General features: G+C 72.7%; 51 protein-coding genes (1 of these 51 running past the window's edge). 31 read left to right on the forward strand and 20 right to left on the reverse strand.

The genetic code is table 11. From position 1 onward, the window contains the following. Positions 1-134 precede the first annotated feature (134 nt). Positions 135-1,016, reverse strand: coding sequence for a siderophore-interacting protein (locus AB0Q96_RS32185; RefSeq protein WP_365331686.1), 882 nt, complete (start codon positions 1,014-1,016; stop codon positions 135-137). A gap of 151 nt (positions 1,017-1,167) precedes the next feature. On the opposite strand from AB0Q96_RS32185, the gene AB0Q96_RS32190 reads away from it, so the two are divergent. From AB0Q96_RS32190 to AB0Q96_RS32225, 8 genes are all read left to right on the forward strand, one after another. Further along, a complete protein-coding gene (locus tag AB0Q96_RS32190; RefSeq protein WP_132918168.1) occupies positions 1,168-1,368 on the forward strand; it encodes a hypothetical protein in 201 nt (66 codons plus the stop codon). 164 nt (positions 1,369-1,532) lie between these two features. Next, complete coding sequence (locus tag AB0Q96_RS32195) at positions 1,533-2,723, forward strand: acyl-CoA dehydrogenase family protein (RefSeq protein WP_365331688.1); 1,191 nt, start codon at positions 1,533-1,535, stop codon at positions 2,721-2,723. Between the two features lie 888 nt (positions 2,724-3,611). Then, positions 3,612-4,106 carry a Pycsar system effector family protein gene (locus AB0Q96_RS32200; protein WP_365331690.1) on the forward strand — a complete coding sequence of 165 codons (495 nt, stop codon included), beginning with the start codon at positions 3,612-3,614 and terminating at the stop codon, positions 4,104-4,106. 23 nt (positions 4,107-4,129) lie between these two features. Further along, positions 4,130-4,837, forward strand: a complete 708-nt coding sequence (locus tag AB0Q96_RS32205) for a Crp/Fnr family transcriptional regulator (protein WP_365331889.1) — start codon at positions 4,130-4,132, stop codon at positions 4,835-4,837. Positions 4,838-4,946: 109 nt separating this feature from the next. Then, complete coding sequence (locus tag AB0Q96_RS32210) at positions 4,947-5,732, forward strand: hypothetical protein (RefSeq protein ID WP_365331692.1); 786 nt, start codon at positions 4,947-4,949, stop codon at positions 5,730-5,732. Continuing rightward, the gene (locus tag AB0Q96_RS32215) at positions 5,732-7,801 is read left to right on the forward strand and encodes a hypothetical protein (protein ID WP_365331694.1); all 2,070 of its coding nucleotides are present in this window, start codon (positions 5,732-5,734) and stop codon (positions 7,799-7,801) included. The genes AB0Q96_RS32210 and AB0Q96_RS32215 overlap by 1 nt, the downstream gene beginning before the upstream one ends. Continuing rightward, the gene (locus AB0Q96_RS32220; RefSeq protein WP_365331696.1) at positions 7,798-8,595 is read left to right on the forward strand and encodes a hypothetical protein; all 798 of its coding nucleotides are present in this window, start codon (positions 7,798-7,800) and stop codon (positions 8,593-8,595) included. Before AB0Q96_RS32215 ends, AB0Q96_RS32220 begins: the two co-directional genes overlap by 4 nt. Further along, a complete protein-coding gene (locus AB0Q96_RS32225) occupies positions 8,592-8,783 on the forward strand; it encodes a hypothetical protein (RefSeq protein ID WP_365331698.1) in 192 nt (63 codons plus the stop codon). Before AB0Q96_RS32220 ends, AB0Q96_RS32225 begins: the two co-directional genes overlap by 4 nt. A gap of 302 nt (positions 8,784-9,085) precedes the next feature. Here the strand turns inward: AB0Q96_RS32225 and AB0Q96_RS32230 are convergent, their stop codons facing one another. Further along, positions 9,086-9,442, reverse strand: coding sequence for a hypothetical protein (locus tag AB0Q96_RS32230; RefSeq protein ID WP_365331700.1), 357 nt, complete (start codon positions 9,440-9,442; stop codon positions 9,086-9,088). 138 nt (positions 9,443-9,580) lie between these two features. After that, positions 9,581-10,015, reverse strand: a complete 435-nt coding sequence (locus AB0Q96_RS32235) for a VOC family protein (protein ID WP_365331702.1) — start codon at positions 10,013-10,015, stop codon at positions 9,581-9,583. A gap of 391 nt (positions 10,016-10,406) precedes the next feature. Between AB0Q96_RS32235 and AB0Q96_RS32240 the strand changes: the two genes are divergently transcribed. The 5 genes from AB0Q96_RS32240 (at position 10,407) to AB0Q96_RS32260 (ending at position 14,806) form a co-directional block, all read left to right on the forward strand. Further along, entirely contained in the window at positions 10,407-11,273 is an 867-nt protein-coding gene (locus AB0Q96_RS32240; protein ID WP_365331704.1) for a universal stress protein, read from the forward strand. Positions 11,274-11,313: 40 nt separating this feature from the next. Continuing rightward, complete coding sequence (locus AB0Q96_RS32245) at positions 11,314-12,393, forward strand: universal stress protein (protein WP_365331706.1); 1,080 nt, start codon at positions 11,314-11,316, stop codon at positions 12,391-12,393. A gap of 4 nt (positions 12,394-12,397) precedes the next feature. After that, positions 12,398-13,348: an ABC transporter ATP-binding protein gene (locus tag AB0Q96_RS32250; RefSeq protein WP_365331708.1), complete on the forward strand. Its 951-nt coding sequence runs from the start codon at positions 12,398-12,400 to the stop codon at positions 13,346-13,348. After that, positions 13,345-14,163 (forward strand): ABC transporter permease subunit, encoded by an 819-nt coding sequence (locus AB0Q96_RS32255; RefSeq protein ID WP_365331710.1) that lies wholly within the window; start codon positions 13,345-13,347, stop codon positions 14,161-14,163. Before AB0Q96_RS32250 ends, AB0Q96_RS32255 begins: the two co-directional genes overlap by 4 nt. A 79-nt stretch (positions 14,164-14,242) precedes the next feature. After that, positions 14,243-14,806, forward strand: coding sequence for a hypothetical protein (locus tag AB0Q96_RS32260; RefSeq protein ID WP_365331712.1), 564 nt, complete (start codon positions 14,243-14,245; stop codon positions 14,804-14,806). Positions 14,807-14,853: 47 nt separating this feature from the next. On the opposite strand, the gene AB0Q96_RS32265 is transcribed toward AB0Q96_RS32260, so the two are convergent. Next, positions 14,854-15,783 (reverse strand): LysR family transcriptional regulator, encoded by a 930-nt coding sequence (locus tag AB0Q96_RS32265; RefSeq protein WP_365331714.1) that lies wholly within the window; start codon positions 15,781-15,783, stop codon positions 14,854-14,856. A 71-nt stretch (positions 15,784-15,854) separates the two neighbouring features. On the opposite strand from AB0Q96_RS32265, the gene AB0Q96_RS32270 reads away from it, so the two are divergent. Together AB0Q96_RS32270 and AB0Q96_RS32275 are read left to right on the forward strand one after the other, a co-directional pair. Further along, positions 15,855-16,520, forward strand: coding sequence for a maleylpyruvate isomerase family mycothiol-dependent enzyme (locus tag AB0Q96_RS32270; protein WP_365331716.1), 666 nt, complete (start codon positions 15,855-15,857; stop codon positions 16,518-16,520). A gap of 5 nt (positions 16,521-16,525) precedes the next feature. After that, positions 16,526-17,038 (forward strand): DUF1772 domain-containing protein, encoded by a 513-nt coding sequence (locus AB0Q96_RS32275; RefSeq protein WP_365331891.1) that lies wholly within the window; start codon positions 16,526-16,528, stop codon positions 17,036-17,038. On the opposite strand, the gene AB0Q96_RS32280 is transcribed toward AB0Q96_RS32275, so the two are convergent. The 3 genes from AB0Q96_RS32280 to AB0Q96_RS32290 form a co-directional block, all read right to left on the reverse strand. After that, positions 17,011-17,508 (reverse strand): nucleoside deaminase, encoded by a 498-nt coding sequence (locus AB0Q96_RS32280; RefSeq protein ID WP_365331718.1) that lies wholly within the window; start codon positions 17,506-17,508, stop codon positions 17,011-17,013. The two genes, AB0Q96_RS32275 and AB0Q96_RS32280, sit on opposite strands and share 28 nt — an antisense overlap. Positions 17,509-17,633: 125 nt before the next feature. Beyond that, positions 17,634-18,104 carry a cyanase gene (cynS, locus tag AB0Q96_RS32285; protein WP_365331720.1) on the reverse strand — a complete coding sequence of 157 codons (471 nt, stop codon included), beginning with the start codon at positions 18,102-18,104 and terminating at the stop codon, positions 17,634-17,636. 86 nt (positions 18,105-18,190) lie between these two features. Next, positions 18,191-18,808, reverse strand: coding sequence for a carbonic anhydrase (locus AB0Q96_RS32290; RefSeq protein ID WP_365331893.1), 618 nt, complete (start codon positions 18,806-18,808; stop codon positions 18,191-18,193). A gap of 146 nt (positions 18,809-18,954) precedes the next feature. Between AB0Q96_RS32290 and cynR the strand changes: the two genes are divergently transcribed. Continuing rightward, on the forward strand, positions 18,955-19,938 hold the full coding sequence (gene cynR, locus AB0Q96_RS32295; protein WP_365331722.1) for a transcriptional regulator CynR: 984 nt from the start codon (positions 18,955-18,957) through the stop codon (positions 19,936-19,938). On the opposite strand, the gene AB0Q96_RS32300 is transcribed toward cynR, so the two are convergent. The 3 genes from AB0Q96_RS32300 to AB0Q96_RS32310 are packed head-to-tail and all read right to left on the reverse strand — an operon-like array spanning position 19,912 to position 22,578. Further along, on the reverse strand, positions 19,912-21,351 hold the full coding sequence (locus AB0Q96_RS32300; protein WP_365331724.1) for an MBL fold metallo-hydrolase: 1,440 nt from the start codon (positions 21,349-21,351) through the stop codon (positions 19,912-19,914). The genes cynR and AB0Q96_RS32300 overlap by 27 nt on opposite strands. 34 nt (positions 21,352-21,385) lie before the next feature. Next, positions 21,386-22,384 (reverse strand): nitroreductase, encoded by a 999-nt coding sequence (locus tag AB0Q96_RS32305; protein ID WP_365331726.1) that lies wholly within the window; start codon positions 22,382-22,384, stop codon positions 21,386-21,388. Between the two features lie 41 nt (positions 22,385-22,425). Continuing rightward, positions 22,426-22,578 (reverse strand): hypothetical protein, encoded by a 153-nt coding sequence (locus AB0Q96_RS32310; RefSeq protein WP_365331728.1) that lies wholly within the window; start codon positions 22,576-22,578, stop codon positions 22,426-22,428. Positions 22,579-22,881: 303 nt separating this feature from the next. Between AB0Q96_RS32310 and AB0Q96_RS32315 the strand changes: the two genes are divergently transcribed. After that, positions 22,882-24,621: a GAF domain-containing protein gene (locus tag AB0Q96_RS32315; protein WP_365331895.1), complete on the forward strand. Its 1,740-nt coding sequence runs from the start codon at positions 22,882-22,884 to the stop codon at positions 24,619-24,621. A gap of 18 nt (positions 24,622-24,639) precedes the next feature. Here AB0Q96_RS32315 and AB0Q96_RS32320 read toward each other — a convergent pair whose 3' ends face one another. From AB0Q96_RS32320 to AB0Q96_RS32335, 4 genes are all read right to left on the reverse strand, one after another. Next, positions 24,640-25,365: a hypothetical protein gene (locus tag AB0Q96_RS32320; RefSeq protein WP_365331729.1), complete on the reverse strand. Its 726-nt coding sequence runs from the start codon at positions 25,363-25,365 to the stop codon at positions 24,640-24,642. Between the two features lie 143 nt (positions 25,366-25,508). Beyond that, positions 25,509-26,270 (reverse strand): response regulator transcription factor, encoded by a 762-nt coding sequence (locus AB0Q96_RS32325; protein ID WP_365331731.1) that lies wholly within the window; start codon positions 26,268-26,270, stop codon positions 25,509-25,511. A gap of 52 nt (positions 26,271-26,322) precedes the next feature. Then, positions 26,323-27,321: an aldo/keto reductase family protein gene (locus AB0Q96_RS32330; RefSeq protein WP_365331733.1), complete on the reverse strand. Its 999-nt coding sequence runs from the start codon at positions 27,319-27,321 to the stop codon at positions 26,323-26,325. Positions 27,322-27,450: 129 nt separating this feature from the next. Next, positions 27,451-28,410, reverse strand: a complete 960-nt coding sequence (locus AB0Q96_RS32335) for a helix-turn-helix domain-containing protein (RefSeq protein ID WP_365331734.1) — start codon at positions 28,408-28,410, stop codon at positions 27,451-27,453. 105 nt (positions 28,411-28,515) lie between these two features. On the opposite strand from AB0Q96_RS32335, the gene AB0Q96_RS32340 reads away from it, so the two are divergent. From AB0Q96_RS32340 to AB0Q96_RS32375, 8 genes are all read left to right on the forward strand, one after another. Continuing rightward, positions 28,516-29,214 (forward strand): MBL fold metallo-hydrolase, encoded by a 699-nt coding sequence (locus AB0Q96_RS32340; protein WP_365331736.1) that lies wholly within the window; start codon positions 28,516-28,518, stop codon positions 29,212-29,214. A 138-nt stretch (positions 29,215-29,352) separates the two neighbouring features. Continuing rightward, the gene (locus AB0Q96_RS32345; protein WP_365331738.1) at positions 29,353-30,618 is read left to right on the forward strand and encodes a hypothetical protein; all 1,266 of its coding nucleotides are present in this window, start codon (positions 29,353-29,355) and stop codon (positions 30,616-30,618) included. A 113-nt stretch (positions 30,619-30,731) separates the two neighbouring features. Further along, complete coding sequence (locus AB0Q96_RS32350) at positions 30,732-31,196, forward strand: hypothetical protein (protein ID WP_365331740.1); 465 nt, start codon at positions 30,732-30,734, stop codon at positions 31,194-31,196. Positions 31,197-31,235: 39 nt separating this feature from the next. Next, positions 31,236-32,201: an oxygenase MpaB family protein gene (locus AB0Q96_RS32355; RefSeq protein ID WP_365331741.1), complete on the forward strand. Its 966-nt coding sequence runs from the start codon at positions 31,236-31,238 to the stop codon at positions 32,199-32,201. Beyond that, on the forward strand, positions 32,183-34,486 hold the full coding sequence (locus AB0Q96_RS32360; RefSeq protein WP_365331743.1) for a serine/threonine-protein kinase: 2,304 nt from the start codon (positions 32,183-32,185) through the stop codon (positions 34,484-34,486). The genes AB0Q96_RS32355 and AB0Q96_RS32360 overlap by 19 nt, the downstream gene beginning before the upstream one ends. 194 nt (positions 34,487-34,680) lie before the next feature. Continuing rightward, the gene (tdh, locus tag AB0Q96_RS32365; protein ID WP_365331745.1) at positions 34,681-35,709 is read left to right on the forward strand and encodes an L-threonine 3-dehydrogenase; all 1,029 of its coding nucleotides are present in this window, start codon (positions 34,681-34,683) and stop codon (positions 35,707-35,709) included. 45 nt (positions 35,710-35,754) lie between these two features. Beyond that, a complete protein-coding gene (locus tag AB0Q96_RS32370) occupies positions 35,755-36,954 on the forward strand; it encodes a glycine C-acetyltransferase (RefSeq protein ID WP_365331747.1) in 1,200 nt (399 codons plus the stop codon). A gap of 4 nt (positions 36,955-36,958) precedes the next feature. Continuing rightward, positions 36,959-37,864, forward strand: a complete 906-nt coding sequence (locus tag AB0Q96_RS32375; RefSeq protein WP_365331749.1) for a LysR family transcriptional regulator — start codon at positions 36,959-36,961, stop codon at positions 37,862-37,864. Between the two features lie 16 nt (positions 37,865-37,880). Here AB0Q96_RS32375 and AB0Q96_RS32380 read toward each other — a convergent pair whose 3' ends face one another. Next, on the reverse strand, positions 37,881-40,934 hold the full coding sequence (locus AB0Q96_RS32380) for an NPCBM/NEW2 domain-containing protein (protein WP_365331751.1): 3,054 nt from the start codon (positions 40,932-40,934) through the stop codon (positions 37,881-37,883). A 528-nt stretch (positions 40,935-41,462) separates the two neighbouring features. Then, entirely contained in the window at positions 41,463-43,283 is a 1,821-nt protein-coding gene (locus tag AB0Q96_RS32385) for a serine hydrolase (RefSeq protein WP_365331753.1), read from the reverse strand. Between the two features lie 171 nt (positions 43,284-43,454). On the opposite strand from AB0Q96_RS32385, the gene AB0Q96_RS32390 reads away from it, so the two are divergent. The 3 genes from AB0Q96_RS32390 (at position 43,455) to AB0Q96_RS32400 (ending at position 47,296) form a co-directional block, all read left to right on the forward strand. Next, positions 43,455-44,564: a nitronate monooxygenase family protein gene (locus AB0Q96_RS32390; protein WP_365331754.1), complete on the forward strand. Its 1,110-nt coding sequence runs from the start codon at positions 43,455-43,457 to the stop codon at positions 44,562-44,564. Next, positions 44,561-46,111 (forward strand): acyl-CoA synthetase, encoded by a 1,551-nt coding sequence (locus tag AB0Q96_RS32395; protein ID WP_365331756.1) that lies wholly within the window; start codon positions 44,561-44,563, stop codon positions 46,109-46,111. The genes AB0Q96_RS32390 and AB0Q96_RS32395 overlap by 4 nt, the downstream gene beginning before the upstream one ends. A gap of 78 nt (positions 46,112-46,189) precedes the next feature. Continuing rightward, on the forward strand, positions 46,190-47,296 hold the full coding sequence (locus tag AB0Q96_RS32400; protein ID WP_365331758.1) for an ionic transporter y4hA: 1,107 nt from the start codon (positions 46,190-46,192) through the stop codon (positions 47,294-47,296). On the opposite strand, the gene AB0Q96_RS32405 is transcribed toward AB0Q96_RS32400, so the two are convergent. Next, positions 47,286-49,715 carry a penicillin acylase family protein gene (locus AB0Q96_RS32405; protein ID WP_365331760.1) on the reverse strand — a complete coding sequence of 810 codons (2,430 nt, stop codon included), beginning with the start codon at positions 49,713-49,715 and terminating at the stop codon, positions 47,286-47,288. The two genes, AB0Q96_RS32400 and AB0Q96_RS32405, sit on opposite strands and share 11 nt — an antisense overlap. 152 nt (positions 49,716-49,867) lie before the next feature. Between AB0Q96_RS32405 and AB0Q96_RS32410 the strand changes: the two genes are divergently transcribed. Then, entirely contained in the window at positions 49,868-51,388 is a 1,521-nt protein-coding gene (locus AB0Q96_RS32410) for a fatty acyl-CoA synthetase (protein WP_365331761.1), read from the forward strand. Positions 51,389-51,493: 105 nt separating this feature from the next. Here the strand turns inward: AB0Q96_RS32410 and AB0Q96_RS32415 are convergent, their stop codons facing one another. Beyond that, complete coding sequence (locus AB0Q96_RS32415; protein WP_365331763.1) at positions 51,494-51,874, reverse strand: VOC family protein; 381 nt, start codon at positions 51,872-51,874, stop codon at positions 51,494-51,496. 23 nt (positions 51,875-51,897) lie between these two features. Then, complete coding sequence (paaK, locus tag AB0Q96_RS32420; protein WP_365331765.1) at positions 51,898-53,187, reverse strand: phenylacetate--CoA ligase PaaK; 1,290 nt, start codon at positions 53,185-53,187, stop codon at positions 51,898-51,900. Positions 53,188-53,646: 459 nt separating this feature from the next. On the opposite strand from paaK, the gene AB0Q96_RS32425 reads away from it, so the two are divergent. Continuing rightward, complete coding sequence (locus tag AB0Q96_RS32425) at positions 53,647-54,876, forward strand: cytochrome P450 (protein WP_365331767.1); 1,230 nt, start codon at positions 53,647-53,649, stop codon at positions 54,874-54,876. A 42-nt stretch (positions 54,877-54,918) separates the two neighbouring features. Continuing rightward, positions 54,919-55,695 (forward strand): GNAT family N-acetyltransferase, encoded by a 777-nt coding sequence (locus AB0Q96_RS32430; protein ID WP_365331769.1) that lies wholly within the window; start codon positions 54,919-54,921, stop codon positions 55,693-55,695. 15 nt (positions 55,696-55,710) lie between these two features. Here the strand turns inward: AB0Q96_RS32430 and AB0Q96_RS32435 are convergent, their stop codons facing one another. Continuing rightward, on the reverse strand, positions 55,711-56,114 hold the final stretch of the coding sequence (locus AB0Q96_RS32435) for a pentapeptide repeat-containing protein (protein WP_365331771.1). 412 nt of this gene lie beyond the right edge of the window; only the last 404 of its 816 coding nucleotides appear in the window; its start codon lies off the right edge, out of view — the gene reads right to left on this strand; the stop codon is at positions 55,711-55,713.

Consider the following 56,114-nt stretch of genomic DNA (forward strand, 5'->3'; position numbering starts at 1 on the left):
GGTGTCCGGACTGCGACCTTCACTTCGCTGCGCTCGTTACGGGCGCCGCCACGTCCGGACACCCCCTACCCCCGCTCCGGCACCGGCCCCCTCCCCGCCGTCGTCGTCTCAACCGTGTGCGCCCTACCTCTGCCTCATGTGTCTTCGCGCAGGGCCGCCAGGCGTTCTCGGGCTTCTGTCAGGTCCTCGTCGGTGGGTGCGTCGTCCTGGGTGAGCTTGCGGCGCCAGTAGCCCGCGAAGTCGATGGCCCGGCGGTCGATGTCGCGTTCCTCTACGAGGTGGCGGCGCAGGGCGCGTACGGTTCCTGCCTCGCCGGCCAGCCAGGCGTACGGCCGTCCGGCGGGGAAGTCGGCCGCCCGTACCGCGTCCTCCGGGGAGGCGTCGCCGTGCAGCCAGTGCACCGTGAGCCGGCCCCGGGTGGGGAGCGGCTGCTCCTCGGCGGTGTCGGCGACCTGGATGTACGCGAGGGCGCGGTGGCCGGGTGGCAGGGCCGCGACGAGCGTGGCCAGGGCGGGGAGCGCGCAGGCGTCGGCCACGAGGAGGGTCCAGTCGCGCCGGGCGGGGTCGACGGGCGGGGCGAAGTGGTCCGACGGGCCGAACATGCCGAGGACGTCCCCCACGCGGGCGTCCCGAGCCCAGCGGGTGGCGGGGCCGTCGCCGCCGTCGCCGTGGAGGAGGAAGTCGATGTCGACCGTGGCGGCCGACGGGTCGTGGGCGCGCAGGGTGTAGCTGCGCATCCAGGGGCGCCGGTCCTCCGGGATCGCGGCGTACGCGGCGTACCAGCGCATGACGTCGCCGTCCGGGTCCGGGGCGGGAAGTACGGGCTCGGACCCGGACGGGCGCGGGAAGTACAGCTTGACCTGCCGGTCGGGGCCCGCGAGCGGTGCGCCGGCCAGGGAGGGGTCGCCGAGGGTGACGCGGGCCATCCTCGGGGTGATGCGGCGGACGGCGGTGACCGTCACGCGGCGCAGGGGCAGGGGCGGGGCGGTGGGGTGTGCGGGGGGTGGTGTCGCCATGAGGGCTCCTGGGGTGATGTGGGTGTGGCCTCACCCTCCTGGTCTGCGTCGACACGGCACCGACATGCCGTCGACACGGGGGTGCGCCCGGATGCGGGAGCGGGGGGCGGACACGAGAATGGCGAGTGCCTGCAGAACATGAGGAGGCGGCATGAACGGTGAGACCGACAAGACGTCCCGGGGGGACATCCCGACGCCCGACAGGCTGCTGCACGCCGGGTCGGAGGGCGAGTTCTCGGCCGAGGACGTGTGCCTCGCGTCCGGCCGGGACGTGAATCCGAAGAACCTCGCCTGGGCCGAGCGGCGGATGGCCGAGAAGGGGCGCGCGTCGCTCGACGAACTGCTCCCCTGAGCGGCGTGCGGTAGCCGGGGCGCCGCGGTCGGCCGCCGCGAGGTGAGGTGGCCGGGCGGCGCCCGGTGCGCGTACCGGACAGGTGCAAGACCCTTCCCCATTTGTGGAACACGTTCTACCGTGGCGCCGCACCGCGCGGAGACCGATCCAGGGGAGACGACGCCATGCACCTCGAGTACACGCCCGCCCAGCACAGCCTGCGCGCCGAGCTGCGTGCGTACTTCGCCGAGCTCGTCCCCGAGGACGTCCACGCCCGTTACGCCGACCCCGCCGCGCAGAAGCGCTTCTACCGCGAGACGGTGCGACGCCTGGGCACGGACGGCTGGCTGGGCGTCGGCTGGCCCACCGAGTACGGCGGGCGCGGGCTGAGCCCCATGGAGCAGTTCATCTTCTTCGACGAGGCCGCGCAGGCGGGCGTGCCGCTGCCGTTGATGGCGCTGAACACGGTCGGGCCGACGATCATGCGGTTCGGCACGGAGGAGCAGAAGGCGTACTTCCTGCCCAGGATCCTCTCCGGGGAGATCGACTTCGCCATCGGCTACAGCGAGCCGGACGCGGGCACCGACCTCGCCGCGCTCAAGACGCGCGCGGTGCGCGAGGGCGACGAGACCGGCGGGCACTACACGGTCGACGGGCAGAAGATCTGGACCACCAACGGCGACACCGCCGACTGGGTCTGGCTCGCCGTCCGCACGGACCCGGCCGCGCCGCCGCACAAGGGCATCACCATGCTGCTGGTGCCCACGAGCGACCCCGGCTACTCCTGCACCCTGATCAACACCCTCGCCTCGCACGACACCACCGCGAGCTACTACGAGAACGTCCGCGTCCCCTGCTCCCACCGGGTCGGCGAGGAGAACAAGGGCTGGCGCCTGATCACCAACCAGCTCAACCACGAGCGGGTCACCCTCGCGGCCCACGGCACCATGGCGATCCGCGCCCTCCACGACGTCCAGCGCTGGGCCGCCGACACCAAGCTGGCCGACGGCCGCCGCGTCCTGGACCTCGGCTGGGTCCGCCGCACCCTGGCCCGCACCCACACCCGCCTCGACGCGATGAAGCTCCTCAACTGGCAGATGGTGAACGCCGTCCAGAACGGCACCCTCACCCCCCAGGACGCCTCCGCCGTCAAGGTCTACGGCTCCGAGGCCCGCCGCGACGCCTACGCCTGGCTCATGGAGGTCACCGGCGCCGCCGGCGCCCTCAAGGAGGGCTCCGCGGGCGCCGTCCTCCACGGCGAACTCGAACGCGGCTACCGCTCGGCCGTCATCTTCACCTTCGGCGGCGGCAACAACGAGATCCAGCGCGAGATCATCTCCTGGATCGGCCTGGGCATGCCCCGCGTCCGCCGCTGACCCTCTGTGACGAGGCTCTTTAGTTGGCATGAAGCGGGATAGTTGGCACTGGGCGGAGCGCGTGGCTTGTTGGCGTCCCGCGCCCGCTGACCTGCTCATTCCTCAGGGCCAGCGTAACTGGGCCGTACGGGGGCTGCGGCGGCGACCGATACTGAGGTCGCCGGCGTCCTGGATGTTGCACTGCGTCAGCCCGATCCCCCGGGCGCCCTCGCCGCCCATCTGTGTCAGGCGATGGTGGCCGACGTCGTGTACGTGGCCAACGCCGACGAGAACGCACGGACGACGGTTGTACTGCACCTGGACGGACTCGTCGCAGTCCTGTGGCTGGCCGAGCGGCACTCCGCCCTGGCTCAACCTCCAACTGTGCACTCCGTAGTGGAGTTGTGGCCCCTGCTGCTCGCCGGGCCGCAGGCACTGTTTGTCCCGGGCGAGATCGCGATCCTGCTGTCCTTCATTGCCGTACGGCACGGGAGGCTGCTGACCAGGTCGATGGGGATCTGGCGGGGTCCGGTAGGGGAGTGGGCGTCGGCCGGGCCGAACATGTTCATGCCGTATGGGGATCGATGTGGCGGTTTCCGGCAAGGAACTCCAGCTCTGGCTCGTGCAGCACCGGTGCTTTCAATGCGGCAGCTTCCGCAATCCCTCGACAAGCCCGTTCACGCTCGGTTCTGGCGATGGCTCTTGCGAAATCCAGCCGTTTTCGTCGATGGCGTGTTTCCAGTACGTGGGGAGGACCCTGTCGTTAGGCAGGTCGCTTCCTGCTGCAGCACCGGGGAGTCCTTTCTTGGCCAAACTGTCCCAAGTGAGGTTTTCGGGACACCTGCGCTGTCCATGCTTCTGCCCGGGCTGGCAGGTGGACGACCTGTCTGACACAAAGGGGGACGGCCGGTGGCGGTCGAGTCGACGGAGACTGCGTGGCGGATTCAGGCGGCTGTTGCGGATTTGACAGCCAAGGCTGATTCGAAGGCCTCGTTTGCACTGACCATGCAATCCGCGGCCTTGGCGGCCTTAGGACTGCTGGCGAGTTCCCAACGAGCGGCGGGTGACCTCGACTCGGGCGCATCACGGCTGCTGCTTTGGTGCGGCGTCTTACTCATGGTGGGCGGAGCCAGCTGCGCTGCCTGGGCTATCTCGCCGAACCTCCGAAAGGAGCGGCGGGGGCCGGAACGCGACGACGACTTCCTGTACTTCGGGCATGTTCGGCACCTGGATCCGGCGGAGCTCGAAGAAGTCCTCCGGAACAAAGATCCGCTGCCACCGCTGTCCCGGCAACTGGTGGTGATGAGCGAGATCGCCTGGACCAAGCACCGCCGCGTGCAGTGGTCGCTCGCGTTGGCAGTCGCGGGCTGCACCGCCTTCGCTCTCGCGACCGTGGTCGGATGACACACCAGGAAGGCAGGACGCTGATGAACTTCTGCTCCCTGGTATCCGCCGACGTATGGCGCGACCTTGTGGAACGAGGGCGTCGGCGAACGTTCCGGCGTGGATCCGTGCTGCTGCGAGAAGGGGAGTCGCCGGACTCCGTGATCGCACTGGTCGACGGCCTGGTGAAGGTGACGCAGATCAATGAGTGCGGGGACGAACTGACGCTGACGCTGCGAGGACCAGGCGAAGTGCTCGGGGAAATAGGTGCCTTACTCGGGCGACCACGCTCGGCCACCGTCACCGCAGTCCGTCCGTGTACAGGCTATGTTCTGCCGGCCCACGCCTTCCGCGGCTACATAGAGCGTCATCGCCTGGAGGCGGTGGTGTACCAGCTGACCGTAGAGCGGCTCAACAGCCACGAACGCCTGCGAGCGGACCTCGCGCACCTGCCACGCGTGGCGCGCATGGCTCGAATCGTCAGTCACCTCGCAGACGAAATCGGCCACCCGCACGGCGAGGACGGCCTGGTCGTCGAGTTGGGCATGGTCCGCACAGAGTTGGCCACCATGGCGGCCATGAGCCGCTCATCAGCACTTGACGCTCTCAGCCGACTGCAGGCGGCCGGTGTCCTCACACTCGGCCGCCGGAACCTGGTCATCAACGATGTCGCCCACCTCAGGGCAGCCGCCCGGGACGAGAAGCAGCTTCCGGGCGGCATCGGCTGCCAGGGCGACGCACCTGGCATGTGACTCAGCGCACGCTCGTACCGTCCAGTCCTGGACCATCTCGTCCCTGCTGCTCCACGAAGGTCGTGTCAGCCGCGATATCGCGGCTGACACCCGACGAGAGGAGCGGCACATGTTGCCGTCTTGGGAGCCGTTGTGGCCCTACCGGGCCGTACTGGCGGTGGACGCCCGCAATTTCAGTGCGCTGGACAGCAAGGGCATGCAGCAAGTGAACGCCGACATCGTGCCGTTGCTGTCCGAGGCGCTCAGCGCCAGCAACGTGAGCGCTCAGTGGCAGCTGCGGGTGTTCGGCCAGCATGCCGGAGACAGCTACGTCGCCGGCATGGACCCAGAGGTGTTGCCCGCGCTGGTGGGCTGCTTCCCCGGTGCCCTGAGGCAGGCTCTGGGGCGTCGACGCGCGGAAAGCCCCGCCAGTGCCCCCCTGCAGCTCAGGGTCAGCATCCACGTCGGCCCCCTGCCACACACTGGGCTGGGCGTACCGATGGTGCACACCCACCGGCTCCTGGACGACGACGCGCTGCGCACCCTGCTGAACCGAGCGAACCCGGAGATCACCAACACCGCGGTGATCATCTCGCAACGCGTCTACGAGGACGTTTTCGAAAGCGGCTGCGTCAACGGCGATATCCTGCCTGACCAGTTCATGCGGCACCTGGTGAAGGTGAAGAAGTTCCAGCAGCCGGCCTATGTCCATATTCCCGGCTTCGACTGGCGGCTCGCGGACCCGGACATCTTCGAACCCCTCGACACCACGGATGCGGCCACTGAGCAGCCGGCACCTGCGCCCGGAGCATCCCCTCAGCTGGCTTCCACGGCCCCGGGCACGGTCAGCTTCAGTCACACGGGTGAGCACGGCATCCAGGCCTACAACCACTTCGGCGCCGGGCGGGGGCAGTGATGATCGACGACGAGCAAGGCCAGCGAGAAGGCACGGAGACCACGTTGTCATCGGCGGAGCCACCGCCGGTGGAGCCCGTCGAGCCGAACGAGCCCGCAAGCTCCCCTCCATCGCCAGAGGGTGGCGAGCCGAACGGCCAGCCGCAGTCCAGCTCCGTGCGCTTCAGTCACTCCGGTGAGCACGGCATCCAGGCGTACAACCTGCACCTGAACGGTGATCAGGCGATCCCCGTCCCCATCACCGAGAGCGACGCCGACTACAAGGCGAGCCAGGACGGCCGGTTCGTCCCGCCGCGCAACACAGACCAGTGGGAGGCCGCTTCCAAACTGCTGGACGAATACGGAGTCATCGTGCTCTGCGCAGCCCAGGGCAATGGCCGGCGCACGGCTGCCATACGCCTGCTAAGTACCGTGACCAGCCCTCCGCCGGCCCTCTTCGACCTCGACCCGGAATGGTCCAAGCCCTCGGTCCGCCCGCTGCCGAAAGAGGCGGGGATGGGATGCATCCTCGATCTCTCCGACCTTGCGGAGCAACCTGGCGAGCGGCTGGGCACCGACCTGGTCAGCTACGGGGCGGAGCTGCGCAAGAACAACTCCTTCCTCGTCATCCTGGCCACGCCCGCCGACTGGTACGGCCACTGGGCCGAACCAACGCTGCCCTTCACCGCCCGGCTGGAGTCTCCCGACGCGCGCGCCCTCGTCACAGCGGAATTCCGGGCGAACTACCACGGCGATCGTGTGACGTGGTTGGACAGGACGGAGTTCGCCGGCATCTGGAAGGCCAACCCGTCCGCGCGCGCCGCGTGGCGCCTGGCCGACCGACTGCTCCGGGCGTCCGGCCCGGAGCAGATCCAGACGATCGTCGATGAGTTCGGCGACTGGCACAGGGAAGTCGAGAAACTCCTCAGCAGGAATCGGACAATGGGGGGCGACGCGCAGCTGCTGTCCACCCGGGTCACGGTCTGGGCCGGCGCCCTGCTGCACGGAGGACAGCGCAGGTCCGTCATCAAGGCAGCCGATGACCTTCTGACCCGGCTCGGGCTCGAACGCCACCCTGTCAACGTTCTGGCCGACGCCACCACATCGAGCCGCCTGGACGCCGCGGAGATTACTCGCGACGGAGACCGGGCCTTCCACGACACGCAGAAAGAAGGTCTGCCCGCCGCCATCCTGCGTCACCTTTGGGACGAGTTCCCCACCCAGCACGATCTCCTGCGCAGGTGGGCCATCGGCATCGCCGCAGACCGGACCGTCCCGGAAGAGGACGCCCGGTTGATCACCACCGCGCTGTGGAAACTGGCGGCGCACCGCCACGACCGGGCCATCCTCGACGGACTGGCGAGCGACCTCAAGGGCCCCCGGAGGGTCCTGGCCGTCGAAGCCCTTACCAAAGCAGCCGGGGACGCCGAGTTCGGTCGCTACGTCAGGGACCGTCTGCGCCAGTGGATGGACGCCAAGAACCCTTCGGACGACAAAGTGGACCTCGTCATCGAGATCTGCGCAGGCACCTGGGGAATCCAACAGCCGACCCTCGCCCTGACACGGCTGGGCAAAGCTGCAGGCCACAAGACGTTCGGCTCCGCAACCGTCGTCAATGCCTTCCAGCAACTCGCGCTGCAACGACCAGACGATGTGCGCAAGGCCGTCGACCAATGGCTCACCGACCTTGAAAGCCGGCCCGTCGACGAACCCCTGCGCCGCCAGACTCTCGGATCCTTCCTCGCCCTCGTCTCCAGCGACGGGGGAACAGACCTGATCCTGAACAACACACGCGACACCGAAGCTCGGCTGCGCATCATCCACGCATGGCAGAAACTGCTGTGTATCGACGACGCCGTGGACGCGGTCGTCAGGCAACTGTCGCGATGGCATGAGCGATTCCAAGAGAACCCTGACCGCCGGGAAGCCGTGATGGACGTCCTCGCCGACATCTTCGCCCCACCCAGTCTCCGCCCCGGTCTCGACCGGCTCATGGTGACGGAAGAAGCGGCCATCCTCCCCTTCTGGCGCGAGGTCCTGGTGTTGGCTGCCAACCGTTACCAGGCCTCCAAGGAGGCATCGACCCCTTGACGACCGACGGACCCCGCCCGTGGTGGAACCGCCGGCGCAGTCGGATCCGGGCCCAGTGGCCCACACGCCTGCCCGGCATCCGCTTCTGCGCCCGCGGCACCCTCACCTACCAGGCACACGCCAACATCAAGGCTGGCGGCACAGCCACCGCCCGAGCCGCCGCACGACTCGCCCTGGACGAACTCGGCCGCGGCATCACCCAGAACCACATGCCCGAACAGCTCACCACCGCACAAGAAAGCCTCACACTCGCCGCGGCGCACTGGCACACCCCCAAGGACGCACCAGGCCTCTGGCTGAAGGCACGCATCACCCTGCTGCTCACCGAGCAAGACCAGAACCGGGCCCAGAGATACCAAGACGCCATACGCGAGGTGACACTCCAGCTCGCGCAGGAACACGAACGCCGAGAACGGTTCAGGCAAGCGGTGTTCAACAGCCCGGACGCCACGCGCATCTGGTGGCTCGACCGTCACCTGGACGCTCTGGAATCCCTCGACTGGGACCTCTTCAAGGAGAAGATCCTCCCCCTCGTCGGCGCGGCCGACGACATCCAGTCCAATGCCGAACGCATCGCCCACACCCTCCTGTACGTCTGGGAGAAGCTGGGCAATGACCCAGGACAGCACGCCCGCTTCACCACCACCGTCCGCACCGTCCTGGACCAGATGGGATGGAACGACGCGCTTGCCTGGACGGCACTGGGCGAGCCGTCAGCGGCTGATTCGACCGAGAGCGTCCGCGATGATGGCGCAGAGCCGCACCCTGTCGCCGAGGCGGGCACGGCCCGATGAAGCTTTCCGTCCTGCGCTGGCTGTTCGACCCGGCAACCAGCCTTCTGGCCCTGCGGCTTCGTGCTCAAGAAAGCGGCCGTATGTCCTACGACACGTCCTGGCGGCTGGCCCGGGTGACCCGCCACCCCGACGAAATGGTGTACCGGCACCACGGCCATCTCGCCGAGGACTCCGGCGACGAAAGGTAGTGGTCGGGTCGCCCGAGGGAGTCTCACCCCGGGGCGACCCGACCACTGGCGCGAGCGCTGCGGCTTGCCGTCAGCACAACCTCTCGCCTTGTAGGCACACGGCGATGTGGCTGCCGCGTTCATATCAAGGCTGTCTCCGCCGAAGATTCCTGGCCCCGCTATGGCGACACACGCCTCATGACCTGCGCTGTACCAAAGTGCCAACTATTTCGCTGATTCTGCGGCTCCGACTACTCATGCTACTTGGCATCAGTGCAGGTCGTGAACGTGCCTGGCGTCAGCTAGCGAGCCCGGTCACACCCTCAGCGGAACGCGTGGACCACCTGGATCGTGCCCACGATGTGCGCGTTGAAAGTGTCCAACTCCTCCGCCGGAACCCACAGTTCGAGGATGGTCCGGCCGCCCGCCTGCTGTACGGGGTAGCGGCTGAGGAACTCCGACTCGACCTCGAAGCGGGTGACGTAGCCGGCTCCATCGTGGGGCACGTTCCAGTCCCGCGCGATCCTGATCGCGTAGTCCTCGTTGAGGACCGGGTAGAAGATCGGCTGCTCGGGGAGCCGGGGCGGCCAGGCGCGCCAGTCCAGGGTGCGGACCAGGTCCAGCTCCTTGGGGCCCGTGGGGCGCCACAGGGTCGTCGTCGGAGGCTGCCGGCCGGTCATCTCGCGTGTCCTTGTTCTCGCGGAAGGGGGCCCGGGAAGGGGCTCGGAGAACGGACGTTATCTCGGGGGTGGGGGCGGGGCCAGCGAGTTTATGGGGCGGGGCGGCGGCGTGAGTGTGTACGGCGCCGCCCCTCGGGTTCAGTCGAGGCAGAACTCGTTGCCCTCGATGTCCAGCATCACGATGCAGGACTCGTTCTCCTCGTCGGCGAGCAGGACGCGGTGCTGTTCCGCGCCCAGGGCCACCAGACGGGCGCTCTCGGCCTGGAGGGTGCTCAGTCGCTCGTCGCCCACCAGGCCGATGCCGGCGCGTACGCACAGGTGCACCCTGTTCTTCACGACCTTGCCCTCGGGGACGCGCTGGAACAGCAGGCGCGGGCCCACGCCGGACGGGTCGCTGCAGGAGAACCACTTCAGAGGCTCCTTGGGCTCAGGAGACGCGTGGTACGCCTCCCACGTGTCGAAGCCCTTCGGCGCGGGCTCGATGACGTACCCCATCACCTCGCACCAGAACCGGGCCAGGCGCTCGGGGTCAGCGCAGTCGAAGGTGACCTGGAACTTCTTGATCGTTGCCATCCCGCCACGGTAGCAAAAGGTGTTTTGCTCATGTCACCCTCAGCGGGGGAGGGTTGGCGGGCCGCAGGCCCGGACGCTTCGTCGTGGGGGACCACCGCCACCGGCGCCACGCTGTGGTGCGTCACCGCGTGGGCCACGCCGCCGAGCACCGACCGCCCGGTGCGCCGGCCGACCGCGACCCGCGCCGCTGGCCCCACCAACGCGCGCGGGACGCCCGGCGGTGTTCTCCTGAAGATGAGGAGGGGACCCACCCCAGAGGCGCGGGGAAGCGGTCTCGTGCCGCGCACCGCGCAATCAGGATCCGCGAGAAGCGGATGGGCCCCTCCTCCCGCCCGTGCCCGGCGCCCGTGCGCGACACGGCCGCCCCGCCACGTCACGGAAGGTGGGCACGATGGACGCACCCCTGGTCGTGGGAGTGGACGGCTCCGATGCGAGCCTCGCCGCCGTGGACTGGGCCGTCGACGAAGCCCTCCGGCACGCCCTCCCGCTGCGGATCGTGCACGCCTCGCTGTGGGAGCGGTACGAGGGGGGCGTCCCCGACGCGTACGCGGACCGGCCCTCGGGCCGCCTCCACACCGAGTACATCGTGGGCTCCGCCGCCGACCGGGCCCTGCTCCGCGCCCTCGGCCTCGCCCTCACCACCGACGTCCTCCCCGAGGACCCCGCCGGCGCGCTGCTCAGGGAAGGGCGCGACGCCGCCCTCCTCGTCGTCGCCTCCCGGGGGCGAGGGGAGTTCGCCGACCTGCTGCTCGGCTCCGTCAGCCTCGCCGTGGCCGCCCGCGCCTCCTGCCCGGTCGTCGTCGTCCGCGGCGACGGCCAGGCCCTGGCGGCACGCCACGGACGCGTCCTGCTCGGCGTCGGCGAGCACGACGCCGACTCGCCCGCCGTACGGTTCGCCCTCCGCGAGGCCGCGGCCCGCGACGCGGAACTCGACGCCGTACGCGCCTGGCGACGCCCGGCACACCTCCCGCTCCCGGACGGCGGGACGGACACGCACGAGGAAGCGCGGGCGTCCGACGGCCTCGACGAGGCGCTGGACGCCGGCGTCCACGAGCATCCCGGGGTACGGGTCCTCCGGAGCACCGTCGAGGGCCCCGCCCACCGGGCGCTCGTCGAACGCTCGGCCGCCGCCGACCTGCTCGTCGTCGGCGCCCGCCGCCGCGACGGCCTCCTCGGCCTCGAACTCGGCAGGGTCGCCCACCGCGCCCTCCACCACGCCTCCTGCCCGGTCGCCGTCGTACCCCAGCGCCCCGCCTGACCCGGCGCCGACGCCCGCCCCGTACCCCGTGGGAGGAACGATGAGCGGCGAGAACCCCGGCCGAGCCCGACTCGGCAACGTCGTCGTGGGCGTCGACGGCTCCCCCTCCGCGCGGACCGCCGTCCTGTGGGCCGCCGCCGAGGCGGACCGCCGGGGCAGCCGCCTGCACCTCGTGCACGCCGCCGACACCGACCGGCGCGCCCTCTTCGCCGCCGCCGAGACGATCCAGGAGGTACGGGAAGCCGGCCGCGACCTGCTGGCCCGCACCGCGCGCCTGGTCGGCGAGGACTTCCCGGACCTCGACGTCACCGCCGAGCTCGGCCGCCAGGAACCGCTCGCCGCCCTCCGGGCCGCCGCCGGCGCCCGCGGGACGATCGTGGTCGGCCACCGCGGCCTCGGCGGCTTCGCCACCCTCATGCTCGGATCCGTGGGACTGGGCGTCGCGGCCCGCGCCGACGTGCCCGTGATCGTCGTCCGAGGAGAACGAAACCGCCCCGGCACGGATGCGGTGACCGCCGCCGTACGCGGCGTCGCCGACCTGGACTGGCTGCCCCTCGCCGCCGCCGAGGCGCAGGCCCGCGGGGCGGCCCTGCTCGTCGTGAGCGTCTGGAACGTACTGACCCAGGTCGGCAGCGTCGCGACCATGCTCGACGACCTCGACGGGATCGCCCGCCGACGGGTCGGCGAGACGCGGTCGGTCGCCGAACGGATCCGGCGGCTCCACCCCGGCCTGGACGTCGTCCATCACGTGGAGACCGGCACCAGCTCCGCCGGGATCCTCGTCGAGGCCAGCGCCCGCACCGACCTGCTCGTGATGGGCCGCGGCCGCCGCCCGCTCGGCGTCGGCCCGTCCCTGGGACGGGTCGCGCACGCGATGATCCACCACGCGCACTGCCCGGTGGAGATCGTCCCGCGCGACTTCGTGACCCGGTCCTCGGAGGGTGGGGAGGTGGCGGAGGGCGGTGGGGACGCGGCGGAGGACCCCAGCGGGGAGGCGGCGAAGGGTGGTAGGGAGGCGGCGCAGGGTGGCGGCGAGGCGGCGTACGGCGACGGGCAGGCGGCGGAGCGTGGCGGCCCGTCGGCGGCACCGGGCCCTCCGGCCGCCGCGGGCCCACACTGAACGTATGGGCGAGACGTACGCCATCGAGCTCAGCCGGCTGTCCAAGCGCTACGGGCAGGTCGTCGGCGTGGACTCGCTGTCCCTGGCCGTCGAGGCGGGGGAGGTCTTCGGCTTCCTCGGACCCAACGGCGCCGGCAAGACCACGACGCTGCGGTGTCTCGTCGGCCTGCTCGGCCCCACCGCCGGCCACGCCCGGGTGCTCGGCCTCGACCCGATCGCCGACCACGCCCGGCTCGCCCCCCGACTCGGCTACCTGCCGGGCGAGTTGCGCCTCTACCCCGAACTCACCGGAGCGCAGACCCTCGACCTGCTCACCGCCCTCCAGCGCGCGCCCTCGCCCCGGCGCCGGGAACTCTGCGAGCGCCTCGACCTCTCCGACCGGGACCTGCGGCGCCCCGTCCTCGGCTACTCCCGGGGCATGAAACAGAAGCTGGGCCTCGTCCAGGCGCTCCAGCACGATCCCCGCCTCGTCGTCCTCGACGAACCCACGGAGGGCCTGGACCCGCTCGTCCAGGAGACCTTCTACGCGCTGATGGCCGAGGCCGCCGGGGCCGGGCGCACCGTGCTGCTCTCCAGCCACGTACTGCCCGAGGTCCAGCGCGCCTGCGGGCGGGTCGCCATCATCCGCGAGGGGCGGCTCGTCACCGTCGAGCGCGTCGCGAAGCTGCGCGAGGCCCGGGCCCGCCGGATCCGCGTCACCCTCACCGGCCCGCGCCCCGACCGGCCCCCGAGCCTCGGCGACGCCGACCGCTGGAACCCGCGCTGGCAGGGCGACCGCGCCGAACTGCTGGTCCCGCCGAGCGACATCACGACCACCCTGCGCGCCCTCCTCACCCTCCCCGTCGCCGACATCACCGTGGAGGAGGCCGGCCTCGACGAGGCGTTCCTGGACCTCTACCGCGACCACCGGCCGCCCGCACCCCCGCCGCCCCCGCCGACCCGGACCGCGCCGTGAACACCCGCGCGCCCCTCCTCTGGCTGGCCCTCCACCGCAGGCGGCGCATGCTCACCGCCGTACTGATCGGCATGGTGGCCTTCGAGGCGCTCATCGTCGTGGTGACGAACACCATCCCGCCGGAGCAGCTCTTCTCGGGCGGCCGGTCGCCGCCCTCCGCGTACCGGGCGTTCAGCGGCTCCAGCGGGGACGTCTCGATCGCCAGCTACCCGGGGTTGCTCGGCGCGGGTCTGACCCACCCGTTCTGGATCGCCCTCCAGCTGACCGTGATCGGCTCGCTCGCGGCCGGCGCCGTCGCCGCCGACGTGGAATCCGGCACGATCGAACTCGTCATGGTCCGGCCGGTCACCCGCACCCGGCTGCTCGCCGAGCGTGCCGCCGCCCTCCTCCTCGCCTCCGCCGCCGTGACCGCCGCGGCGACCCTCACCGTCGCGGCGGGCGTCGCACTCTCGCCGAAGATCCACGCCGAGGTCGGCCTCGGCGGTGTCTTCGCCGCCGGACTCATGGGATACGCCTTCACGCTCTGCGTCACAGGACCCGCGCTCGCCGTGTCCGCAGCGGTGGCGCGCCGGGCCCTGGTCCTCGGCGCGGTCGTCGCCATCGGCGCGGTGGGCTTCGCCGTCAACTTCGTCGCCCTCGCCTGGGAGCCCGCCGCACCCCTCCGCTACGTCAGCCCCTTCCACTACTACACGCCGGGCGACGCCCTCGCCCACGGCGCGGTCCTCTGGCCGCACGTCGCCGTCCTTGCGGGGGCGGGCGCCGTCGGCCTGCTCGCCGCCCGGACGCTGCTGCGCCGCCGGGACCTGACGCGGTGACGGCGATGGAGACGGCGATGGAGATGATGATCGTGGTGGTGGCAGCGAAGGTGACAGCCGTACCACCAGGAGGTGCGCCATGAGCCACCACGAGTCGTCCCCCGGCCGCCGTGCCGCCCTGGTCCTCGTCCTGCTGACGGCCCTGATCTGCGGCGCCGTCGCCACCGGGGTGCTGTGGACGTCCGGCTCCCGGGCCGACCGCGCCCTCGCGGCCCACCGCCACGAGGTGACGGCGACGACCACGGGTCCGGCCGAGGAGCTGCCCGTCGTCACCCGGTACGGAACGCGCCAGCAGGCCGTCGCACCGGCGGCCTGGCGCTACCCCGGCGACGTCCGCAGGACCGGCAGCGTCCCGGTGCCGTCCGGTTCGCCCCGCGGTCGCGCCGTCACCGTCTGGGTGGACGACGCCGGCGCCCCGGCCCGGCCCCCGGGCACCGCGACGAACCGCGCGCTGGTCTCCCTCTCCGGAGGGACGGCCACGGCGACGGCCGTAGCCGCTATGGGCATGGGCGTCCTGATCTTCGTACGCCGGACGGTCGAGGCCCACGGCCTCGCGGCCTGGGAACGCGAGTGGGAGCAGGTGGAGCCGGTGTGGTCGGGGCGGCTGAGGCGGGGCAGCGGACAGGGGACGGACGAGGACTGACGACTGACAACAACCGCTGACCTGCCCGTTTGCCTTCGCCCCCCGCTCTAGGTCGGAGGTGTCGGGAGGGCCTTGCGCAGCCGGTCGAGGAGGGCCCGGGCGGCGGGGCTGGTGGGGCCGGTGGTGCGCCAGGCGAGGGCGATGCGGGCGCGCATCTCGGGGGCGACGATCGGCAGGACGCGGAGTGGTCCTTCGGGGCTGGGCGCGTTCTCGCCCTCGGGGAGGACCGCGACGCCGAGGCCCCGGGCGGCGAGTTGCCTGAGCGTGTGCGGGGCCGCCGCCTCGAACGTGACGCGGGGGCGGAACCCCGCCTGCGCGCAGCCGCGTTCGAGTGCCGCGCGTACGCCGGTGCCGCGCGGCAGGCTGATCAGCGGCCGGTCGCGCAGCGCGGCGAGCGGGACGGCGCCCGTCGCGCCGGCTCTCGCGCCGGGGTGGGAGAGGAGCGGGTCGCCGGCGGCGACCGCGGCGACCAGCGGGACGTCGATCACGAGGTGGAAGGCGGCTCCCGGCGGCGGCACCTCGTCCGCCGTGCCGAGGAGGGCGAGGTCGAGCTCACCGGCGAGGAGCGCGGCCTGCATCCGTTCCGTGCTGTCCTCGGTGAGCGCCACCTCCACCGACGGGTACTCCGCGTGGAAGTCCGCGAGGAAGGCGGCGATGTCGAAGGCGTGCCCGGTGGCGCCGGAGACGAGCCCGAGCGTGACCCGGCCGCGCAGCAGCCCCGTATACGCGTCCACCGTCTCCCGCACCGCGTCCGCCGCCGCGAGCGCGGCGCGGGCGTAGGGCAGGACCGCCCGGCCCGCCTCCGTCGGCGTCACCGAACGGCCCGAGCGATCGAGCAGGGACTGCCCCAACTCCTTCTCCAGCTGCCGGATCTGGGCACTGATGCCGGGCTGGGCCAGATGCAGCCGGGCCGCGGCGCGGGTGAAGCCGCCCTCCTCGACGACCGACACGAAGTAGCGCAGCTGACGCAGTTCCATAACCAGCGATTCTAGATCGCAGCACAACTGTCTACTGGATCTATCGCCCGGCAGGCCGCAGGCTGGGGCGCATGGACACCGTGACCACCAGCAAGCGGAACCGAACCCAGGTCAAGGAGGCGATCGCGGCCGAACGCCGGGAACTGGCGGACCTGTTCGACAGCCTGTCGGCCGAGCAGTGGGACGCGCCGAGCCTGTGCGCGGGATGGCGGGTACGCGAGGTGGTGGCGCACATGTCGACAGGGTTCCGGCTCTCCTTGCCCCGGACCCTCCGCGAGCTGGTCGCGGCACGCGGGAAACTGCACCGCATGACCGACCGGGTCGCCCGCAGGGACGCCACCGCCCACTCCGCCGACATCCTCGCCGGCTTCCTGCGGGACAACGCCGACCACCCCTGGACGCCGCCGGTCGGCGGGCTCCCGGGGGCGCTCGGACACGACGTGGTGCACGGCCTGGACGTCACCGTCGCGCTCGGCCTCGACCGGCGCGTCCCCGAGGACCGGCTGCGCATCCTGCTGGACCGGACCCGGCCCAGCGGCCTGAGGTTCTTCGGCGTCGACCTGGACGGGGTACGGCTCCGAGCCGAGGACCTCGACTGGGAGTACGGCTCCGGAGCCTCCCTGTACGGCACCGCCCAGGACCTCCTGCTGCTGACCTTCGGCCGCCGGCTTCCGGCCGGTCGGCTGCGTGGTGAGCCTGCCGACCGCTTCGTCCACCACCCCGCCGAGGAGGCGTGAACCGCATGCGCGCCACCCGGCCGCTCCTGGGCGTGGCCCTGCTGTCGACCGGACTGCTCGCCGGGGCCTTCGGCTACGGCGTGGCCAACCTGGTCCCGGCCTTCGGCTCCGTGCCGATCGAGATGAGGCTCGACTTCCACGCCGAGCTGATGAGGACGAACGGCATCACCATGCAGACGGCGATGGCGGTCTCCGCTCTCTCCGCCTTCGCCCTGGCCGCCGTGACCCGCGCGCGGACCCGGGCCCTCGCGGCCACGGCAGGGCTCATGACCGTCGCGTCGTTCCTGATCACCCGCTTCGGGAACGTACCGATCAACGGGCGCATCAAGCAGTGGGCCGTCACGGCGCCGCCGGCCGACCACGCGGAGATCCTGCGCCGCTGGGAGCTGTTCAACGACGCGCGGACCGGCACCGCCGTGGTCGCCTTCGCCCTCCTCATCGGCATCGCCCTGCGGCGGGCGGGAGGGGCCGGTCGGCCGGGCGGCTCCGATCAGGAGGTGGGGGCGCCGGCGACGTGACGCTCGCCGCCGTTGCGCTCCTGCCAGAGCCGGTAGACGTCGACGGCGTCCTCGCTCGGCTCGTGCCGCATGGGGAGCCGGCGCTCCTGCCAGGGCTTGGCGAACTCCGCGTAGAAGGTGCTCAGTTCGAAGTACTTGCGGTCGTCGACGTAGTGCGGTTCGTACGCGTCCCGGGTGGTGAGGAAGACGACCTCGTCCGGGGAGCAGTAGTACAGCGAGCCCAGGCACATCGGGCACGGGTGGGCGAGTACGTAGATGGTGGCGCCGGTCAGGTGCTCGGTGCCCAGCTTCGTACAGGCCTCACGGATGGCGAGGATCTCCGCGTGGGCGGTGGGGTCGCCGGTCTGGGCGACCCGGTTGGGACTCTCGGCGAGGATCCGGCCGTCCTTGACGATGACGGTCGCGAACGGGCGGCCGCCCTCCACGACGTTCTGGCGGGCGATGTCCACAGTGCGCTGGACGAAGTCCATGAGGGGCCTCCGGGGGTACGTGGGTAGGGGCGTGGGGGTGGGCGGGGGTGTGGGCGGACGGAGTCGGCGGGGCGGGGCGGCCACGAGGTTTTCCCGGTCGTCCCGCCCCGCCCCGCCGCTCGGGATCAGAAGGGCTTGGTCGGCAGGTACTTGCCGTCCAGGGTGATGACGGCGCGCTCGCCGCCCTCGGGGTCGGCGACCTTCTTCACGTCCAGCTTGAAGTTGATCGCGGAGATGATGCCGTCCCCGAACTGCTCGTGGACCAGGGCCTTGAGGGTGGTGCCGTAGACCTGGAGCATCTCGTAGAAGCGGTAGATCGTCGGGTCGGTCGGGATGCCGCCGGGGATCGAGCCGCGCGTCGGGATGGTCTGCAGCAGCAGCGCCGCGTCCTCGTCCAGGCCCAGCAGCTCGGCGACCGCCTTCGCCGAGGTCTCCGGCAGTGCGTGCTGGCCGAGGACGGCGGCGGTCACGAACGCGACGGACAGGCCGGCCGCGTCGGCGATCTGCTGCCAGGACAGGTCCTTGCGGGTCTTGGCCTCGACGGCGGCGATGGCCAGGGACTGGCGGGCGGTCGGGTCGAACTGGGCGTGCACCATGGTGGTGTCTCCTTCTGTGTGTGTCGGGTGGGGTTGCGAAAAACGGGGGCGGGTACGGCGAGCAGCCCGCGAGGTCGGCCGCGAGGTCAGGCGGCGGCGGCCGGGACGGCGGGGGTTTCGGTTCCGGTGGTGGTGGTGGCGGTGGAGGTCAGGTCCTCCACGCTCCCGGTGCCGATGTCGTAGACCCAGCCGCGCAGGGTGATCCGCCGCTCGGCCAGCGCGCGGGCGACCGACGGGTGGGTGGCCAGGTTCGCCAGCTGGGCGAGCACGTTCTGGCGTACGAGGGCGGACACGTCACCGGCGGCGGTACGGGCCCGGGAGGCGTCGGCGTGGCGCAGCCAGGCGGCGACCGCGGGGGCGCCGCTGAGGTCGTGCCCCTGGGCCAGCGCCGTCATCGCCCCGCAGGCGGAGTGACCGCAGACGACGACGTCCCGCACGCCCAGCGCGGCCACGGCGTACTCGATGCTCGCCGCCACACCGTCCGCGCCGGGGGTGTGGGCGGGCACCAGGTTCCCGGCCGTGCGGATGACGAACAGGTCACCCGGCTCGGTGCCGGTGATCAGCTCGGGTACGACGCGGGCGTCGGAGCAGCTGATGAACAGCGTGTGCGGCGTGTGGTGCGTGGCCAGGCGGGCGAAGAGCTCCGCCTTGGCCGGGAAGACGTCCCGCTGGAAACGGGCGACGCCCTCGGCGAGGTCCTGCATGGGTCGCATGGGTCACTCCCTTCTGTGGCCGCCGGCCCCTCGGTGCCGGCGAGATCCACCATGCACGACCTGCGGCTATAGAGTCCAAGACCTGCTGGCGATAGGAGTCAGTGGTGTCATCTATAGCCGCGCCTATAGTGGTGCGCATGGCCCCTGTACTGGAACTGCGTCACCTGCGCTATCTGCTCGCCGTCGCCGAGCACGGCAACTTCACCCGGGCCGCCGAGGACCTGCACATCTCCCAGCCGACGCTGTCCCAGCAGGTCAGGCAGCTGGAACGGACCCTCGGCGTGCAGCTGCTCGACCGCACCGGGCGCACGGTGCGGCTCACCGACGCGGGTGCGGCCTACGCCGAGCACGCCCGGCGGGCGCTGCGCGACCTGGCCGCCGCCGAACGCGCCGTCCGCGATGTCCAGGACCTGTCCAGCGGGCACCTGCGCCTGGGCGTCACCCCGACGTTCACCGCCTACCTCGTCGGCCCGCTCGCCGTCGCACTGCACACCCGTCATCCCGGAATCGGCCTGACCCTGACCGAGGCGACCCAGGACCGTATCGAAGCCGCCCTGCTCGCCGACGAACTCGACCTGGGCATCGCCTTCGCCGGCCCCCACCCGCCCGGCATCGCCGCCGCGCCGCTCTTCACGGAGACCCTGGGCCTCGTCACCGCCGCAGGGGAGGCGCCCACTGCTCCAGGATCCGCCTCCTCCCCGCTGCCCGTCCGCGCCCTGGCCGACCGCGAACTCGCCCTCCTCAGCGGTGACTTCGCCACCCGGGCCCATATCGACGCCTACTTCGCCGCCCACCGCGTGGCCCCCCGCATCACCGTGGAGGCCAACTCCATCCAGGCCCTCACCGAGATCGTCCGGCGCGGCCCCCTCGCCACCGTGCTGCCCGACGCCATCACCGACGACCACCCCCACCTCACGCCCGTGCCCCTCGATCCGCCGCTGCCCACCCGCACGGTCACCCTCCTGCACCGGCAGGGCGCCTATCACAGCGCCGCGACCCGTGCCTTCGCCCGGCTCGCCCACGACCTCGTCCGCGCCCGCGGCTACACCGGCGCCGGGGCGGAGGCGGAGGCGCCGGCGCACGATCCGAAGCGCTCAGCGGACGAGCACCGACTCGCCTGAGCGGGGGACGACCGCCGTCCAGCCCAGCTCGCGGTCGAGGCGGTCGCGCAGCGCCTGCGAGGCTTCCGGTTCGCCGTGGACGAGGTACGTGGTGTGCGGGGGCGGGGCCCCGCGCAGCCAGTCGACGATCTGCTCCGCGTCGGCGTGGGCCGAGAAATGGGCGACGTCGGCGACCTCCGCGCGTACGGGCACGTAGGAGCCGAACATCTTCAGCGTCCGGGCCCCGTCGACCAGGTCCCGCGCCCGCGTGCCCGCCGCGGCGAAGCCGACCACGGCCACCGCGTTGCGCGGGTCGGGCAGCAGGCGCCGCAGATGGTGGAGGACCCGGCCGCCGGTGGCCATCCCGGCCGAGGAGACGATGACGGCGGGGCCGGGCGCGCTGTTGATCTCGATGGACTCCTGGACCGTACGGGCGGCCAGGAACGGCTCCGGGCTGAGCGCCGCCGCCCCCTGGGCCAGGACCTCGGGACGCAGCTCCGCCGACCCTTCGCGCACGGCGTCCCGGTACACGTCCAGGGCGGCCAGGGCCATCGGGCTGTCCACGTACACGGGGACGGACCGGGGCAGGACGCCCGACTCCCGCAGCCGGGCGAGCTCGTGCAGGACGACCTCGGTCCGGTCGATGGCGAAGGCCGGGACGACGACGGTGCCGCCACGGGCGAGCGTGCGCCCGACGACGTCGGCGAACGCGGACCGCGCGGAGTCGTGGTCGTGGCGCCGGTCGCCGTACGTCGACTCCATGAGGAGCACGTCCGCGCCGGAGAACGGTTCGGGCGGCAGCAGCAGCGGGTGTCCGGGCCGCCCGAGGTCCCCCGAGACCGCAAGGGTGTGCCCGTCCTCCAGCGTGAGGTGCGCCCACGCCGACCCGAGGATGTGCCCGCCGTGGTGGAGCGTCAGCCGGGTGCCGGCCATGATCTCCACCTCGGAGCCGACCGGGACCGGGTCGAAGAACGACAGGGTCTTCTCGACGTCCGCCTCGTCGTAGAGCGGCTTGGGCGGGCGGTGCTTGGACCAGCCGTGCTCGTCCGCGTGGCGGGCCGCCTCCATCTGGAGCCGGGCACTGTCCCGCAGCACGATCCCCGCGAGCCGGGCGGTGTGGGCGCTGGCGAGGATCGGGCCCCGGAAGCCCTGCCGCACCAGGCGCGGCAGATAGCCGCAGTGGTCCAGGTGGGCGTGGGTGACGACCACGGCGCGGATGTCGGCGGCGTCCCGCCCGAACCGTTCCCAGTTGCGGCGGCGCAGCCGGGCGAATCCCTGGAAGAGGCCGCAGTCCAGCAGGATCCGGGCCCGGTCGCTCTCGACGAGGAACTTGCTCCCGGTGACCGTCCCCACGCCGCCCAGGAAGCTGAGCAGGGCCGGGCGGGGCGGGGCGGGCGCGGGGGACGGGGAGGTGTGCGGGGCGGTGCTGGACATGGGCGTCGCCTTCCTCGTGCGGTGTGCCGGTCCCTCAGACGATGTCGAGCACCTCCGGGACGGGGCGGCGCGGCGTGGCCCTGCCGCGCGGGCCGTATCCCAGGCGGAGCACCATGTGGACGAAGCCCATGGCGGAGCCGGGATCCCTGGCGAGGGACCGCAGTTCGGGCCACTCCAGGGGCTGGGACATGAGCGACGCGGAGAGTCCGTCGAGGGTGGCCCGGAGCAGGACCCGCTGCATCGCCTGACCGGCCGCCAGCCATTCCCGAGGACTGTCCCCGACCGTGCCGAGGAGAGCGATCTGCGGCTTCTTCTCGAAGGTCGCCGAGGTGCGGGAGGCGACGCGCCGCGGGGCGTCGAAGTCCCGGACGGGGGCGGTCACGTCGTACTGGCGCGGTCCGAAGGCGTACGCCGGGATCCCCTCGCCCGCCGCTCCGTCGCCCGCCGCGCCCGTACGGGTCCAGGCGGAGATCTCCGCGCGGACCGACGTGCTCGCGGCCTCGAACAGCTCGGAGGCGTGGACCAGGCCGAGGACCGTGTCCGTGTGCCAGGCTCCGGGGACGACGAGCCGGCAGCCCTCCCGGACGGCCTCGGCGCACAGCGCGTCGAGGAGCTCGGCGGGGATCCGTTCCTCGGTGAACGGGAAACGGCTGGTGTGCCGCTCCCGCAGCGCGGGCCGGAAGACGGCCAGGTCCGCCGCCCCGTCCTCGTACGTCGGCTCCCGGAGCCGTACGTCCGCGAGGTGCCAGGGATCCCCGGCGTCGGGCAGCAGCCGGGCATCGGCGTGCAGCCCGTGGTGCGCGGCGGCGACGCGCAGGCCGAACAGGGCCGCGCCGCAGCCGAGATGGAGGGCGCGGTGGTCGGGGTCCTCGCGCGGCATGCCGCGTGCCGGGTCGCCGTACAGCTCGACGGCGTACGTCCCGGGCCGGTGGACGAACCGCCAGGGCTGCGCGTTGTGCATCGACGGCGCGGTGACGGCGTCCTCGACCAGGGCCGTCACGAGCTGCCGGGTCAGGGGAAGGGGGCTGGACATGGCTCGACCGTCCTGTCTGAACGGTGCCCGGTGGACGCCGGTCACCACGGGTCCCGCGCGGCGCGTGCAGCGGCGGTGGGGAGCGCGTCGTCGGGGCTGGACAGCCGGTCCACGACGGCGATGACGCCGTCCACCCGCTCGGCGCGTCGAACGAGGATCCGGGCGCGGCCCGGCCGCCGCGTCATGTGCTTCATCTCCGCGCCTCCCGTCACGTCGACCCCCGCTCCTCCACCATCGTCCACCCGGGTGTCGGCCCGGCGCGAGGGCCGAACGGTCCCGCACCCGGACCGACCGGACCCCTCCGCACCGGTCAGGGCCGGGCCGGCCCCGCAGGGACCTTCGGCCCCGGCCCCACGCCTGAGGGGCAGCGAGACCGCGCGGGGACCGGGCGGCCCGGCTACGGTGAAAGCGGGCCGGTCGCACGGCGTCGCACCATCGGTACGGCGGGTGCCGGAGCCCGGCGGCGGGAGGGCCGGAGGTGACGATGGGGCGTGACCATGGGGCCTGACCGCCCGGCGCGGGCCCACAGCGGGTTGCCGCGGCTGCGCCTCGACGAACTGCTCGACGAGCTCCAGGCGCGCATCGACGAGGTGCGGGGCACCCGGGACCGGCTCGACGGGCTGCTCGAAGCCGTCATGTCCGTCGGCCGGGAACTGGACCTGCCCCAGGTGCTGCGCGGCATCGTCGAGGCGGCCGTGACCCTCGTGGACGCCGAGTACGGGGCGCTGGGCGTCATCGGCGAGGACCGGCGGCTGTCGGCGTTCCTGCCCGTCGGCGTCGACGACGCCCTGCGCGAACGGATCGGCGCCCTCCCCTCCGGCCACGGCCTGCTCGGCGAGCTGATCCGCGACCCCCGGCCGCTGCGCCTCGCCGAGCTCTCCGACCACCCCGCCTCGTACGGCTTCCCCGCCCACCATCCGCCGATGCACTCGTTCCTCGGCGTCCCGATCCGCGTGCGCGACGAGGTGTTCGGCAACCTCTACCTCACCGAGAAGCGCGGCGGCGCCGACTTCGACGCGGAGGACGAGGCCGTCGTCACGACGCTGGCCGTCGCGGCCGGCATCGCCATCGAGAACGCCCGCCTGTACGAGGAGGGGCGGCTGCGACAGCGCTGGCTGGCCGCCGGCTCCGCGCTGACCAGCGCCCTGCTGTCCGGCACGGCCGAGATCGAGGTCCTGGAAGGCATGCTGGAGCGGGCCGTGGACATCGCCGGCGCCGACCTCGGGGTGTTCTGCCTCGTGGGCCCGGGCGGCGAGCTGCGCGGCTCGCTGGCGTGCGGCGCGGGCGCCGACGCGCACCGGGGCGTCGTGCTGCCGAGCGCCGAGGGCACCCTCGCCGCCGCGGCCCTCGCCCAGGACGGGGCGTTCAGGGTCGCCGACGTCGAGCGCGACGAGCGGGTCACGGTGCAACGGGAGCGGTGGCGGGGGTTCGGGCCCGCGGTGGCCGTCAGGGTCGGTACGGAGGAACGTCTGAGCGGCGTGCTGATCCTCGCGCGAAGCCGGGGCGGGCCGCCGTTCACCGGAGCGGGGACCGCCGCCCTGCCCGGCTTCGCCGACCAGGTGGCCCTCGCCCTCGAACTGGCCGACCGCCGCCGCGACTCCGAGCAGGTGAGCCTCCTGGAGGACCGCGACCGCATCGCCCGTGACCTGCACGACCTCGCGATCCAGCGCCTGTTCGCGACCGGGCTGACCCTGCAGAGCGCCCGCCGTCTCGTCGAGCACCCGGAGGCCCAGGACCGGCTGAACCGCGCGATCGACGACCTCGACGCCACCATCAAGATCATCCGGTCGACCGTCTTCGGCCTCCGCGAGCACCCGGCCCCCGGGACCGCGCCCCGGCTCAGGAGCCGCGTGGTCACGGCGGTCGACTCCGCCGCGTCCGTCCTCGGATTCGCCCCCGCCCTGCGCATGGAGGGCCTCCTCGACACCGACGTGCCTCCCGGCACCGCCGACGAGGTCGTCGCGGTCATCGGCGAGGCACTCAGCAATGTGGCCCGGCACTCCGGGGCCCGCCGCGCCGAGGTGGCCGTCGTCGCCGCGGACGGCGTCCTGGCCGTCTCCGTGAGCGACGACGGCGTGGGCATCACGTCCGGCGTCCCGCGCAGCGGGCTGCGCAACCTGGCCGAACGCGCCGAACGCCTCGGCGGCACGCTGTCGCTGCCCGCCCGCCCCGAGGGAGCGGGAGGCACCCTGCTGGAATGGCGGGTCCCGCTGCCGACGGAGCCGGGCGGGACCTAGGCCCGGGGGCCGCCCCGGTCAGGCCGTCTCCTCCTGGCCCGCGCCGGGGCGCCCCGTGAGGCGGGCCGCCGTGAGCCAGAGGCCGGGGGGCAGGGTCGGTCGGGCCCGGGTGTCCATCAACATGCGGCTGCAGAACTCGGGGCCGTTGCCCTCCTGCGGGAACTGCTCCAGGTAGCAGGCTCCCAGGAGCCGGTAGCGGGGGTTCCCCGCGTGCAGGTGCCGGTGCTGTTCCTTCTCCGTGTCCAGGGAGCCGCTGCCGGGGATGAAGTCCTCGGCCAGCAGGAAGTCCGCGAAGGGCTCCGCGTGCGCGGCCAGCTCGTGCACCAGGATCTCCACCAGGTAGCCGGGCCAGTTCATGTCCTCGCCCGCCGTGACCCGCACCGTCACGACGAACCGGGCGCCGGGGTTGGCGGCGCGCCAGGCGCGTATCTCGTCGGCCGTGCCGTGGGTCAGGTCCTCCTCGGCGCCGCCCCGGGCCACGCCCTTGAGGCCCGTGGCCCCGCCCGGCTTGCTCCCGAAGGTGCCGAGCACCACCACCTGGGTGTCGGGCACGTCCCCCAGCTTCGCCAACAGGGGCGTGGCCAGGAAGTCCTGGACGGACAGGAGGACGTCCTCGGCCGGCTCCTCCCACAGGCCCCACCGGGCGTCCGCCGGGTCGGCCGCCCGGTCCACCGCGGCGAGCTGCGCCTGCGCCAGCATCCAGATCGCGTCGGACGAGAAGGCTCCCCCGAAGGTGATGGTCATGCGGCTGCCCCCTGGGCGCTCGTGCGGATACGACCGCCGCAACGGTAGCGGCTCGGGGTCCCAACACCCTTCTGTTACACGCCAGTTGACCGCTGTGAATTGCGGCTACGGTGAGTGGCGGATCTGCCCGTGCCCACGGGGTGTCAGGAGCCGGAGCCGGATTCGTGGCTGTGGCTGTGGCCGTGGCCGTGGTCGTCACCGTGCTCAGGCTCGGTCCGGTGCTCGTGCTCGTGCCCGTGGGCCTGGCCGCGCGCCTCGGCGGCGATGACGGCCGCCTGGACCCGGCGTTCCACGCCCAGCTTGGTCAGGAGGCGGGAGATGTGGTTCTTGACCGTCTTCTCCGACAGATAGAGCCGCTTCGCGATCTGCCGGTTGGTGAGGCCCTCGCCGATGAGTCCCAGCACGGACCGCTCCCGTTCCGACAGCGCGGCCAGCCGCTCGTCCTCCGGGGGGACCACCGGCTCGGGACGCCGGAGCGAGCGCATCAGCCGGGCGGTGGTCGCCGGGTCGAGCATCGACTGGCCGGTGGCCACGGTCCGTACCGCGGCCACCAGGTCCGAGCCCTTGATCTGCTTGAGCACGTATCCGGCCGCGCCCGCCATGATCGCGTCGATGAGGGCGTCCTCGTCGTCGAACGAGGTCAGCATCAGGCAGGCCAGGCCGGGCGCCCGGGAACGGAGTTCCCGGCAGACGGTGATGCCGTCGCCGTCGGGCAGGCGCACGTCGAGCACGGCCACGTCCGGCCGCAGCGCGGGCCCTCTGGCGAGCGCCTGCTCCGCGGTCGACGCCTCGCCGACCACCTCCATGTCGGCCTCGTCGTCGATCAGGTCGCGCAGGCCCCGGCGGACCACCTCGTGGTCGTCCACGAGGAAGACCCGGGTCACTGCGGCGGATGCCTCGGTCATGCCTCGATTGTCCCAGTTCCTCCGCCCGGCCCGCTCGGGCGAGGCCGGCCGATCAGCGCCGCTTGACGCCCGCCTGGGCGTTCGGTGCCAGGGTGGGCTCGGTCAGCGGGGCGTCGCCGAGGGCGCGGTCCACGGCGGCCAGCAGGTCGGGGGAGAGGCCGACCCCGGAGGCGGCGGCGTTGGCGTGGACCTGCTCGGGCCGGGACGCGCCGGTGATCGCGGAGGCGACCTCCGAGCGGCGCAGCACCCAGGCCAGGGCGAGGGTGGGAAGGGAGAGGCCGGCCTCGTCCGCGATCGGCACCAGGCGCTGGACGGCCTCCAGGTTCGCCTCGTTGTAGACGAGATCGCGGGCGCCCGCCATCGCGTCGTTCGCGAAGCGGCTGCCCTCGGGGACGGGCTGCCCCGGGCGGTACTTGCCGGTCAGGACGCCCTGGGCGAGCGGGGACCAGACGATGTGGGAGATGCCGTGGGCCTCGGTCAGGTCGAAGAGCCCGGCCTCCGGCACCTGCCAGAGCATGGAGTACTGCGGCTGGGAGGAGACGAAGAGCTCCGGGCCCGCGAGGTCGATCGCCGTCTGGATCTGCTCGTTCGTCCACTCGCTGAAGCCGAGGTAGCGGGCCTTGCCCTGCTCGACGACCTTCTGGAACGCCTCGATCGTCTCCTCGATCGGCACGGCCGGGTCGAAGCGGTGGGCCTGGTAGAGGTCGACGTGGTCGGTCCTCAGCCGGGTCAGCGAGGCGTCGATCTGCCGCGCGATCTGGGCGGCGGACAGGCCCCGGTCGGCCGGGTCGTCCGACATGGGACCCCAGACCTTGGTGGCCAGGACGTACGAGTCGCGGGGGTGCGAGGACAGGATCTCGCCCCAGGCCGCCTCGGCCGCCCCGCGTCCGTACACGTTGGCCGTGTCGAAGAAGTTGATGCCCGCGTCGAAGGCCGCCTCCGTGCAGGCGCGGGTCGCGTCCGCCTCGACGCCGCCGGAGTAGGTGAGCCAGGAACCGAGCGAGATCTCCGAGACCTCAAGGTCGGAGTTGCCCAGCTTGCGGTACCGCATGGGGGACTTCCTTTCGCAGCGGAAAGAACAACGTGGTGCGCCGTCAGACGTCCAACCTAGGCCGCCCACCCCGTCCGCGCCCGCGCATTCACCCGCGCCCCGGCCCCCTGTCCCGCCGGTCACGGGCGGCTACGGCGTGCGGCTGAAGGAACGGCGGTACGTGCGCGGGGGCACCCCGCGGCGGCGCACGAACTGCTCGCGCAGCACGGCCGCGCTGCCGTAGCCGACCCGGCGGGCGATCTCCTCGACCGGCAGGTCCGTGGTCTCCAGGAGTTCCTCGGCACCGGTGAGGCGCAGTTCCCGCAGCCAGGCGTGCGGCGTCGTCCCGGTGGCGGCGGTGAAGCGGCGCGCGAAGGAACGCCGGCTCATCATGGCCCGCCGGGCCAACTCGGCGACGGGCAGCGGCTCGTGCAGTTGGGACCGGGCCCAGCCGAGGACCTCGGCGAGCCGCTCGTCCTCGCCGTCCTCGGGGACGGGCGCGGCCAGATACTGCGCCTGCCCGCCGTCGCGGTGCGAGGGCAGCACCATGTCCCGGGAGACCGCGTTGGCGAGCGCGGCGCCGTGCTCGCGGCGCAACAGGTGCAGGCACAGGTCGAAACCGGCCGCCGCGCCCGCGCCCGTGACGATCCGCCCCTGGTCCACGTAGAGGGCGTCGGGCTCGACGTCGACCAGCGGGTGACGGCTCGCCAGCAGGTCGGCGAAACGCCAGTGGGTGGTGGCCCGGCGGCCGTCGAGCAGCCCGGCGGCGGCCAGCGCGAAGGTGCCGACGCAGTGGGCCGCCACCAGCGCGCCGCGCGCGTACGCCGCCGACAGCGCCTCCAGGACCGCGGGCCCCGGCGGGGTGCGGAACCCTGCCCCGGGCAGGGCGATCACGAGGTCCGCGGCGGCCAGCCCCTCCAGCCCGCCGTCGACGGCCAGCGGCACCCCGCAGTCCGTCGGCACGGGCCGGCCCGGGCGGTCGGTGCACAGGGTGACGTCGAAGCCGGGGAACTCGCTCCCGTGCGGACCGAACACCTCGGCGACGATGCCGACGGCCAACATGCCGACACCGGGCGGGACATAGGCGGCGACGGTACGGAAGGCGGGCATCCGCGCAGTCTGACACAGGGGCCGCGGCATGATTGGCACGTTTCCTGCGATCGGTGGCATCAGTGCCACTCGTGCGGCCGCGACCCCCTCGGCAAGATCGTTGCCATGACGAACACGACGCCCCAGACGCCCCACACGCTCCCCACCGCCACCGCCACCGCCACCGCCACCGCCACCGCCACCGCCGCCGTGAACGAGGTCGCCACCGTGAACGAGGCCGCCACCCTCGCCCGTACCGCCGTCTACACGGTCCTCACCACCGGCTACACGCTCTCCACCGGACCCGGCGTCGCGGCCACCGTCTCCTACGTCACCGACGGCGACCGGCACGTCGTCGTCGACCCCGGCATGGTCGCGAGCCGCGACCGCATCCTCGGCCCGCTCGCCGAACTCGGCCTGGGCCCCGACGACATCACCGACGTCGTCCTCAGCCACCACCACCCGGACAACACCATGAACGTGGGCCTCTTCGGGCGGGCCCGGGTGCACGACCACAAGGCGGTCTACGCGGCCGACCAGTGGACCGACCGCGACGCCGAGGGCCACGAACTCACCCCGTCCCTCCGGCTGATCCGCACCCCCGGCCACAGCCCCGAGGACATCACCCTCCTCGCGGGCACCGCCGAAGGCGTCGTCGCCTTCGTCGGCGACCTGTGGTGGCGCCCCAACGGCCCCGTCGAGGACCCGGTCGCCCCCGACCACGCCCTCCAGCGCACCTCCCGCCTGCGCGTCCTGGCCGCCACCGACGTGATCGTCCCCGGCCACGGCGCCCCCTTCGCGGCCGACGAGAACGCCCCGCTCTGAACCGCGCGCCCGGCCACCCGCCCCCCGACACCCACCCGCCCCCCGACACCCGCCCCCGCACGCCCTGCGACCGGGTTTGGCAGACTGACGCGGTTCCCGTCACCAGGAACATCCGAACCATCCCAAGGAGCGGCGTCGTTGAGCGTCACCGTCGAAGGACAGATAGACATCGCGGGCCCGGTGGGCAAACTGCTCCACCGCCGCCCGCTCAAGAACGGCACGGTCATGCAGTCGTTCGGCATCGATCCGGTGTCCGGCGACGTCTTCGTGCTCCAGATCATGGAGGGCGGGATCAGACTCGCCGGTGAGGCCGCCGAGGTCGACTACGACACCCGCAAGGCCGACGGCGACCTGTGCCTGACCCGGCTCACCGAGGACGGCCGGATGGCCGGCTTCATGTACCTGCGCGGCTTCGGACACGGCGTCAGCATCGGGGTGGAGAACCGCGGCGGGACGATCTGGCTGTGGACCGAGACCGCGTCCACGCCCAACTCGAAGAACGAGGGCTACGGCACCGCCGTCACCAGCTTCACCTACGCCGACGGGGACGTCGTCACCTACGGCACCGGACGCCACACCACGCCGTACACGCCCGACCCGGCGGCCCGCTTCCTCACCCCCACCATCGACCGCGGCACCGGCGAACTCGTCATCCGTTTCTCCCTGAACGGAACCCACTGGGAGCGCTACGACCTCGCCAAGGCGGCGGCCGGCGTGTGGGAGCCGGTCGGGCGGCTGACCCCGGCCCTGCCCAGCGCCGTGTTCCAGGGATACGCCTCCCACGCGGGCATCCTGTACACGCTGCAGGGCGAGGCGTATTCGGCGACCAACCCGCTGCCGGGCAACACGTACCTCACCGCCTTCGACCGGGTCACCGGCACCCTGCTCGACCGGCGGCTCAGCGACGCGGCGCCCGGCCTGGAGTGGCGTGAGCCCGAGGGCATGGCCGTCTCCGTCCGCGACGGCGTCCCGCGCCTGCACTTCGGCTTCGCCTGCGAGGACCCCGGCCCGCGCACCTGCACCGTCGTGACGCTCTCCGGGGCGCCCGAGACCGACGGCGTCAAGGTGCTCACCGACTGGCAGCCGATCACCCTCGCGGCGGGCGTGAGCGTCGACCAGAACGCCCCCCGGGGGCGTCTGATCAGCATCGCCGGCACCCCCACCCTCCAGCTGAGCGGCGGCGTCAAGGGCAGCTTCGACACCGACACCGTCATCGGCCACCTGCCCGACGCGCTCACCCCGAGCGTGACCGCCCGCGCCAACGTGCCGCGCAACAGCAACGGCGGCTACACCGTCGCCCGCGTCGAGGCCGGGACCGACCGCGAACTGCGCCTGTTCGGCGGGCGCACCACCAACGTCATCACCTGGGCCCAGCTCGACAGCTTCAGCGCCGCCTGGCGCTAGGCCGTCCCTTCCGGATCGTGCCGGGCTCGCGCCCGATCCGGAAGACACGGCCTAGCCCGTGTCCGGAAAGCCCCGCCCCCGCCCCCGCCCCGACACCGACAGGAGCCCTCCGCATGTCCCCGACCTCCCACCACCGCCGCAGCATCCTCGGCGCCGCCCTCGCCCTGCCCGCCGCCCTCACCGTCGGCGGGCTCGCCACCGCCGCCCCCGCGGCCGCCGCCCCCGGCGGTGTCGAGGCCGGCGAGTGGACCGACCTCGTCCTGGAGCCCGGCATCACCGCGACCGCCGGCGCGACCCCGCAGGTCCGGCTCGTCACGATCGCGGGCACCACCTTCCTCCAGGCCCGCGGCCAGGTCACCGGCTCCTTCACCGCCGACACCAAGATCGCCACGCTGCCGCCCGCCCTCGCCCGCCCCACCTGGTACGTGCGCGCCACCGCGCCCCGCAACAACAGCCAGGGCATCAACGCCTGCCGCTTCGAGATCAACCCCGCCGGCTCGGTCACCGTCTACGGCGGCAACACCGGCAACCCCGTCACCTGGGTCCAGTTCGACTCCGTCCAGACGATCTGGCGCTGAGCCGTCGACCACGGGGCCCGGCCCGCCTAGCCTGAACCCATGCGAGCCACGCGAGCCGGCCGAGCGGCGCGAGCCGAACGAACCGTCGGCGCCGACGGCCCCCGGCCCGGCGCCGACCCCGGGGTCTTCGGCCCCGGATCCGTCACCTGGCAGCTGCACGGCGACCCCGTGATGTGGATCGGCGGGGTGCGCGCCCTGTACCTGCAGGCCCTGCACCCCGCCGCCATCCGCGGCGTCATGGCCAACAGCGACTTCCGCAAGGACGCCTGGGGCCGCCTCCTGCGCACCGCGAGCTTCGTCGGGACCCTCACCTACGGCACCACGGAAGCCGCCGAGGCCGCCGGGGCCCGGGTGCGGAAGATCCACCGGCTGCTCGGCGTCGACGCCCCCGAGTTGCTGCTCTGGGTGCACTGCGCCGAGATCGACTCGTACCTCCACGTCGTACGCCGTTCCGGCATCCCCCTCACCGACGCCCAGGCCGACCGGTACGTCGACGAGCAGCGCGCCGCCGCCCGGCTCGTCGGACTCGACCCGGACGAGGTGCCCGGCACGACCGACGGGCTGCGGCGCTACTTCGACACCGTCCGCCCCGCGCTGGCCGCCGGGCAGGACGCGAAGGTCGTCGACGACTTCCTGCGCGCGCCGCCCGTCACGCCCGCGCTCGTGCCCGCGCGCGAGGCACTCTGGCGGCGCGTGGCGGCACTCGCGTACGACACCCTGCCCCCGTACGCCCACGAGCTGTACGGGCGCCCCGCGCCACCGCCGCCGACCGTGACGTACCGGCTCACCGCCACGGCCAATCTGCTGCGCTGCCTGCCGGACCGGCTCCGCTGGCGGCTGCCCCCGCGGCACATCCTGCGGGCGATGGACCGACTCGGCGAGGACACCCGACCCGCGCCGTACAGTCTGCGCCCGTCGGCCGCCATACTGGACCGGCCGGGCCGGGACGGGCACGGCCACGGGGCAAACGGGGGCGACGGCACGCGATGGCGGACACCAGGCTGATCCAGGGCCGGTACCGGCTGCACGAGGTGATCGGTCGCGGCGGCATGGGCGAGGTCTGGCGGGCGACGGACGAGGCGCTCGGCCGGCGCGTCGCCGTCAAGTGCCTCCGGCCGCTCGGCCCGCAGCGCGACCCGGCCTCGCTCACCGTGCTGCGCGAACGGTTCCGCCGCGAGGCGCGGGTCGCCGCCGCGCTCCAGCACCGCGGGATCACCGTCGTGCACGACTTCGGCGAGTCCGACGGCGTGCTCTTCCTCGTCATGGAGCTGCTCGACGGTCACAACCTCAGCCAGCTCCTCGGCGACAAGAACGGCAAGGCCCCGCTGCCCGTCGCCGAGGTCGTCGACATCGCCACGCAGGTCGCCGACGCCCTCGCCTACACCCACCGCCAGGGCGTGGTGCACCGCGACCTCAAGCCCGCCAACATCGTGCGGCTCGGCGACGGGGCCGTGAAGATCTGCGACTTCGGGATAGCGCGATTCGCCGCCGACAACGGCATCACCTCGCGCCTCACCGGCACCGGCATCGCCATGGGCACCCCGCACTACATGTCCCCCGAGCAGATCGGCGGCGGAGGGGAGATCGACCACCGCAGCGACCTGTACTCGCTGGGCTGCGTCCTGTACGAGATCGCCACCGGCGTCCCGCCGTTCGACCTGGAGGACACCTGGGCGGTCCTGGTCGGCCACCGGGACACCACGCCCGCGCCCCTGCGCAGCCACCGCCCGGAGCTGCCGGCCGCCCTCGACCTGCTCGTCCTCGACCTGCTGGCCAAGGCCCCGGAGGCCCGCCCGGCGGACGCGACGGAGATCCGCAGCCGGCTCGCCCCGGGCCGCCCTGCCCCGCGCCCGCCGCTCGCCCTGCCCGGCTGGGCCGGCCGGATCACCATCGGCCGCCCGGCGACGACCACCTTCATGGGCGCCCCCACGGCCGCGTACGACCCGGCGACGGCGCTGACCGGGGAGTGGACCCGGGCGATCCCGGCGCTGCCCGGACCGGCGAGCCCGGCGAGCCCGGCGACCGGCACCCTCGCGCCCCCGCACCCGCTCCTCGCCGAGGCCACCCAGGCGGCGGCCCCCGCCTCCGCGCAGACCTCCGCCCCCGGCCACGACCACAGCACCCTGCCCGGCACCGGCCTCGTCCCCCTGCCCGCCCCCTCCCCGGCACCCGGTTCCACGGGCCCCGTCACCGCGCTCGCCTCCGAACTCCTCGCCGTGCTCGCCGGCCGCCACCGGGCCGGGCTCGGGCTGGGCCGGCTCGGGCGGTGGGAGGAGGCGGCCGAGGTGCACCGGACCGTCGTCCGCGACCGCGGCCAGGTCCTCGGCGCGGACCACCCCGACACGCTGGCCAGCCGCTACGAACTGGCCTTCGCGCTGGCCCGCTCGGCCCGGCACGCCGACGCGCTGCGCGAGTTCGGCGCGGTCTCCGAGGGGCGCGCCCGCACCCTCGGCACCGACCACGCCGACACCCTCGCCGCGCGCCAGGAGACCGCGTACGTCCTCGGCGGGCTCGGCCGCCACGCGGAGGCGCACTCCGTGTACGCGGCGGTGCTCGGCGTGCGCGAACGCACCATGGGCCAGGAGCACCCCGACACCCTGCGCTGCCGGCACAACCTGGCCTTCACCCTCGGCCGGCTGGACCGGCTGCCGGAGGCGTACGCGACGGCCCGCGAGGTCGCCGACGCCCGCGGCCGGCTCCTGGGCGCCGCCCACCCCGACACGCTCGCCACCCGTCACGAGGTGGCGCACCTCCTGGGCCGGCTCGGGCGCTGGGCGGACGCGCTGACCCAGTACCGCGAGGTGGCCGACGCGCGCGCCACCGCCCTCGGCGCCGACCACGCCGACACGCTCGCCGCACGCTACGAGGCGGGCATCTGCCTCGGGCGGCTCGGCCGCGCCGAGGAGGCCGCCGAGCTCTACCGGGAGCTCGCCGCGGACCGCACCCGGGCCGTCGGGCCCGAACACCCGGAGACCCTGCGGGCACGGCACGGCCTCGGCGTGAGCCTGGGCCGCCTCGGCCGGTGGGAGGACGCCCTGGCCGAGGCCCGCGCGGTCTGCGGGCTGCGCACGCGCGTACTGGGCCCGGACCACCCCGACACGCTCGTGAGCCGCCGCGAGATCGGCATCGGGCTCGGCTGGCTGGGCCGCCACGAGGACGCCCTGGAGGAGTACCGACGCGTCGCCGACAGCCGCACCCGCACCCTGGGCGCCGCCCACCCCGACACGCTCGCGGCCCGGGCGGACGAGGCACACTGCACGCAGCGCATGGGGCGCGGGCAGCGGCGGTAGGGGAGTTGCGGGGGTCCCGACGTTGACGCCGGGCGGGCTCCCACCGGCGGCGTGAAGCTGATCTGCGAGTGCGCTTAAGAAATCCTCGATGGACCATGGGCTCCAGGTACGAAAGATTTGTTTCAGGGATCTTGGGTGCTTCGCCGCGCCCGGAACCTGCACATCACAGGACGCGTACGTCGGGAGCCGTTACATTGAAGGCGCTGGTCAAGCAGAAGGCAGAGCCGGGACTCTGGCTCATGGACGTTCCCGAGCCCGAGATCGGTCCGGGTGACGTGCTCATCAAGGTCAAGCGGACCGGTATCTGCGGGACCGACCTGCACATCCGCTCCTGGGACGGCTGGGCGCAGAAGACCATCGCCACGCCGCTGACCCTCGGGCACGAGTTCGTCGGCGAGGTCGTCGAGACCGGCCGCGACGTCGCGGACATCGAGGTCGGCGACCTGGTCAGCGGCGAGGGCCACCTGGTCTGCGGCAAGTGCCGCAACTGTCTGGCCGGCCGCCGGCACCTGTGCCGTGCCACCGTGGGCCTCGGGGTCGGCCGCGACGGCGCCTTCGCCGAGTACGTCGCGCTGCCCGCGTCCAACGTCTGGGTGCACCGCGTCGACGTCGACCTCGACGTCGCCGCGATCTTCGACCCCTTCGGCAACGCCGTGCACACCGCGCTGTCCTTCCCGCTGGTCGGCGAGGACGTCCTGGTCACCGGTGCGGGCCCGATCGGCATCATGGCCGCCGCGCTCGCCAAGCACGCCGGCGCGCGCCACGTCGTCATCACCGACGTCAGCGAGGAGCGCCTCGCGCTGGCCCGCAAGACGGGCGTCTCGCTGGCCCTGAACGTCGCCGAGCAGTCCATCGCCGACGGCCAGCGCACCCTCGGTCTGAAGGAGGGCTTCGACGTCGGTCTGGAGATGTCCGGCAATCCGCGCGCGATGCGCGACATGATCGCCAACATGACCCACGGCGGCAAGATCGCCATGCTCGGTCTGCCCAGCGAGGACTTCTCGGTCGACTGGGCGAAGATCGTCACGTCCATGATCACCATCAAGGGGATCTACGGCCGCGAGATGTTCGAGACCTGGTACGCCATGTCCGTGCTCCTGGAGGGCGGCCTCGACCTCGCCCCCGTGATCACCGGCCGCTACGCCTACACCGACTTCGAGGCCGCGTTCGACGACGCCGCCTCCGGCAAGGGCGGCAAGATCATCCTCGACTGGACCGTCTGACCCCCGGACCGACGTCCTCCCGTAGACCTTCAGGAGCTGCACTCCATGTTCGATTCCGTACGCGACGACCTCCTCGCCACCCTCGAGGAGATCAAGCAGGCCGGCCTCCACAAGCCCGAGCGGGTCATCGGCACCCCCCAGAACGCGACCGTCTCGGTCACCTCGGGCGGCCGCCCCGGCGAGGTGCTCAACTTCTGCGCCAACAACTACCTGGGCCTCGCCGACCACCCCGAGGTGATCGCCGCCGCCCACGAGGCGCTCGACCGCTGGGGCTACGGCATGGCCTCCGTCCGCTTCATCTGCGGCACCCAGGAGGTCCACAAGGAACTGGAGGCGCGTCTGTCCTCCTTCCTCGGCCAGGAGGACACGATCCTCTACTCCTCCTGCTTCGACGCCAACGGCGGCGTCTTCGAGACGATCCTGGGCGCCGAGGACGCCGTCATCTCCGACGCCCTCAACCACGCCTCGATCATCGACGGCATCCGCCTCTCCAAGGCCCGCCGCTTCCGCTACGCCAACCGCGACATGGCCGACCTGGAGCAGCAGCTCAAGGCGGCGGACGAGGGTGGCGCGCGGCGCAAGCTGATCGTCACCGACGGCGTGTTCTCCATGGACGGCTACGTCGCGCCGCTGGACGAGATCTGCGACCTGGCCGAGCGCTACGACGCCATGGTCATGGTCGACGACTCGCACGCCGTCGGCTTCGTCGGCCCCGGCGGGCGCGGCACCCCCGAGCTGCACGGCGTGATGGACCGGGTCGACATCATCACCGGCACCCTCGGCAAGGCCCTCGGCGGTGCCTCCGGCGGCTACGTCGCGGCCCGCGCCGAGATCGTCGCCCTGCTGCGCCAGCGCTCGCGCCCGTACCTGTTCTCCAACACCCTCGCCCCGGTGATCGCCGCCGCCTCCCTCAAGGTCCTCGACCTGCTGGAGTCCGCCGGTGACCTGCGGGACCGCCTCAACGCCAACACGGCGCTGTTCCGCTCCCGGATGACCGAGGCGGGCTTCGACATCCTCCCCGGCGACCACGCCATCGCCCCCGTCATGATCGGCGACGCCGCCGAGGCGGGACGGATGGCCGAGCTCCTCCTGGAGCGCGGCGTGTACGTGATCGGCTTCTCGTACCCGGTCGTGCCGCAGGGCGCGGCCCGCATCCGCGTGCAGCTGTCGGCCGCCCACTCCACGGACGACGTGCACCGCGTGGTGGACGCGTTCGTCGAGGCCCGGGACGCCCTGCGAAACTAGGGGCATGATCGAAGCGCGGCGGCTGCACATTCTCCGGGCGGTGGCCGACCACCGTACTGTCACGGCGGCTGCCGCCGCGCTCTATCTCACGCCCTCCGCGGTCTCCCAGCAGCTGGCCGCCCTGGAGCAGGAGACCGGCCACCGGCTGGTGGACCGCAACGCCCGGGGCACCCGGCTCACCCCGGCCGGCGAGATCCTGCTGAGCCACGCCAATGCCGTCCTGGCCCAGCTGGAGCGGGCCGAGGCCGAGCTCGCCGCCTACGGCTCGGGCGAGGCCGGTACGGTGACGGTGGCCGCGTTCGCCACCGGCATCGGCCTGGTCGTCGCCCCGGCGATCGGCTCCCTGGCCCGCAGCTCGCCCGGCATCCGGGTCCGGGTGCAGGACGCCGAGGGCGACGAGAGCCTGCTGATGGTCCTGGACCGGCAGGTCGACGTGGCGGTCGCCGTCGAGTACCGGGGGGCACCCGGTGAGGACGACGCCCGCCTCACCCGCGTACCGCTGTACGCGGAGCCGTTCGACGTGGTGCTCCCGCCGGACCACGCGCTCGCGGACCGCGAGCGGATCTCCCTCGGCGACCTGGCGAAGGACTCCTGGATCGGCCAGTCCGCCGGCAACCCCTGCCATGACGTCACCGTCCTGGCCTGCGAATACGCCGGCTTCGCCCCGGTCTTCGCGCATGTCTCCGACGACTTCCGCGCCGTCGTCGCGCTCTCCGCGGCGGGCGCGGGCGTGGCCCTGGTGCCCCGCTCGGCCCTCCGCGGCACCGACCTCACCGGCGTGGTCGTCCGCCCCGCCGACGGCGTGGCCCCGACCCGCCGGGTCTTCGGAGCCGTCCGCCGCGGCGCGGAGGAGCACCCCCTGATCCACCCCGTCCTCGCCGCCCTGCAAGAGGCGGCGAGGCGGCCCTAGGGCGTCCGCGCACTCCCTACTTCAGGAGCGTCGCCCCGGCCCAGTCGGCGTGGTCGCTGTTGATGCCGTCGCCGGCGTCGGTGACCTTGAGGGTGAGGGTGGTGACTCCGGTGACGTCGAGGTCGACGGTGGCGGTGGGGCTGGTGGGGGTGATGGTGGTGGGGGAGGTGTAGAGCTTGGTGCCGTCTCCCCAGATCTCGAAGGTCACGGTGGCGTTGTTCGTGATCTCGTCGTCGACGCCGAGGTCGGACTGGAAGCGGCTGTAGCCGCCGTTCAGGGCGTAGGCGATCGTGCTGTTGGCGTGGGTGCCGATGCCCTTGGTGTAGGTGGTGCCGTTGAGGGTGAGGGTGTTGCCCCCGACGCTCTTGTCCTTGCCGACGGTGCCCCAGCCGATCACGGGCGTTCCCGTCCAGTTCAGGTCGGCGAGGGCCGTCCGGGTCTGCGGGCGGGTGATCAGCTTGGCCCCGGCCCAGTCGGCGTGGTCGCTGTTGATGCCGTCGCCGGCGTCGGTGACCTTGAGGGTGAGGGTGGTGACTCCGGTGACGTCGAGGTCGACGGTGGCGGTGGGGCTGGTGGGGGTCATGGTGGGGGAGGTGTAGAGCTTGGTGCCGTCTCCCCAGATCTCGAAGGTCACGGTGGCGTTGTTCGTGACTTCGTCGTCGACGCCGAGGTCGGACTGGAAGCGGCTGTAGCCGCCGTTGAGGGCGTAGGCGATGGTGCTGTTGGCGTGGGTGCCGATGCCCTTGGCGTACGTCGTGCCGTTGAGTCGGATCGGGGCGCCGTCGACGCTCCTGTCCTTGGTGACGCTGCCGAAGTCGCTCCGGGCGCTGGTCCAGGTCAGCGTGCTCAGGTCGACCGGCCGGCCGTCGCCGCCGGTGGAGGCGGTGACGGCGTTGCTCGCGCCGGAGACGTTCCCGGCGGCGTCGACCGCCTTCACCGTGAAGGTGTACGGCGTCCACGGCGTCAGGCCCGTGGCGGTGAAGCGGGTGGCGCTGCCCGTCGTGGTGCCGACGAGCGTGGTGCCGCGGTAGACCTGGTAGCCGGTCACGCCGACGTTGTCGTCGGACGCCGTCCAGGCCAGGTCGACGCTGCCGGAGGTCACGCCGCTCGCCGCGAGACCGGTCGGGGCGTTGGGCGCGATGGTGTCGCCCGTCGGGGCGGCCCCGGCGGACGCGGTCACGGTCGCGCCGGCGGTCACCGGCACCGTGACGTACGAGACGGTCTTGCCGTACAGGGACTTCGTCCGCGCCGTGTACGGGGTGCCGTTCACCGTGATCGTGCCGTGGGTGCCGTAGAACTGGGCCTCCCAGTCCACGGTGCCACCGGAGTTGTTGGTGAGCTTCGACGCCGTCGTGCCGGTGTGCTGGAGGTTGAGGTCGTTGTCGCCGACCTTCAGGTGGTCGATCTCCACCCACGGCGTCTCGGACGTCAGCCGCGACACGGTGGCGAGCCGGTCCTTCGGGGCGTCGGGCTGCACGCCCATCATGCCGTCGATCGTGTTGCTCACCGCGAGGAAGGAGATCTCGGGGTACGTGTTCTTCTCGGCCATCAGCTTCTTGAGCCAGGCCCAGCCCTCGGCCGTGCGGTTGTACTGGTAGTACATCTCGGGCAGGTAGGAGGTCGCCTCGACGTTCAGGTCGTCGTCGTTCGCGGCGACGAAGTCCAGGTAGCCCTCGGTCCGCGGGCCGTGGTCGCCGAGCCCGGTCAGCATCATCAGGAAGCTGGCCTCGTGGCCCCAGCTGCTGTAGCCGGTGCCAGCGGCGTCCTTGCCCCGGACGTACCGGTTGTTCGCCGCGTCCCACCAGCCGGTCTCGAAGTGGTCGCGGACCCGCTGGGCGCGCGCCGCCCAGGTGCTGCTGCCGGCGGTGTCGCCCTTGGCCTTGAGGATCTCCGAGTAGGCGAGCATCGACTGGTACTGGTAGCCGAGGGAGTCGGCGGCCGAGACCAGGTTCTCGTTCGGGAACTCGAAGTAGGTGGCGGTGTACTCGCCGGGCTGCTTCCGCGAGACCGGCTGCTCCGCCGCCGGGGCGGCGTCGTTCCACTTGACCTCGTGGCCGGAGAGGAACGTCCCCATCGTCGAGTCGTAGAACTTCGAGAGGTCGGGGTCGTTGAGCCAGGCCGGGTCGCCGGTCCACTGGTACTGCTTGTACGCCTTCGTCATCAGGTTGAATGGCGAGGGAAGTTCGCGGAAGCCGGTGCCGTCGATGTAGTACATGGCGCCGTACGAGCTGTGCGCCCACAGCGGCCAGCCGTTCTGGCCCGGGTCGTCGGCGTCTCCGGCGAAGGTCTTCATCATCCGGAAGGTCTCCGCGTCCAGGCCGACGGCGTGCGCGCCGTCCGACTGGTGGGAGATGTCGCGGTTGTAGTACGACTCGCGGTTGGTGTACGCGCCCCAGTAGCCCGGCTCGACCGTCGGGTGCGCCGCGTTCTTGAGCCGCCACCACTCCGGCTCGTGGCCCATCATCGGGTTGCCCGGATAGAAGGTCATCGCGAGCGCGCGGTTCTTGCCCCAGGTGAAGCCGTCGTTGAGGGCCGCGTTCGGGGACTTGATGCTCAGGGTGCTGGTCGGCGCCCCCACGTGCTCCTGGATGGTGATCCGGTCGATCCGCGGGACCTCGCCCGTCGAGGTGGCCGTCAGCTCGATGACGTCACCGGGCTTGAGCGGGATCTTGCTCGACGTGCGGGTGTCGATGTTGACGGGGTCGGTGTAGTCGCGTCCGTAGCGGCGCGAGGTGCCCCAGGAGTCCATGGCGGTGGAGTTCACGGTGATCTTGTACGTCACGCCGTTCTCGGTCATGCCGTTGTAGCGCGTGATGAGGTCGTACGTCCCGGCCGTGCCGGAGAAGGTGCTCCTGGCGGTGCTCGTCTGGCCCGCCGCGCCCCGGACGTAGGTGACGTTGTCGACCGTCGATCCGTTCCAGGTGTGGTTCACCGTGTCCGTCGCGAAGTTGGTCAGCGACATGTTCTCGGCTTCGATCACGTACGGGCCCGCTGCCGCACCGGCGGGGGTGGCGGCCATCGCCGGCGCGGGGCCGGGGAGGGCGAGTGCGGTGCCGACCACTGCGAGCACAGCGGTCATCGCACAGGAAGAACGACGCATGTGAGGTCGCTCCCTTCAGGTGGGGGTGTCCCTCCGGAGAGGTGAGCTGAGGGTGAGCTCTGTTGAACTGTGTTGAATATTGAGGCTTTCAGTCATGTCTCTGTCAATACTTCGCGTTCACCTTGCTCGCGTCGGGGATGTCGACCGGAAGGAGTGGGGTGCCGGTCGGGCCCGGCGCGGGCACGGGGTGCCGCAGCGGCCGGGCGAGCCCCCGGAGATGTCATGAACGCGCAGGTCAGCCGCGAAACGGAACGAGGTCCTCGAGGCGTCCGAGTCGGTCGGAGGCGGAGGTTCCAGAGTCCTTGGCCGGATCCGTCACGGCCGGAGAGCCCGGCGACTTTCCATCCGAGATTGACGTACTTTCAGAAAACCTTCCTCGCCGTATTGCATGCACATGGCGAGTGGCGGTAGGGTTCAGACCCGGAAGGGTTGTGTGAAACGCACAAGAGTGAACACGTTCCCCGGTCGGCGGCCGCCCGTCGGCTCGCCCGGACCGTCCTAGTCCTCCGACCGCACCCAGCCCGACGCCTCGATGCGCGCCCCGTCGGCGGGCCGGGCCTCGTCGAACAGGGGGCGGCCCGAGGGATCCAGGACGCGCAGGGCGTCCACGTACACGCCCCGGCCGACGTAGCGCGCGTCGGTCGTGCAGCGCCAGCGCAGACGGGTGGAGGGCGTGGCGGCGGCGGGCAGCTCCGCCGTGACGGTGTGCCAGGTACGGCCGGACCAGCCGGTCGCCGTGCCCGTGGGGTGGGGTCCCGGAGTCTCGCCCGCGACCGCGAACGGCAGGGCGTGCCAGGTCGTGCCGCCGTCCGTGGAGGACTCCAGGCGGACGGCGTCCGTGCCGGGTTCGGTGTCCCACCACAGCGCGCAGGTGAGGCGCGCGGCGCCGGGGACGGCGGGCAGGGTGAGGGTGGCGGTGGTGCCGTTCGCCATGCCGGTGAACCACGCCGTGCGTCCGCGCGCCGGGCGGACCGGCACGGCGCGGGCCAGGTGGTCGGCGGCGGCGACGCGCGGGGCGGAGCCGGAGCGCCAGGTGCGCACGGGGTGGACGGAGTTGCCGAGGACGACGAGGAAGGCGTCCGTCGTGGGGTCCAGGACCAGACTGGTGCCCGTGAAGCCGGTGTGGCCCGCGGTGCGCGGAGTGGCCATGGCGCCCATGTACCAGTGCTGGTACAGCTCGAAGCCCAGGCCGTGCTCGTCGCCGGGGAACGCGGTGTTGAAGTCGGTGAACATCAGCTCCACCGACGCGGGGGAGAGGATGCGGGCGTCCCCGTACGCCCCGCCGTTGAGCAGGGTGCGCGCGAGGACGGCGAGGTCCCAGGCGGTCGAGAACACCCCGGCGTGCCCGGCGACGCCGCCCATGCCGTATGCGTTCTCGTCGTGGACCTCGCCCCACACCATCCCCCGCTCCAGCCTGGACCAGGGAGCCCGGGCGTCCTCCGTGGCGGCGATCGAGGGGCGCCAGGAGAGCGGGGGATTGAAACGTGTGCGGTGCATCCCGAGCGGAGCGGTGATCTCGCTTCGGAGCAGGGCATCCAGAGGGTGACCGGTGATCTCCTCCAGGATCAGCTGGAGCGTGATCAGATTGAGGTCGGAGTAGAGGTAGACCGTGCCCGGCGGGTTCGCCGGCACCTCGTTCCACAGCAGCCGCAGGCGCCCCTCGCGTGTCGGCTCCTTGTAGAGCGGGATCCAGGCACGGAACCCCGAGGTGTGCGTGAGCAGCTGCCGGACCGTCACGTCCCGCTTCCCGCCGCCCCCGAACTCCGGGAGGTACGCCGTGACCCGCTCCTCCAGGACCAGCGCGCCCCGCTCGATCTGCTGCACCGCGAGCAGCGAGGTGAACAGCTTCGAGACGGAGGCCAGGTCGAAGACGGTGTCCTCGGCCATCGGGATCTGCCGGTCGGCCGGCAGCTCGACGCCCGTGTCGGTCTTCTCGTCGTACGCGGAGTAGCGCACGGCCATACCGATCGGCCGGTGCAGCGCGACCGTCCCGCCGCGCCCCGCGAGCAGCACCGCGCCCGCGTACCAGGGGTGCCGCGGCGAGGGGCGCAGGAAGGACTCGGCGTCGGCGACCAGCCGGTCCAGGTGCTCGGGGAGCAGGCCGGCGCGCGCGGCGGAGCCGTGCCGCAGGGTGGTGCGCCGGGCACGGCCGGACGCGGGACCCGCGCCGCCTGGGCCCGCGCCGCCGGGACCCGGCTCGGGCGCGGCCGAGGCCCCCGGCACCGTACCGATCATCAGCGCACCTCCCAGGGCGAGAGCGCGGCCGCCGAACGCCCGGCGACTCGGACCCCGGCTCCCGCTTCGCGACGGCTCCGTCATGCCCACCCTCTCCCACCGCTCCCTGAAAGAAAACTTCGGCGACTCCGGCAAGATCTGAAACTTTCTACCGGAGCGGTGCGCGCCGGGGGAAGCGTGCCGCGCGCCAAGAAATCTGACACTGCATCAGAAAATCTCTTCCCTCGGCGGGACCGCTGCGGCATCCTGCCGCCCATGAAGACGGAGCTGAGTCGCACACTGGGGATCGAGCACGCCATCTTCGGCTTCACGCCCTTCCCCGCGGTGGCCGCCGCCATCACCAGAGCAGGCGGATTCGGCGTCCTCGGCGCGGTCCGCTACACCGCCCCCGACGACCTCGCCCGCGACCTCGACTGGATGCAGGAGCACACCGACGGGCTGCCCTACGGCCTCGACGTCGTCATGCCCGCGAAGAAGGTCGACGGGGTCAGCGAGGCCGACGTCGAGGCGATGATCCCCGAGGGGCACCGGGCGTTCGTCCGCGACACCCTCGCCAAGCACGGCGTCCCCGAACTCGCGGAGGGCGAGGCGTCCGGCTGGCGCATCACCGGCTGGATGGAGCAGGTCGCCCGCAACCAGCTCGACGTCGCCTTCGACTACCCCATCAAGCTGCTGGCCAACGCCCTCGGCTCGCCCCCCGTCGACGTCGTCGAGCGCGCCCACGCGCACGGCGTCCTCGTCGCCGCCCTCGCCGGCAGCGCCCGGCACGCCCGCCACCACGCCGAGGCCGGCATCGACGTCGTCGTCGCCCAGGGCTACGAGGCCGGCGGCCACACCGGCGAGATCGCCTCCATGGTCCTCACCCCCGAGGTCGTCGAGGCCGTCGCCCCGCTGCCCGTCCTCGCCGCCGGCGGCATCGGAAGCGGCGAGCAGATCGCCGCCGGGCTCGCCCTCGGCGCCCAGGGCGTCTGGCTCGGCTCCCTCTGGCTCACCACCACCGAGGCCGAGATGCACTCCCGCGCCCTCACCGCCAAACTGCTCGCCGCCGGCTCCGGCGACACCGTCCGGTCCCGCGCCCTGACCGGCAAGCCCGCGCGTCAGCTCCGTACCGAATGGACCGACGCCTGGGACGACCCCGCCGGACCCGGCACGCTGCCCATGCCGCTCCAGGGCCTCCTCGTCGCCGAGGCGGTCTCCCGGATCCAGAAGCACGAGGTGACGCCGCTGCTCGGCACGCCCGTCGGCCAGATCGTCGGCCGGATGAACTCCGAGCGCAGCGTCCAGCAGGTCTTCGACGAACTGACCAGCGGCTTCGAGAAGGCCATCGACCGGATCAACCGCATCGCGGGAAGGAGCACCCAGTGACGGAGGCACCGAACGGTTTCTGGTCCCAGGCCGCCGCGGACCCCGGACGCACGGTCCTGGTCGCGCCCGACGGCGAGGAGTGGACCGCGGGCCGCCTGCTCGCCGACGTCAACCGGCTGGTGCACGGCCTGCGCGCGGCCGGGATGGAGCGCGGCGACGCCTTCGCCGTCGTCCTGCCCAACGGGGTCCCCTTCCTCACCGCCTACCTCGCCGCCGCCCAGGCGGGCTTCTACCTCGTCCCGGTCAACCACCACCTGGTCGGCCCCGAGATCGCCTGGATCGTCTCCGACTCCGGCGCCAAGGTCCTCATCGCCCACGAGCGCTTCGCCGAGGCCGCCGCCCAGGCCGCCGACGAGGCGGCGCTGCCGGCCGCCCACCGGTACGCGGTCGGCGCCCTGCCCGGCTTCCGCCCGTACGCCGAACTCCTCGACGGGCAGCCCGCGTCGGCGCCCGCCGACCGCACCCTCGGCTGGGTCATGAACTACACCTCGGGCACCACCGGCCGCCCCCGCGGCATCCGCCGCCCGCTGCCCGGCAAGCTGCCCGAGGAGACCTACCTCGGCGGCTTCCTCGGCATCTTCGGCATCCGGCCCTTCGACGGCAACGTCCACCTGGTCTGCTCGCCGCTCTACCACACGGCCGTGCTCCAGTTCGCGGGCGCTGCCCTGCACATCGGGCACCCGCTCGTCCTCATGGACAAGTGGACCCCTGAGGAGATGCTGCGGCTCATCGACACCCACCGCTGCACCCACACCCACATGGTGCCCACCCAGTTCCACCGGCTCCTCGCGCTGCCCGAGGCGACCAGGGACCGCTACGACGTCTCCTCCATGCGGCACGCCATCCACGGCGCCGCGCCCTGTCCCGACCACGTCAAGCGGGCGATGATCGAGTGGTGGGGCCACTGCGTCGAGGAGTACTACGCGGCCAGTGAGGGCGGCGGCGCCTTCGCCACCGCCGAGGACTGGCTCAAGAAGCCCGGCACCGTCGGCCGTGCCTGGCCGATCAGCGAGCTCGCCGTCTTCGACGACGACGGCGAACGGCTGCCGCCCGGGCAGCTCGGCACCGTGTACATGAAGATGAGCACCGGCGCCTTCCGCTACCACGGCGACGAGGCCAAGACGAAGTCGAGCCGCATCGGGGACTTCTTCACGGTGGGCGACCTCGGCGTCCTCGACGAGGACGGCTACCTCTTCCTCCGCGACCGCAAGATCGACATGATCATCTCGGGCGGTGTGAACATCTACCCCGCCGAGATCGAGGCCGCGCTCCTCGCCCACCCGGCCGTCGCCGACGCCGCCGCCTTCGGCATCCCGCACGCCGACTGGGGCGAGGAGGTCAAGGCGGTCGTCGAGCCGGCCGAGGGCCACGCGCCCGGACCCGAGCTCGCCGCGGCGATCCTGGCCCACTGCGAAACCCGTCTCGCCGGATATAAACGTCCCAAGTCCGTGGACTTCATCACGGTCATGCCCCGCGATCCCAACGGCAAGCTGTACAAGCGCCGGCTCCGCGATCCGTTTTGGGAAGGCCACGACCGGGCGCTGTGACGGACCCTGACCTCCTGTCAGCTGCGTGAGCACGCGGCGCACGGAGGACGATCCTCCCTTTATGGCAGGATTCAGGGCATGAGTTCGAGCGCGGCAGCACTGACACGACAATGGACCACCTGGGGGCCGATCGTCGCCGCGGTGGGCCTCGCCCTCGGCTGGGGGCGCGACCTGTCCGGCTTCGCGGTGGTAGTCATCGCGGCCTGTCTCTTCGCCGCGGTGCTCGCCGCCGTGCACCACGCGGAGGTGATCGCCCACCGGATCGGCGAGCCCTACGGCTCGCTCGTCCTCGCGGTCGCCGTCACCGTCATCGAGGTCGGACTGATCGTCACCCTGATGGCCGGCGGCGGCGACAAGGCATCCACGTACGCCCGGGACACGGTCTTCGCCGCCGTCATGATCACCTGCAACGGCATCGTCGGCCTGTCGCTGCTGGTGGGCGCGCTGCGCAACCGCGTCGCCGTCTTCAACGCGGAGGGCTCCGGCGGCGCGCTCGCCACCGTCTGCACCCTGGCGACCATGACGCTGGTCCTGCCGACCTTCACCACGAGCCACCCCGGCCCCGAGTTCTCCAGCGCCCAGCTGGCCTTCGCCGCCGTCGCCTCGCTCTGCCTGTACGGAGTGTTCGTCGCGGTGCAGACGGTCCGGCACCGCGACTACTTCCTGCCGGTGCCGCGCCCCGGCAAGGACGGCAAGGAGTCCGAGGACGACCACGCCGACCCGCCCACCTCCCGCGAGATGTGGATCAGCCTCGGGCTGCTCGTGGTCGCCCTCGTCGCCGTCGTCGGCAACGCCAAGCTGGTCTCGCCCACCATCGAGGACGGCGTCGAGTCCGCCGGCCTGCCGAAGGCAGTCGTGGGTGTCGTCATCGCCCTCATGGTGCTGCTCCCCGAGACCCTCGCCGCCGTGCGCGCGGCCCGCCGGGACCGGATGCAGACCAGCATGAACCTGGCCTACGGCTCCGCCATCGCCAGCATCGGCCTGACCATCCCGTCCATCGCGCTGGCCTCCATCTGGCTCTCCGGCCCCCTCGTCCTCGGCCTGGGCCCCCTCCACATGGTGCTGCTCGTCCTCACCGCCGTGGTCAGCGCCCTCACCGTGGTCCCCGGACGGGCCACGCTCCTCCAGGGCAGCGTCCACCTCTCGATCTTCGCCGCCTTCGTGTTCCTGTCGTTCAGCCCCTGACGACCACGATCCTCAGCGCCGGCGAGCGCAGGATGTCCTTCTCGCAGAACCGGGAGGTCACCCAGCGCTCGCCCGCGTACAGCGCCGTCTGGTCGCTGTAGTGCGGCGAGAGCGGGTTCGAGGACTGGGAGTACGTCAGGAGGGTGCGGGCCACCGGGCACCGCCCGCCGTCCCAGCCCACCGCCTGCACATGGCTGGTGCCGTGCGCGACCTCCGTGTAGCCGCCGCCCGCCGGGTTCCACACGGGCTCCGTCTTGTTCCACACGCCCAGCGCCTCGGTGCCGCCGCCCACCGGGAGGCGCACCCCGTTCCGCTCCACGAACTGGTGCCGCCCGAGCGGGGCGTCCAGCGCGATCCCCGCCGCGCGCAGCTCGGCCGCCGCGTCCCTCAGGGCCTTCGCGAAGGACGGCGCGCCGGTGTTCACCGTGTTCGGGGTGCCGACCGGGTCGGCCGCCGAGAACGGCACCTTCCACTGCTCGGCCTGCGGCGTCGTGGCCGTGAACCTGCGCCAGAACCGGTCGAAGAGCAACGCGCCCCGGCTCCCGGCGTCCATCGTGCGGTCCCAGGCGCCCAGCACCCGGCACACCTCCGGATCATCGGCGAGGAGCGCCGCGCAGGCCCGGGCCGTGTCGGCCGCCGCGAGATCACCGGCGGGCGCCCGGTCGGCGAACTGCTGGCGCTGCAGATCGGCCACCGTCAGCCGCCCGCGCTCCGCCATGGCCGCCACGTCCTCGACGGCGCCGCGGGTCCGCATCGAGCGCGGGGTCCCGACCGTGCCGAAGATCCGCTCGTAGCCGGTCACCGGCCGGTCGGCGTTGGCCAGCCAGGCGCTGTCGTTCGAGTTCTCCACGTACGGCGCGTCCCGCAGCACCGGCATCCGCGCGGGCCCGAAGACCCCCGGCTGCACCGCGTCCGGGTCCGAACCGAGCGCGCAGTCGCCCCGCGCGCCGTCCAGCACCGCCACACCCGAGGCCGGATAGGTGACGCGGCCCAGCGGGGTGGAGCAGCGCTGCGCCAGCTCGTCGGTGATCCGCGGCAGCAGCTGCGCCTGCGTGAACAGGGTGTGACCCGAGGAGTCGGCGGCGATCGTGTTCACCCACGGGAGGCCCTGGGTGCGCCGCAGCGTGTCGACCAGACCTCGCGTCGAACGGGACCGGGCGAAACCGAGCGCCGTGTCGGAGGCCCGCAGGTTCGCCGCATTGGGGTCGTTCAGGGCGAAGGCCGTCGTCGCCGTCCAGGGCAGCGGCAACTGCGGACCGAGCCCGGACACCACCGGCCCGTACCGCGTCCACCACTGGGTACGGGTCACCGGGGCGCCGTCCTTGACCGCGACCGTGACCGTGCGCGGGGTCATCCGCTCCGGCCGGCCGTCCACCAGGTACGCCGTGGGGTCGGCCGGGTCGAGGGTGAGCTGGTGCAGGTTCAGCGGGACGCCCGTGGCGACGGTGTGGCTCCAGGCCACCTTGTCGTTGAAACCGATACTGACCGGGACCGTGCCGAGCAGGGAGGCGCCGGAGACGTTCAGCTCGCCGGGGATCGTCTGCTGGGACTGCCAGAAGCGCCGGCCGCCCTGCCAGGGGTAGTGCGGATTGCCCAGCAGCAGGCCGCGCCCGTTCGCGGTGGCCGAGCCCTGGAACGCGACGGCGTTCGAGCCCATCGTGGCGTTCTCGGCCGCGAACAGCGCCCGCGCCGCCTCGGCCGTACGGTCCGGGTCGGGGACGTCGGCGCCGGCGGCGCGGCCGGCGGCGGCCCCGTTGGTGGCGGCTCCCGTGGCGGCGGGCGGCCGGGCGGCGGTGATGCCGTCCGCGCCACGGCCCTGGCCGCCGAGGACGGAGACCGCCCAGCCGCGCCGCGCCACGTCGAGCTCGGTGACCGGCCGGACCCAGGCGGCACCGGCGCAGGCCGGGTCCGTGACGCGGTTCTTGCGCAGCCACGCGTTGTACCCGGCCGCCCAGCCGCGCATCAGCTCCCTGGACGGGCGGCTGGGACCGGCGGGCGCCGGCGTGGCGAGCAGCGCCTCCACCGTGCCCGCGTCCTTCGCCCCGCGGAAGAACAGGTCGCTGGACAGGTTCTTCGTCGCCAACGACAGGGACCCGTCCGGCGCGCCGTCGGCGCCGAACCAGCGCGAGCGCTCGCCGGCCACGGTCACGAAGCCGTCGGCGAGGACGCAGACCTGGTCCGCGGCCTGCGCCCAGCCGGTGCCGAAGCCGAGGTTCGCGTAGTCCTTGGCCACGATGTGCGGGATGCCGTACTCGGTGTAGCGGATGACGGCGGACAGGCCCCGGTCCGACGGATGCCGGTCGCGGTCGCCGGTGTCGGCGACGGCCGCGGCGGGCAACGAGGCGGTGACGGTGGCGAGAGCCGCCCCGACCAGCGCCAGGCGTCTGAACCGGGCGGGGAACAAGGTGCGGAAGTGCAAGGTCCCTCCCAACGGGCGTACGGTGCGTGCGGGTTGGGCCATGCATTCAGCTGAGCGCTTGCTTTGTCAACATCCCGTCCGATGTCCGGCGTGTCCCGGGTACTTGACCGGCGGCTCCGCCCCGCACAGGATCCGTGTCCATGGAACGAGGAATGGACCGGGAAACCGGCCGCGAGCTGCTCACCCTCACCGTCGACGGCGTGCTGCGCGCGAGCGCCCGGCGCGTCCCCGACCGGACCGCCGTGCGCTACACCGACCGGACGTGGACCTACGCCGAGCTGGACGCCGCCGTCTCGACGGCCGCCGCCGTCCTGCTGGACCCCGACGGCGCCGGCCTCGTGGCGGGCGACCGGGTCGCGACCTACGCCCACAACTCGGACGCCTACCTGATCGCGTTCCTCGCCTGCGCCCGGGCGGGCCTCGTCCACGTGCCGGTCAACCACCACCTCACCGGCGAGGACCTCGACTACATCCTTCACCAGTCGGGCAGTTCACTGGTGCTCACCGACCCGGCGCTCGCCGGACGCGTCCCGGAGGACTTCCCCGTACGGGCCCTGCGGGACGCCGAGGACTCGCTGCTCGCCTCCCTCGCCGCGCCGCGGCCGTACGAGGGCGGGCGCGACCCCGGCGAGCTCGTGCAGCTGCTGTACACCTCGGGCACCACCGCCCTGCCCAAGGGCGCGATGATGACGCACCGGGCCCTGGTGCACGAGTACGCGAGCGCCCTCGACGCCCTGGACCTGGGCGCGGACGACCGGCCGGTGCACTCGCTGCCGCTCTACCACTCGGCGCAGATGCACGTGTTCCTGCTGCCGTACCTCGCCGTGGGCGCCGAGAACACGATCGTCGACGGGCCCGACCCGGCGGTCCTCCTCGACCTGGTCGGATCGGGCCGCTGCGACAGCCTGTTCGCCCCGCCGACGGTCTGGATCGGGCTCGCCAACCACCCCGGCTTCGCCACCCGTGACCTCACGGCCCTCCGCAAGGCCTACTACGGCGCCTCGATCATGCCGGTGCCGGTCCTGGAGCGGCTGCGCGCGCACCTGCCCGGCCTGCGCTTCTACAACTGCTTCGGCCAGTCCGAGATCGGCCCGCTCGCCACCGTCCTCGGCCCCGACGAGCACGAGGGCCGCATGGACTCCTGCGGCCGCCCGGTCCGCCACGTCGAGGCCAGGGTCGTCGACGAGCACGGCGAGGACGCGCCCGACGGCACCCCCGGCGAAGTGGTCTACCGCTCCCCGCAGTTGTGCACCGGCTACTGGGAGAAGCCCGAGGAGACGGCGGCGGCCTTCCGCGACGGCTGGTTCCACTCGGGCGACCTGGCCGTGCGGGACGCCGAGGGCTATCTCACCGTCGTCGACCGGGTGAAGGACGTCATCAACTCCGGGGGCGTCCTCGTCGCCTCCCGACAGGTCGAGGACGCCCTCTACACGCATCCGTCCGTCGCCGAGACGGCGGTCGTCGGCCTTCCGGACGAGCGCTGGATCGAGGCCGTCACTGCCTTCGTCGTCCCGCGCGGGCATGTCACGGAGGCCGAACTCCTCGCGCACGCACGGGAGAAGCTGGCCCACTTCAAGGCGCCCAAGCGGGTGCTGTTCGTGCCGGAGCTGCCCCGCAACGCCAGCGGCAAGATCCTCAAGCGCGAGCTGCGCGACCGCTACGGAGCCGCGTGAGGCCAGCTCGCGCCGCGGCGCGCCGCGCGGGAGCGTCCCGCGCGGCGGCGCCCCGTAGGGGGGTGCCCCGCCGGGGGTGCCCCGCGTCCGCCGCCCCGGAGCCCGTCAGCCCTTGAGCTCCTGCAGGACACAGAGGATGTTGCCCTCGCTGTCCTTGAACCAGGCGCCCCGCATGTCGTCCGACTCGACCACGCCGTCGACGGTCTTGAGACCGGGCAGATCGTAGTCCTCGAAGGCGACACCCTTGGAGCGGAGCTCCTTCATCTCGGCGTCGAGGTCGGCGACCTTCCAGCTGGCCAGGGTGTGCTGGGCCTGGCCGCCGTAGGGGGTCTCGTACAGGCCGATCATCGATCCCCCGGTCTCGTACATCACGTCCTCGGGGGATTCCTTGATGAGCGTGAGGCCGAGGGTCTTGCTGTAGAAGCGCTTCGCGCGGGCCATGTCGTTGACCGGAATGATCGCGGCTATGGGGGACTCCGCCAGCATCGCAACCACCTCCTTCCTCCAGGCTACGCGCCGTCCCGGAGGTCCACGATCCGCTTGATCTTCCCCACCGAGCGCTCCAGCGTCTCCGGGTCGACCACCTCCACGCCCACCGAGACCCCGATCCCGTCCTTCACCGCCGCCGCGATGGCGCGGGCCGCCTCCCGGCGCTGCTCGGGGGTGGCCCCGGCGCGCGCCTCGGCCCGTACCGTCAGGGCGTCGAGCCGGCCCTCGCGGGTGAGCCGGAGCTGGAAGTGGGGGGCGACGGAGGGGGTGCGCAGGACGATCTCCTCGATCTGGGTGGGGAAGAGGTTCACCCCGCGCAGGATGACCATGTCGTCGCTGCGGCCGCTGATCCGTTCCATCCGCCGGAAGACCCGGGCGGTGCCGGGCAGCAGCCGGGTGAGGTCGCGGGTGCGGTAGCGGATCACGGGCATCGCCTCCTTGGTCAGGGAGGTGAAGACCAGCTCGCCCTCCTCGCCGTCCGGGAGCACCTCGCCGGTGATCGGGTCGACGACTTCCGGCAGGAAGTGGTCCTCCCAGACGTGGAGACCGTCCTTGGTCTCCACGCACTCCTGCGCGACGCCGGGGCCCATCACCTCGGAGAGCCCGTAGATGTCGACGGCGTCGAGGGCGAAGCGCTCCTCGATCTCCCGGCGCATCTCCTCGGTCCAGGGCTCCGCGCCGAAGACGCCGATCCGCAGCGAGGTGCTCCGCGGGTCGATCCCCTGCCGCTCGAACTCGTCGAGCAGGGTGAGCATGTACGAGGGCGTGACCATGATGACCTCGGGCCGGAAGTCCTGGATCAGCTGGACCTGGCGGGCCGTCATGCCGCCGGAGGCGGGGATCACCGTGCAGCCGAGCCGTTCGGCCCCGTAGTGGGCGCCCAGGCCGCCGGTGAACAGGCCGTACCCGTAGGCCACGTGCACCTTGTGGCCGGGCCGGGCGCCGGCCGCGCGCAGCGAGCGGGCGACGACGTCGGCCCAGGTGTCCAGGTCCCGCTCGGTGTAGCCGACCACGGTGGGCCGGCCGGTCGTCCCGCTGGAGGCGTGGATGCGCCGGATCCGGGACTGGTCGACGGCGAACATGCCGAAGGGGTAGTGGGCGCGCAGATCGGCCTTGGCGGTGAAGGGGAAGCGGGCCAGGTCCGCGAGGCCGTGGCAGTCCTCGGGCCGTACCCCGGCCTCGTCGAAGGCCCGCCGGTAGAACGCCACGTTGTCGTAGGCGTGCCGCAGGGTCGTGCGCAGCCGTTCCAGCTGGAGCGCCTCCAGCTCGTCGCGTCCGAGTCGCTCGCCCGCGTCCAGCAGCTCGCCCATGCGCCACTCCCTCGCCTCGCGTACCACCGCGCCGTCCGTCGTAAAACGGACGACCGATCATTCGGTTGATCTTCCGGCCTCAGTAAATCCGGCGACCCCCCGGGGTTGGCAAGAGGTCGGGACGGCTTTTCTTCCCCCGCGCGCCGGACCCGCCGACGGAGCGCGCCGAGACCCGCGAAGCCCGCCGGACGCCTCCCGCCGCGGGCGCCTTTTCCGCAGGTCACGGACGTCCGCCGAAGACCACACATTCGGGTGTGATTGTCCGCCGGAGCGCGGGAACGGTCCTGCGCGAGGGGAAGCCGAACGGGAGACGACCCCGTCCGGCCCTCCCCCCAACCCCAGGACGAAACGGACCCCCATGCCCGTCCAGTGCCGTCTGCCCGTCCAGTGCCGTCCCGCCGTCGACGCCCCCCACCTCCCCCTCGACCCCCCACCCACCACGACAGCGGCGGTGGCACCATGACCACGACCACGCCCCCCACCCCCGAGCACGCCGACGACCCCCACACGCACTTCTGGGCCGTCCCCGAACTCACCGGACTCACCTTCGACCCGCTCCTCGCCCGCCTGCTCCACGAGGAGCCCGTCGCCCGGGTACGCCTCCCGCACGGCGAGGGCCACGCCTGGCTCGTCACCCGCTACGAGGACGTCAAGTTCGTTTCCGCCGACCCCCGGTTCAGCCGCCGGGCCGTCCACGGCCGCTCCGTCACCCGGCTCGCCCCCCACTTTGTCCCCATGGAGGGCGCCGTCGGCTTCGCCGACCCGCCGGACCACACCCGGATGCGCCGGGTCCTCGCCCGCGCCTTCGGCACCCGCGCCCTGCACGTCCTGCGCGAGCACGCCCAGGACGTCATGGACGGCCTCCTCGACCGCCTCGCACGGCACGGCCCGCCCGCCGACCTCGTGGAGGGGGTCCACCGCCCCTTCCCGCTCGCCGTGGTCGGCGCGCTCATGGGCGTCCCCGAGGGCGACCGGCCCCTCGTGGCGCACTGGTCCGACGCCCTCCTCGCGGCCGGCACCGGCCGCGAGGCCGCCGAACACGCCAGGCGCGAGACGACCCGCTACTTCACCGAACTCATCGGCCGCAGCCACGGCACCGGCAAGGAGACCCTCGCCGCCGTCCTCGCCGACGCCGTCGACGAGGGCACCGTGGACGCGCACGAGGCCGTCGGACTCGCCGTCCTCGTCCAGATCGGCGGCACCCACGCCGTCCGCAACAACAGCGCCAACATGGTCTACGCCCTGCTCACCCACCCCGGACACCTCGCCCGGCTGCGCGCCGAACCCGGGCTGCTGCCCCGGGCCGTCGACGAACTGCTGCGCTACATCCCGCACCGCAACGCCGTCGGCCTCTCCCGGATCGCCCTGGAGGACGTCGAGGTCGGCGGCGTCACCATCGCCAAGGACGACCCCGTCTACGTCTCCTACCTCACCGCCAACCGCGACCCCGCCGTCTTCCCCGACCCGGACAAGCTGGACTTCGACCGCGGCTACAACCCGCACGTCGCCTTCGGGCACGGCCCGCACGGCTGCCCCGGCTCCGCGCTCGCCCGCGTCGAGTCCGAGATCCTCCTCGACTCCCTGTGGACCCGCTTCCCCGACCTGCGGCTCGCCGTCCCCGAGAACGAGCTCCGCTGGCAGCGCGGCGCCCTGCTCCGCGGCCCCGAGACCCTGCCCGTGACCTGGTAATCCAGTGGCGCCGCGGCCGCGGTCGATGTTGAGGTGGAGGTCATGGACATCACCGCACTGCGCATCCACTACGACCGCCAGCGCCGCATCGGCGCCCGCCCCGAAGGCCCCGGCTGCCGGGTCGAACGCGACGGCCTCGTCGTCCGCCACGAAGGGCCCTCCTACGCCTGGAACGGCGTCCTGTGGTCCGGCCTCGGCCCCCGGGACGCCGACGCCGCCATCGCCGCCGAGATCCGCCACTTCCGCACCGTCGGCCACTCCTTCGAATGGACGGTGTACGGCCACGACGGGCCGGCCGACCTCGCCGACCGGCTCCTCGCCGCCGGATTCACCGCCGAGGAGCCCGAGACCCTGATGGTCGCCGAGGCCGCGTCCCTCCCCACCGCCGTGGAGCTCCCGGACGGCGTCGAGATCCACCCGGTCACCGACGAGACCGGCGTACGGATGATGGTCGAGGTCCACGACAGGGCCTTCGGCACCGACGGCTCGCAGTACGCCAGCAGGCTGCTCGACCAGCTCGCCGCCGCACCCGACTCGGTCGCCGCGTTCGTCGTCCTGGCCGACGGCGTCCCCGTCAGCTCGGCCCGCCTCGACCTGCCCGAGGAATCCGACTTCGCCGGCCTGTACGGCGGCGGCACCGTCGAGGAATGGCGCGGCCGGGGCCTCTACCGGGCCCTCGTCTTCCACCGCGCCCGCCTCGCGCTCGCCCGCGGCCACCGCTACGTCCAGGTCGACGCCGCGCCCACCAGCCGCCCCATCCTCAAGCGCCTCGGCTTCGCCGAACTGACCACGATGACCCCGTACGTGTACGAGGTCTGAGCCGGCCCGAAGACGTCAGCGGGACCAGTGCGCCGGGCGCTCGAAGCCCTCCGGCAGACGGGTGGCGGCGTCCCCGCGCGCCGAGTTGAGCTGTGGCTGGGTGAGGAACAGCGCGCCGGTCAGGTCCGCCCCGGACAGGTCGGCGTCCCGCAGGTCCGCGCCGATCAGGTCCGCGAGCGACAGGTCCGCCCCGGACAGGTCGGCGGCGATGAGCAGCGCCCCGCGCAGGTCCGCCCCGCGCAGCCCGGCCCCGCGCAGCCGGGCGCCGACCAGGTCGGCACCGCGCCGGCTCTTCGGCTTGCCGCCGGCGGCCGCCCGCACCAGGGAGCTGCTCTTCAGGAGGAGGGGGTTCACCTCGGCCCGCACCGGGCCGACGTCGAACCGCTCCAGGTCGCCCGGGGCGCCCTCGGTCAGCGCCG

Origin of the sequence: Streptomyces sp. NPDC093111 (assembly GCF_040683955.1) — a bacterium.
In the GTDB taxonomy this organism is placed as follows: Bacteria; Actinomycetota; Actinomycetes; order Streptomycetales; family Streptomycetaceae; genus Streptomyces.

Excerpts from the sequence above, each read along its gene's own strand:
- AB0Q96_RS32230 (WP_365331700.1), bottom strand. The coding sequence starts at position 9,442 with ATGACCGGCCGGCAGCCTCCGACGACGACCCTGTGGCGCCCCACGGGC.
- AB0Q96_RS32340 (WP_365331736.1), top strand. The coding sequence starts at position 28,516 with ATGACGAACACGACGCCCCAGACGCCCCACACGCTCCCCACCGCCACC.
- AB0Q96_RS32310 (WP_365331728.1), bottom strand. The coding sequence starts at position 22,578 with ATGAAGCACATGACGCGGCGGCCGGGCCGCGCCCGGATCCTCGTTCGA.
- AB0Q96_RS32245 (WP_365331706.1), top strand. The coding sequence starts at position 11,314 with ATGAGCGGCGAGAACCCCGGCCGAGCCCGACTCGGCAACGTCGTCGTG.
- AB0Q96_RS32375 (WP_365331749.1), top strand. The coding sequence starts at position 36,959 with ATGATCGAAGCGCGGCGGCTGCACATTCTCCGGGCGGTGGCCGACCAC.
- AB0Q96_RS32265 (WP_365331714.1), bottom strand. The coding sequence starts at position 15,783 with ATGGAACTGCGTCAGCTGCGCTACTTCGTGTCGGTCGTCGAGGAGGGC.
- AB0Q96_RS32385 (WP_365331753.1), bottom strand. The coding sequence starts at position 43,283 with ATGACGGAGCCGTCGCGAAGCGGGAGCCGGGGTCCGAGTCGCCGGGCG.
- AB0Q96_RS32275 (WP_365331891.1), top strand. The coding sequence starts at position 16,526 with ATGCGCGCCACCCGGCCGCTCCTGGGCGTGGCCCTGCTGTCGACCGGA.
- AB0Q96_RS32215 (WP_365331694.1), top strand. The coding sequence starts at position 5,732 with ATGATCGACGACGAGCAAGGCCAGCGAGAAGGCACGGAGACCACGTTG.
- AB0Q96_RS32355 (WP_365331741.1), top strand. The coding sequence starts at position 31,236 with ATGCGAGCCACGCGAGCCGGCCGAGCGGCGCGAGCCGAACGAACCGTC.
- AB0Q96_RS32370 (WP_365331747.1), top strand. The coding sequence starts at position 35,755 with ATGTTCGATTCCGTACGCGACGACCTCCTCGCCACCCTCGAGGAGATC.
- AB0Q96_RS32335 (WP_365331734.1), bottom strand. The coding sequence starts at position 28,410 with ATGCCCGCCTTCCGTACCGTCGCCGCCTATGTCCCGCCCGGTGTCGGC.
- AB0Q96_RS32205 (WP_365331889.1), top strand. The coding sequence starts at position 4,130 with ATGAACTTCTGCTCCCTGGTATCCGCCGACGTATGGCGCGACCTTGTG.
- AB0Q96_RS32360 (WP_365331743.1), top strand. The coding sequence starts at position 32,183 with ATGGCGGACACCAGGCTGATCCAGGGCCGGTACCGGCTGCACGAGGTG.
- AB0Q96_RS32315 (WP_365331895.1), top strand. The coding sequence starts at position 22,882 with ATGGGGCCTGACCGCCCGGCGCGGGCCCACAGCGGGTTGCCGCGGCTG.
- AB0Q96_RS32430 (WP_365331769.1), top strand. The coding sequence starts at position 54,919 with ATGGACATCACCGCACTGCGCATCCACTACGACCGCCAGCGCCGCATC.
- AB0Q96_RS32225 (WP_365331698.1), top strand. The coding sequence starts at position 8,592 with ATGAAGCTTTCCGTCCTGCGCTGGCTGTTCGACCCGGCAACCAGCCTT.
- AB0Q96_RS32425 (WP_365331767.1), top strand. The coding sequence starts at position 53,647 with ATGACCACGACCACGCCCCCCACCCCCGAGCACGCCGACGACCCCCAC.
- AB0Q96_RS32400 (WP_365331758.1), top strand. The coding sequence starts at position 46,190 with ATGAGTTCGAGCGCGGCAGCACTGACACGACAATGGACCACCTGGGGG.
- AB0Q96_RS32270 (WP_365331716.1), top strand. The coding sequence starts at position 15,855 with ATGGACACCGTGACCACCAGCAAGCGGAACCGAACCCAGGTCAAGGAG.
- AB0Q96_RS32235 (WP_365331702.1), bottom strand. The coding sequence starts at position 10,015 with ATGGCAACGATCAAGAAGTTCCAGGTCACCTTCGACTGCGCTGACCCC.
- AB0Q96_RS32350 (WP_365331740.1), top strand. The coding sequence starts at position 30,732 with ATGTCCCCGACCTCCCACCACCGCCGCAGCATCCTCGGCGCCGCCCTC.
- AB0Q96_RS32185 (WP_365331686.1), bottom strand. The coding sequence starts at position 1,016 with ATGGCGACACCACCCCCCGCACACCCCACCGCCCCGCCCCTGCCCCTG.
- AB0Q96_RS32415 (WP_365331763.1), bottom strand. The coding sequence starts at position 51,874 with ATGCTGGCGGAGTCCCCCATAGCCGCGATCATTCCGGTCAACGACATG.
- AB0Q96_RS32260 (WP_365331712.1), top strand. The coding sequence starts at position 14,243 with ATGAGCCACCACGAGTCGTCCCCCGGCCGCCGTGCCGCCCTGGTCCTC.
- AB0Q96_RS32325 (WP_365331731.1), bottom strand. The coding sequence starts at position 26,270 with ATGACCGAGGCATCCGCCGCAGTGACCCGGGTCTTCCTCGTGGACGAC.
- AB0Q96_RS32390 (WP_365331754.1), top strand. The coding sequence starts at position 43,455 with ATGAAGACGGAGCTGAGTCGCACACTGGGGATCGAGCACGCCATCTTC.
- AB0Q96_RS32250 (WP_365331708.1), top strand. The coding sequence starts at position 12,398 with ATGGGCGAGACGTACGCCATCGAGCTCAGCCGGCTGTCCAAGCGCTAC.
- AB0Q96_RS32195 (WP_365331688.1), top strand. The coding sequence starts at position 1,533 with ATGCACCTCGAGTACACGCCCGCCCAGCACAGCCTGCGCGCCGAGCTG.
- AB0Q96_RS32300 (WP_365331724.1), bottom strand. The coding sequence starts at position 21,351 with ATGTCCAGCACCGCCCCGCACACCTCCCCGTCCCCCGCGCCCGCCCCG.
- AB0Q96_RS32210 (WP_365331692.1), top strand. The coding sequence starts at position 4,947 with ATGTTGCCGTCTTGGGAGCCGTTGTGGCCCTACCGGGCCGTACTGGCG.
- AB0Q96_RS32330 (WP_365331733.1), bottom strand. The coding sequence starts at position 27,321 with ATGCGGTACCGCAAGCTGGGCAACTCCGACCTTGAGGTCTCGGAGATC.
- AB0Q96_RS32290 (WP_365331893.1), bottom strand. The coding sequence starts at position 18,808 with ATGCAGGACCTCGCCGAGGGCGTCGCCCGTTTCCAGCGGGACGTCTTC.
- AB0Q96_RS32305 (WP_365331726.1), bottom strand. The coding sequence starts at position 22,384 with ATGTCCAGCCCCCTTCCCCTGACCCGGCAGCTCGTGACGGCCCTGGTC.
- AB0Q96_RS32190 (WP_132918168.1), top strand. The coding sequence starts at position 1,168 with ATGAACGGTGAGACCGACAAGACGTCCCGGGGGGACATCCCGACGCCC.
- AB0Q96_RS32320 (WP_365331729.1), bottom strand. The coding sequence starts at position 25,365 with ATGACCATCACCTTCGGGGGAGCCTTCTCGTCCGACGCGATCTGGATG.
- AB0Q96_RS32410 (WP_365331761.1), top strand. The coding sequence starts at position 49,868 with ATGGACCGGGAAACCGGCCGCGAGCTGCTCACCCTCACCGTCGACGGC.
- cynR (WP_365331722.1), top strand. The coding sequence starts at position 18,955 with ATGGCCCCTGTACTGGAACTGCGTCACCTGCGCTATCTGCTCGCCGTC.
- AB0Q96_RS32240 (WP_365331704.1), top strand. The coding sequence starts at position 10,407 with ATGGACGCACCCCTGGTCGTGGGAGTGGACGGCTCCGATGCGAGCCTC.
- cynS (WP_365331720.1), bottom strand. The coding sequence starts at position 18,104 with ATGGTGCACGCCCAGTTCGACCCGACCGCCCGCCAGTCCCTGGCCATC.
- paaK (WP_365331765.1), bottom strand. The coding sequence starts at position 53,187 with ATGGGCGAGCTGCTGGACGCGGGCGAGCGACTCGGACGCGACGAGCTG.
- AB0Q96_RS32280 (WP_365331718.1), bottom strand. The coding sequence starts at position 17,508 with ATGGACTTCGTCCAGCGCACTGTGGACATCGCCCGCCAGAACGTCGTG.